The organism is Pseudomonas sp. JAI111, from assembly GCF_024809425.1.
Classification (GTDB): Bacteria; Pseudomonadota; Gammaproteobacteria; order Pseudomonadales; family Pseudomonadaceae; genus Aquipseudomonas.
Genome location: NZ_JANUCB010000005.1, coordinates 1 through 57,671, shown reverse-complemented (window position 1 = coordinate 57,671; position 57,671 = coordinate 1). Strand labels below are relative to the sequence as shown.

Sequence of the window (57,671 nt, the reverse complement as noted above, 5' to 3'; positions counted from 1 at the left end):
CGCACCGCTGACGCCACCCAGGAGGCTAACCTGCTGACCGGACGCGGACGCGAAATTGCCCGAGATACCCGCGAAGCGATCCAGCGCCTCTCAGCAGTGGTGGGTGAAACGGGGGAAACCGTCGCGCAGTTGGCCAAGGACAGCAATGAAATCGGAACAGTGGTCGACGTAATCAAAGGTATTGCCGATCAGACCAATCTACTTGCACTGAATGCCGCGATCGAGGCCGCGCGCGCTGGCGATATGGGTCGAGGGTTCGCGGTGGTGGCCGACGAGGTACGCCAGTTGGCACAACGCACGTCTGAGTCCACCAAGCAGATCCATGACTTGATCACCAAGCTTCAGACTTCCTCTAACAACGCCGTACAGACAATGGAAACAGGTCATCGTCAAGCCGAAGAGGGTGTGGCGTGGGTACTCGAGGCGGACAAGGCGTTAGTAGGCATCAGTGAAGCCGTAGCCAACATCACTGATATGACAACGCAGATTGCGGCCGCCACTGAAGAGCAAACCGCCGTCGCCGAGGAAATCAGCCGGAACATCACCACCATCGCCCAGCTGGCGGATCAGACGTCGGAGCAAGCTCATCACTCAGCAGAACTAAGCAAGGAGTTGACCAAGACAGCTGCAACTCAATATTCGTTGGTCGAGCGCTTCAATCGATAGTCCCAACGCGCTGAACCACCGGCGCAGATTGCCTGGGCCGCCAAAGACAATCGCTGCTTTCCAACTCTCGTTCGTACTCCTCTTTCTCCCCAACTAACCAAGGGCCCTCAAAGGGCCCTTTTGTACCCAACCCGACAATCACCATCAGGCAGGACTCGAAGGCGGTGGTTGGCCAAGCGACTATTCGATGCGAATAATCTGTCAGGTACATAGGGAACGCCAATGCGTATCCGCCTTAGATTGAACCTCTGCTGCTAATGCGGGCTCCCAACTCAACATCCAGGAGAAACGTATGACTCAGACAGCATTGGTCGTGGGCGCCAGCGGCATCGTTGGCAGCGCCATCAGTCAGTTACTGATCGACAACAAGTGGCAGGTCGCCGCGCTGTCGCGGCATCCGTCACAGGCCCCCGGAATGATCCCTATCGCGGCAGATCTTCAGGATCCGGCGTCGCTGGAACATGCGCTGGCGGATTTGAAACCCACTCATGTATTCATTACCACATGGTCAAGGCAAGTCACGGAGGCCGAGAATATTCGCGTCAACGCCGCCATGGTACGCAACGTACTCGCCGCCATTCGCCCGGCCAAGAGTGTTGAGCACGTAGCACTGGTCACCGGCCTCAAACACTACCTCGGCCCGTTCGAAGCGTATGGTAGAGGTAGCCTTCCTCAAACACCTTTTCGCGAAGAGCAGGGTCGTCTGGACATCGAAAATTTCTACTACGCCCAAGAAGACGAACTCTTCGCCGCCGCTGAAAAGGACGGCTTCACTTGGAGCGTGCACCGCCCGCATACCGTTACCGGGGTTGCCGTAGGAAACGCAATGAACATGGCCACCACCCTCGCCGTCTATGCATCGATTTGCAAAAAAACCGGTCGTCCTTTTGTGTTTCCAGGATCAAGGGTGCAGTGGGACAGCCTCACCGATATGACCGACGCGCGTCAGCTGGCGAAACAACAAATGTGGGCAGCCACCACACCGGCAGCGGCCAATCAGGCATTCAATGTGACCAATGGCGATATATTCCGTTGGAAATGGATGTGGAGCAGAATCGCCGACTATTTCGGCCTGCCTCCGGCCGATTACCCCGCCACCCTCTCGCCACTTGAACAGCAAATGGCTGACGATCAAGTTGCCTGGACGCAAATCGTAGCGGAACACGGTTTGAAAGAATCCGATATAGGGCGCCTGATCTCCCCGTGGCACACCGACGCTGACCTCGGTCGCCCCATCGAAGTTGTCACGGATATGTCAAAGAGCCGGGTTATGGGTTTCACCGACTACCAAGCGAGCGATCAAGCATTTTTCGATGTGTTCGACAAACTGCGCGATATGAACTTGATCCCTTAGGCCGTCTTATCTCCACGGAGTCAGGAAGGATTCGGAGGATTGGCCTTTTTGCCGACGGTGCCCATCTCGACGGGAGTTTTTATGTAGAACACAGAGATTTCTTCAGCGTCCAATCGCTTGAATAACCTCTCGGACTCATCCTCGGTAATAGCCATTCGAATTTCCGTCGGCTGATCCGCCAGCTCAAAAAAGTGCGATGAGTGCAATTTCCCTGTGTGCCCAAATCCTTCGATTCCTGTGCAGAGAGTGGCGCCGCGCAATCCCATCTCTTTAGCCACGTCGACGATCCATTCGCCCAGCATCTTTCCCTGATAACGACGGTTCTGCTGGGTAAAGAAAATCACTAGATAACCTTTCATCTTCATCTCCTCAGCGTGTGCCAATCATTTGATAGGACAGAAGCCCGGCAGCCGGCATCGCCAACGACGCTACGACATGCATGAAACCGGGCCGAACGCCCAAACAGATTCGCAGAGACTCAGGGGGCACGCTCTGCATCCGTTACTCGAACTGACGCAGAGCATATTGATTGTGCAGAAGCGGCCGAGTCGTCTTTCGTTACCACACAGCAATATGTGAATCGGCCCTCGGCTCGGTACCGCCGCACAGCACACCAGTCTCCGGGTCCCGGATGATGATCTGCCCTCGCCCATAATTAATCAGGTCGCAATCAACCTGAATCCGGTGTCCGCGCCGTGCCAGCGAAGCCGCCAGATCCCGAGATGCTCCCTGTTCGATGCCGACCTTCATTTCTCCAAGCCATTGCCACCGCGGCGCGTCCAGCGCGGCTTGGGGGTTGAGACCAAAATCCACCAGGTTCATGACCATCTGCACATGGCCTTGGGGCTGCATGTAGCCGCCCATGACGCCGAACGGCCCCACCGGCGCGTCACCTTTGCTGATGAAACCGGGAATGATGGTGTGAAAGGTTTTTTTGCCCGGTGCCAGACAGTTGGCGTGGTCAGGATCGAGACTGAACTCCTGTCCGCGGTTCTGCAAGGCGATGCCGCTGTCTGGCAGTACCACGCCGGAACCGAAGCCGTGGTAGTTGCTCTGGATGAAGGACACCATGTTGCCCTGCGCATCCGCCGTGGCCAGGTAAACCGTGCCGCTGGCATGGGGATCACCAGGTTTGGGTTCACGCGCCTGATCAGAGATTTGTTGGCGACGATGGCTGCTATAGGCATCGCTGAGAAGATCAGCCACCGCCACACGCATGTGCAGTGGATCGGTGATGTAATGCAGGCCGTCGCTGTACGCCAGCTTCATGGCTTCCAGTTGACGATGCCAGGTCTGTTGGCTGTCGCGGTGATCGAAGTCAAAGCCCTCAAGGATCTTCAGGGTCATCAGGGCGACCAGTCCTTGCCCGCTCGGGGGGATTTCCCACACATCGTAGCCGCGATAGTTGATGCTGATCGGGTCCACCCATTGGGCGCGATAGTCTTGCAGGTCACTGGCGCGCAGGTAACCTCCGGTGGCGCGGGAATGGGCATCCAGCCGCTGAGCCAATGCGCCGCGATAGAGGCTTTCACACGCGGTGTCAGCCAGTTCTTGCAGCGTTCGGGCTTGCGCCGGGTTGCGGAATATTTCACCGGCCTTGGGTGCACGGCCATCGATCAGGAACGTGTCGAACCAGGCGTCGAGCACCCGGTCTCGATGGGGGCTGAATTCATCCAGAGCCGTCTGCCATTGTCGAGCGACCACCGGAGACAATGGGAAGCCATCTCTGGCCAGACTGATGGCGGGCTGCAGCAAGTCGGCAAAGGGCAGCTTGCCGAACCGTTTGGACAACTCCGCCCAGGCCGACGGGCAACCGGGCACCGTGACCGGCGTCCAGCCATAAAGCGGCATCTGCTCGTGACCGCCCGCCTTGACCGCATCGATTGTCAGCGCGGCCGGCGCCTGTCCATTGCCGTTCAGGCCATGCAATTGGCCTTTGCTCCAGACCAGAGCAAAGGCGTCGCCGCCCAAGCCGCAGCCGGTAGGCTCAACCACAGTCAGCGCTGCCGCCGTGGCGATCGCGGCATCAATGGCGTTACCGCCCTTGCGCATGATTTCGATACCGGCTTCGGCGGCCAACGGCTGTGAAGCCGCGACCATGCCACGCCGGGCAAACACACTCTGACGTTGCGAGGGATAGGGATATTCGTGGGCGGAAAATTTCAACATGGCAAAAGCTCTTCCAAACAAGGATTCGTTGGCCGCAGGTGTCCGGTTCCATGCCGGGTGAAAAACCCGAATGAGAAGGTCACAGCACGCGGCTGAGAAAGGCCTGGGTTCGCGGGTGTGTCGGTCGACTGAAGATCTGCTCCGGCGGTCCCTGCTCGATCAATTCGCCCTGATCGAGCACCACCACGCGGTCGGCGACTTCTCGGGCAAACCCCATTTCATGGGTGACCACCACCATCGTCATGCCGTCATCGGCCAGTTGCTTCATCACCTGCAGCACCTCGCCGACGGTTTCCGGATCGAGGGCACTCGTGGGCTCGTCGAACAGCATGGCTTGAGGCTTCATTGCCAGCGCCCGGGCGATTGCCACGCGTTGCTGCTGCCCACCGGACAACATCGAGGGGTAATGCATGGCCTTGTCCGCCAGACCGACCCGTGCGAGCAAGGCACGAGCCTGTTCCAACGCTTCGGCGCGTGGTACGCCAAGCACCTGGATCGGTGCCTCAATGATGTTTTCCAACGCGGTCATGTGGGGGAACAGATTGAATCGTTGAAAGACCATCCCGATGTCCCGACGCTGGCGAGCGATGTTGCGTTCGGAGTCGCGCATCAGGCTGCCATCGGCGCGCTCGCGATAACCCATGGCTCGGCCGTTGACGCGAATGCGCCCGCCCTGAATGTCCTCCAGCAGATTGATGCAGCGAATGAAGGTGGTTTTGCCTGAACCCGAGGCACCGATCAACACCACGACTTCACCGCGCCGCACCTGCAAGGAAATCCCTTTGAGAATCTCCAGGTCGCCGAAGGACTTATGAATGTCCAAAGCCTCGATGATCAGCTCTTCACTTTTGTGCGCCATGCTTAACGCCCCCTCAGCAATTTCAGCGTGCCGCGGCCGAACATGCGACTACCAGCCGCTGGCGGTGCGGGTCGATCGGACTGCCCGAAACGCGCTTCCAGCCAACGCTGGAAGAAGCCCCAGAGGGTGGTCAGCAGCAGGAAATAAATCGCCACCACCAGGTACAGTTCGAATACCCGGAAGGTCGCCGACGTGACCATTTGCGTGCTCAGCAGTAACTCCTGCACGCCAATCACGCTGACCAGTGTCGTGTTCTTGAGCATCACGTTGAATTCGTTGCCCAACGGCGGAACGATGACCCGGAACGCCTGCGGCAGAACGATGCGTCGCATCAGTTTGGCGAAGGTCATGCCCAGCGACCGCCCCGCTTCGTACTGTCCCTTGTCCACGGCGCCGATTCCGGCACGAATGATCTCGGCCATGTAGGCGCCCTCGTTCAGGCCCAAGGCGATGATCGCTGCCTGGATGTTGCCCGGCACCACCAAACCCAACAGCGTCACATCCTCGAATCGGAAGATCCCGCCAGCAGCCAATGCGGTATAGAGAAAAACGATCTGCACCAATAGCGGCGTGCCGCGCATCAGCCATACATAAAACCGCACTGGCAGGTTGAGCAACGGATTGCGCGACAGGCGCATCAGCGCCGCCGCCAGCCCCAGCACACAGCCCAACGCCATTGCCAGCACACTGATCAGACAGGTCAGCCAAAGTCCGGTGAGGTACACCCCGCTGGGCTGCAACAGGTATTGCCAGAACACATCCCAATTGAAATTCATCGAGTGTTCGCCTCAGTCGAGTGTGTCGCTGGGAACATGCCATTTGCTCAACAACTGCACGTAACTGCCGTCGCTGCGCATGTCACTGATGATCTGTTGTACCGCTGCGGTGAGCTGCGGATCATCCTTGCGAACGCCCAAACCGGTGAGTATCCGGCTGAAGGCCGGCACCCCTTCCTCGAACAGATCGGGCGCCATGGCCGCGTAGTAACCGGCGGTTTCCACGGTAGTACCGTAGGCGTCCACCTGACTGATGCGCAGCGCCTGAAAGGCGTCGGTGTCACTGTTGTAGACCACCAGCTTCATTGGGGGCTTGCCAGCTTTGGTCAACTTCTCGTTCTCGGCATCCAGCAAGGTTTTGATCGTCGAGCCATTGAGCACGGCCACCTTGTGCCCGGACAATCCATCCAGGGTTTTGATGCCCTTGGGATTGCCTTTGGGAACGACCACTGACTGGCTGGAGTACATGTAGTTGACGATGTCGATCACCTCCCGGCGCTCGGGCTTGTCGAACAGCTGATCCACGATCATGTCGCACTGCTGGGCGAGCAATGCCGGCAGCAACCCGGAGAATGGAATGACCCGCCATTGCACCGGTTTGTCTCCCAGCCGCTTGGCGATTTCCAGCCCCAGGTCGACCGTCAGGCCCCTGGGTTTTTGCGCCTCATCGAAAGACACCAGGGGTGGCGAATCCATGCCCGAGCAATACGTGAGTTTGTCAGCTTTTTGCAGTCGCTCCGGCACTTGTGGCGTAGCAACCGCCCACTGTGTACAGAGTCCGAGGGAGATAGCGGCGAGTAACATATGGCGTTTATGCATGACGAGATACTCCAGTTGTTGGGTAACGGGGCAGTACTCAAAGTCAAAACACACTGTCGGGTTGATGCCCGATTCTATTTTTCCGATTGCAGAAACTGGATCAGCGCCGGCACCGTGCCCTCGATGTGCTCGCGCACTACCGCCTCGGCTCGCTCGGCATCGCCTGAGCGGATAGCGTCGAGGATCACGGCGTGCTCCTGGCGAGCGCTCAAGGGTTTTACGCTGTGTTGCAGCCACAGGCGCATCGGTGCTTCGATCAACGAATACAGCGCCGAGATCTGCTTCAGCAGCCGAGGACGGCCGCTGAGGCTGCACAGATGTTCATGGAAGGCACGATGAAGTCGGACCCACTCGGCGCTTTCGTCGCGGTAGTCATCCATCTCGTCCAGCATGCGTTCCAGAGCCGCCAGCTGACGCTCACCGATCCTGGTCACGGCCACACGGATGGCCAGACCTTCGAGGGCACTGCGCATTTCGAAGACTTCGTGCAATTCATCGAAATTCAGGCCACTGACGATGGCGCCACGGTTGGGTCTCAGGGTGACCAGGCCTTGAGCATCGAGACGGCGAAAGGCTTCGCGCACAGGCATCCGGCTCATGCCGATTTCGCTGGCGATGTCTTCCGCGATCAGCCGATCGCCCTTGCGGTAACGACCGCCACAGATCGCTTCCAGCAGAAAGTTGTAAGCCTCTTCCTCGGCGGTCAGTGGCTGACGTTCAACGTAGGTGGGAGCGAATTGCATAAAGTCACCTTTTGCAGTTTTGTATCCAATTATCCATGGATTCAAAAAAGCAGAAACCGTGCCACTTTGCTTAGCACAGCTTCAAGGTCTTCATTGGAAAGGAGTTTTGACTCAAGAACCCATGAGTCTTTGATCGGCGTGTTACTCGCCGTGTGCTACGAAATGGCCCAGAGCGCCCCAAATGGGTGAAAAAAGGTAGCTGTCGCGTTGAATGGCTCAGGCGTGTGACTTCAAGGGCACACTGCTGGCCAGTCTGACCATTGCGATCCAGACAGTGGCGACGATGCCATTGCGCATTTCACCCAGGTCGTGAAATACCGTGATGACGCAGTTTGCGATAGAGCGTGTTGCGGCTGATCCCCAGGCGAGCGGCAACATGCGCGATATGCCAATGTTCCGCCTCAATCAATGTGAGCAGTGTCTGCCGCTCGGACACGCCCAACGGATTTTCGGCTGGCGCAACTGATGCTGGCGTTGCCGGCAACAGCTCTGCCAAATCGTCCAGGGTGACGCGCCCCTCAAACGCCAACGCCGCCAGCGTGCGCAGGCATGTACGCAACTGACGGACGTTGCCCGGCCAAGGCTGCGTCAACAGGCGTTCTCTGACACCCGGCTCTAGCCGAATCTTGCCCCCTGCCCCCTCCTCGCGCAGCAACAGGTCGAGCAAAAGCCCCTTGTCTGAACGTTCACGCAGCGGTGGAAGGTGCACGGCGAACCCGGCAACGCGGTAGAAAAGATCCTCGCGCAAGCGCCCTTCGGCCACGCAGGCGTGCAGATCCTGGTGGCTGGCACTGATGAGGCGGATATCGAGCGGACGTGCCGTCGAGCCGCCCAAGGGCACCACCTGACGTTCCTCCAGCACGCGAAGCAAGCGAGTCTGTAGAGCCAGTGGCATATCGGCGATTTCATCAAGAAATAATATGCCGCCGTGGGCCTGTTCCAGCTTACCGACCATCCCGTCTTTGCGTGCACCGGTGAAGCTGCCGCCGCGATAGCCAAATAGCTCGCTTTCGATCAGCGTTTCTGGAATAGCTGCGCAATTGATCGCCACAAACGGCTGGTTCGCTCGCGAGCTGGCGCGGTGCAGCGCCGCAGCAAAAGCCTCTTTGCCAGTACCGGTTTCGCCCTGCAAAAACACCGGGACGTCACGCTCCAACACACGTAATGCGCGAGCAAAGCCGCGTTGCAGGCGCGGGTCTTCCAGGCACACGTGCACGTCGTTGATTTTTTCGGTCGCTGGAATGACCAAGGGCGTATGGTGCACGGGTTCTCGCAATTGCCCGTAGAACTGGCGTCCGTCCACCAGCCGCATTGGCCAACAGACGCTCGGCTGAGCGCTGGCCTGGCTCATCAATTGCTCAATAGGTGTTTCCAGCAGCCTTGTCAGAGACTGGCCGATCACTTGATCACGGCTGAGGCCCAACAGGTCAAGCGCAGCATTGTTGACTGAACAAATACGGGCACTCTCGTCAAAACTGAGCAGACCTTCACCCAGCATTCCCACGAAGCCTGCCTCAGGGTGCAAGCGCAGCAAATATCGCTGCGGATCATGCCCCAGGAAAAAACAGCTCTCGATCAACTTGGCCGACAGGTTAGTCAACGCCATGGCCTGGAAGTGTTGCTGAAGGCTGTGGTCATCCCTTACGGAAGAGAGATTGAGCACGGCCAGCAACTCTCCACTCGCATCGAATATCGGGCTCGCCGAACAGGTCAGACCGACGTGCTTGCCACGGAAATGCTCGTCACGACGGATGGTGACGTGCTTTCGCTCGACCAGGCAGGTGCCGACACCGTTAGTGCCTTCGCAATCTTCACTCCACACCGAGCCGAGCCACAGTCCGGAGCGCTGAACTTCGTCTCGTTCGGATTCGTTAAACACACTGTCGATCGCCACACCGCGAGCATCGGTCAGTAGCACCACGTGTCCATCACGTCCGAGCTGTTGGTGCAAGTTGCTCATCTGCCAGTGCGCCACAGCGATGATGTGTTCCAGTGGCGCGCGGTGATCCTGCAAGCGTGGATGCTCAACCACGTTAGGTGCGCGGCGACTGGCAGGATCGAGCTGATACTGATCCAGGCACCGGCGCCAGGATCGCGTGATGGCCAAGTCAGCAATAGGGCCATGGGTGGCGTGAGTGCCCTGCACGGCTTGCAGCACTTGTTGTGCATGGGCGTTGATCAAGGCCGGCTTCATTATTCTTGTTCTCCGTTACGGTCAGGACACGGGTCTGTTTGCAGCTTATATGAAAAGACCGCAACCAGCGCTTTTTGCACCGAGTGACACTCTGTCACCCGCCCTTTCCATATTCGTGACAGATCTGTGAATCCAAGCCTGAGCAATACCCCGGCAGCCGCTCTGCAATGGCGCTTTCGCGAAGGTGGCCCGAGCCTTGCTCTGGGGCAAGTGGTACAAAAACAACAAGATCGGAGATGCCCCATGAACATCGCTGTTGAAACACCTCTGCACACGCCAACTGCTCAGCTCGCGGCTTGGGTCAAAAACCTCGGCGAGCGTCTCGCCCAACGTGATGTCGACGGCGTACTGGAATTGTTTGCCGACGAGTGCCACTGGCGTGACCTGCTACTTTTCAGCTGGAACCTGGTGACCCTCGAAGGCAAGCCTGCGATCCGAGACATGCTCGAAACACGCCTCGACCAGACTCGTCCCGAGCGATGGACACTGGAAGGTGAAGCGACGCTGAATGACGGTGTGCTCGAAGGTTGGATCAGCCTGGAAACCGAAGCGGCGCGAGGTAAAGGCTACGTGCGTCTAAAGGACGGTCTGTGCTGGACGCTGTTGACGACCATGCGCGAGCTCAAAGGCTTTGAAGAACCCAGCGGCCGCCGTCGTCCAATGGGTGCCAGTCACGGTCACGCCCACGCGGACAAACGCAACTGGCTGGAGCGTCGTCGCGATGAAGAAGCTGCGCTAGGCGTCACCACCCAACCTTACTGCCTGATCGTGGGTGGTGGCCAGGGTGGCCTGGGGCTCGCTGCGCGGCTCAAACGAATGGGCGTGCCAACGCTGATCGTCGACAAGGCCGAGCGTCCTGGTGATCAATGGCGCGGTCGCTACAAATCGCTGTGCCTGCACGACCCTGTCTGGTACGACCATATGCCTTACCTGCCCTTCCCCGATCACTGGCCAGTCTTCACACCAAAAGACCAGATTGGCGACTGGCTGGAAATGTACACCAAAGTCATGGAGCTCAATTATTGGCCGCGTACAGAATGCGTGAGCGCCAGCTTTGACGAGCAAAGCGGCACCTGGAAGGTTGAAGTGCAGCGCGATGGCGAGCGTGTGACGTTACAGCCTACCCAGTTGATCCTCGCCACCGGCATGTCCGGCGTACCCAACGTTCCCGTTTATCCGGGTGCCGAGGTTTTCAATGGCCAGCAGCATCACTCCAGCCGCCATCCCGGCGGAGATGCCTGGCGCGGTAAGCGCGCGGTGGTCATCGGTGCGAACAATTCGGCTCACGATATCTGCGCCGACCTGGTGGAGAACGGTGTCGAGGTCACCATGGTGCAACGCTCCAGCACCCACATCGTGCGTTCAGACAGCTTGATGGATCTGGTCTTTGGCGGACTGTACTCTGAAGACGCCCTGGAGTCGGGTTTGACCACGGACAAGGCCGACATGCTGTTCGCCTCGATTCCCTACAAGGTGATGCCAAGCTTTCATAAACCTATCTTTGATGCGATCAAGGAGCGTGACAAGGACTTCTACGAGGGCTTGTCCAAGGCCGGCTTCATGCTCGATTTCGGTGACGACGAGTCTGGCCTCTTCATGAAGTATGTACGCCGTGGTTCTGGTTATTACATCGACGTCGGCGCCTGCGAACTGATCGCCAACGGCACGATCAAGCTCAAGAGTGCGCCTGGATTGGGTGTCGAGCGCATCGAAGCAGATGCCGTCGTACTCAACGATGGCAGCCGACTACCGGCAGATCTGATCGTCTACGCCACCGGCTATGGCTCAATGAATGGTTGGGCGGCGAAGCTGATTTCCCAGGACGTCGCTGACAAGGTCGGCCGCTGCTGGGGCCTGGGTTCCGGAACCACCAATGATCCTGGCCCTTATGAGGGCGAACTGCGCAACATGTGGAAGCCAACCCAGCAGGAAAATCTCTGGTTCCACGGTGGCAACCTGCATCAGTCACGGCATTATTCGCTGTATCTGGCGCTGCAGTTAAAAGCGCGCTTCGAAGGCATCGACACATCCGTCTATGGCCCTGCCAAGAGTCACCACACTGGTTGATTCGAATGGCGCCCAGCCGTGGTTGGGCGCCTCTTCACAATGCCCTGGCTGAAGCCCGAAGGAGCGAGCGCATCGAAAGAGGCTCGAGTCATGAAACAGACAAGGCCGGACCAACAAACCAACGGCCGCTTCGATACCGCCAGTCACATCTCGTCCCTATATCTCTGAACTTCCATCCGTCATCGCTCATCTCCCACTTACTACCCAACAAATGAGAGAGGCAGGATGTTATGAGAGCACTTACCTACCACGGCGCGCATAGCGTAAAAGTCGACACTGTCCCCGACCCAGTGATTCAGGACAACGACGACATCATTCTTCGCGTCACGGCCACCGCGATTTGTGGTTCCGACCTCCATCTGTATCGCGGGAAAATTCCGACCGTTGAGCACGGCGATATCTTCGGCCATGAATTCATGGGCATCGTGGAGGAAGCAGGCTCTGCCGTTACCGCCGTTCAGCCGGGTGACCGTGTAGTGATACCTTTCGTTATTGCCTGCGGGAGCTGTTTTTTTTGTGAGATGGATTTGTTTGCCGCGTGCGAAACGACCAATACAGGTCGTGGCGCGATCCTGAATAAAAAGTCTATTCCGTCAGGCGCTGCTCTCTTCGGCTTTAGCCATATGTACGGTGGCGTACCTGGGGGCCAGGCAGAATATGTAAGAGTACCGAAAGCCAACACCGGGCCATTCAAAGTCCCGGGGACACTCTCTGACGAGAAGGTTCTATTTCTCTCGGACATCTTGCCGACCGCCTTTCAAGCCGTGACAAACACTGGCATTGGAAAGGGCTCAAGCATCGCGATCTACGGTGCCGGGCCTGTTGGTTTGTTAAGCGCCGCGTGTGCAAGGATGCTCGGTGCCGATCAAATATTCATGGTCGATCACCATCCCTACCGCCTGGCTTACGCACAGAAAACCTACGGCGTAATTCCGATTAATTTCGATGAAGATGATGATCCTGCCGACACCATCATTCGCCAAACCAAAGGTATGCGTGGTGTTGACGGTGTGGTGGATGCGGTGGGCTTTGAAGCCAAAGGCAGTACCACAGAGACCGTACTTGCCACGCTCAAGCTTGAAGGCAGTAGCGGTAAAGCCTTGCGGCAATGCATCGCTGCCGTAAGACGCGGTGGCGTCGTGAGTGTGCCAGGTGTTTACTCCGGCTTCATACACGGCTTCATGTTTGGCGATGCATTCGATAAAGGCCTGACGTTTAAAATGGGACAGACCCATGTTCAACGCTATCTTCCAGAGCTGCTCGAACATATCGAGGCTGGTCGCCTTTCTCCCGAGGTGATCATCAGCCATCGAATGTCTTTGGAACAAGCCGCAGAGGGCTACAAGATGTTCGACAAGAAGGAGGATGACTGCAGGAAAGTTATCCTGACACCGAATGGCAGTAAGGCACCTTTGCCAGCAGATCTGTAGTCCTGATCGCTCAGGAGATTAATCAAGCGAAAGGTCGAGATTTCATGCGCAAGCCTGAGATCTCTTCCTGCTTTTTTAAAGGCAGGTTTCTTGAACATCTCAAGAGCCTCAAATGTCCTTAATGGATGATGCTTTAAAAGTTGTCTTCAAGACACATACTCGAACGCGGAGGACTTCTTATGGTCAGGTCACAGGTTGTCGATGCTCCCGTGCAAGTGCTGCTCCTCGAACCAAACGATTGGGTACCTAACAACCCTCGCCTTCCTGTACTCATTTACATCAAGGCGATTGCCATTCAAGGGAGCGACCCGGCAGCCTTGTTCGAGAAAACCTTCAACGACAATGGCTGGCCGCCGCAATGGCGCTACGGCGTTTATGACTATCACCACTATCACACCGAAGGTCATGAAGTGCTCGGCGTCGCCGCCGGCTATGCTCGATTGATGCTTGGCGGGCCGGGTGGGCGGATATTGGAGGTCAGCGGTGGGGATGTGTTGCTCTTGCCTGCCGGTACCGGTCACTGCAATGTCGCATCCAGCGGTGACTTTCTTGTTGTCGGCGCCTACCCCCCGGGCCAGCACGCGGACATCTGTCGCGAAGCACCGACTTCAGAGCAATTGGCAAGCATTCACAAGCTGTCATTTCCAGAGCAGGATCCCGTTCAGGGCCTGCGTGGCGCGGTGAGTCGATATTGGGTTTGACACTGCTTGCGATGTATCACTCGGTTGAATACTCCCTTCAACCTTATTCCTGATCAGCGAATGCTCTTGAACCAAGCCCCGAAACGAACTCGGGGCTTGATGAACACACCGCATCAGGCTTTGCGTCCTCCACCGCCACCTTGTTCACCACCCTTGCGGCTCATATCTTCGGACTTGTCACGGTCATCGGTAACATTGCTACCGCGCCCACTTCCCTGGCCACCGCTGGTCATTTGATCGGCATCCTTGGATTGCCGTCCTCCTGAGCCCTGACCACCTTTTTGGCCTGGCTTGGAGGCACCTTCATTGTCATCGGCAAATTCGCCTCCACGACCCGTACCCTGCCCGCCTCCGGACATGCGATCAGTGTCGCGGGATGGTTGTCCGCCGGATGCCTGGCCACCTTTCTGGCCCGCCTCTGACGCGCGTTGTGGATCGTTGGCGAAATTCCCGCCAGAGGCTTCTCCACCTTTTTTGCCTGCTTCAGAAGCCTTGTCCCGGTCATTCGCAAAATTACCCGGGTTTTTATTTTCTGTATTAGCCATTTCAATCACCTCTACATCGTTAGCACGAGCATTGGCCCGTATAATTCGGAGGGTGTAGAAAATCGAAAGTTTGAACGAAACATCCAACTCGCGGATGAGTGGATTTTGAGATTTGGTTCCATCGAAAATACGCACATCCGACTGGCGGGCTGTCGGTTTAAAGAGCACCAACGCTTTTTTTTCAGATCGAATCGTCGATTTTTATTAGAATGGGAAACTCGCAGGAAGCCCTCCACGCATCCAGTTCAGGAGGTCAGTCGATGACAGAACACATCGTCCATTTTCATTGCCAGATCGATCAGTCAACAACTGAGCGCTTCAGGGATTGCTGCCTTGAGGCCATCGACCAAGGCGCCACATCACTGCTACTGAATCTGTCCACCTGTGGAGGCAGCACTAACTTTGGCTTCACGCTCTACACGTTCCTGAAGTCATTACCCGTACCACTCTGCGCCATCAATGCCGGCAACATCGAATCGATGGGCATCATCATGTTTCTGGCAGCGGGTCGCAGAATCACCTCCCCTCATGCCCGATTTTTGATTCATCCGATGAACTGGTACTTCAGCCAGAAATCGGTCGACCATCAACGCTTGAGAGAATATCTGTCCAGTCTCGACAATGACCTGGCGCGTTATGTGCAAATCTTTGCGCTCGAAACAGCTGATGCAGAGACCAAACTTGATATTTTTCATTGCCTTTCAGCAGAAGAAAAAGTTATTGCTGCGCACGAATCCTTGTCCTATGGGATTGCTCATGAAATGCGGCAAATGGTGTTCGCCGATGATGTCAAACACTGGAAAGTAAGCGGTGGATGAGCGTGGTGCCGTCGGCATAAGCAAATGCCGACGCATAATCGGCGAAGAATGTCGCTGCATGAGCACGCTTATTTTCCATTGGAGTGCTTATGAGAGAACCTCGGTGAAGCCCTATGGATCTGCTTTGACATTCGCAAAGCGTCTCGTTCGAAAGCTTTTGCAGTGGCCTTGAAAAGACCGGAAAAACGTTGCATGGTTTCTGCGAAAATCGCATTTGAATTGGATCTCATTTGATCACCTCACTCAGCAACTGAAAGGCACCGCACGCATCAAACGCATGCGGTGATCCTCGTCAGGCTTCAGGTTTTCCCTGTACGCCAGCACCCAGATCGGCACCGGTAATGGGGTTGCTTTGCGGGTCAGACATCGTCCGCGCTTTCATGTCCAGCAACAGAGCATCATCCTCGGCGCTCAGCTCAACACTCGCCGTACCGTCACCACCATCGACGGCAGGTGTTGGCTGCTCGACATACTCCCAATCGTCGCCTTGGTTCCATGGCCCACGCATGCTTTCCTCACCTTGGGACATGTTGAAGTAAACGTTCGTGAACTCCGGCATGCCGGGCAACTTGCCTTGAGGGAAGTTCGGCTGGATCGAGTGCAAGGCTTTTTCAAAGGACAGTTGGTGGGCGATCTCCCTGGTCATCAAGAAACCGAGAGCTTCTTTCACACCCGGGTCGTCAGTGACATTCATCAATCGCTCGTAAACGATTTTGGCGCGCGCCTCTGCGGCAATGTTGGAGCGCATATCGGCAGTAGGTTCGCCAATGGTATCGACGTAGGCGGCTGACCACGGCACGCCAGCAGAGTTGGTCAGGGGTGCCCCAGCCCCGTACAGCAGGCTAGTGATGTGCGAGTCGTTGCCCGCACCGTTTATGGCGCGATACAACTCGCCCTCTTCTTCCACGCCCTCTGCCAAGCGGCCTTTGGCGCCTTTGTTGAGCATCACGATAATTGAACCGACGATTTCAAGGTGGCTGAGTTCTTCGGTGGCAATGTCCATCAGCAGATCCTTTCTTCCTGGATCATCCTCAGCCAATGCCTGTGTGAAATATCGAGACGCAGCCGCCAATTCACCTTGGGCTCCGCCGAATTGCTCCAGCAAAAGGTTCGCCAACCCTGGATTAGGCTGGGCGACGCGCACGGTGTATTGAAGTCGTTTGTTATGCAAAAACATGGCAAATCTCCTTAGGACTAAAAGGCGTCGATGCTCATTCGATGATTGACCGAATGCGTCGCCCACAGTCATCTGAAGGGGATGCTTTGGAGAAAATTTTATAAAGATCGGGGGATCACGACAGACGGTTTTTCGCCGTGCAAATTACCCGTTTTCGCGCCAATCGTCGGTCACTGGACAATCGATTAAAACTTATTTTTATCCGTTGATCTCAACTGCTGTCACGACCGATTTCAGGTCCACCGAATACTTCTGGCAAACCACTCAACGTTGTTGTGAGAGAGTTGTGGATTCGGGCAGCGGGAGGACACAGTGCCGAACCTCCCGCTTTTCATTCACCCCTTATGACATTCCCAGACCTCGAGTAAGATCAGTCGACGTATCGGTTGCTGTACGAGTCTCCCCTTGCGGTTTTTCATCCTCGTCTGAATGTTCAGTCGTGTTGGTTACTGTATCTCGTACCGCTTCATATCCCTCGCGCGCCTGCTGTTTGACCTTGTCCGCCAGCCCCGCGCTGCTCTTGCCCAGGTAGCGTTGCTCGGTCGCTGTCGAAGGCAACGCCGCCCCCAACATCGCACCTAACGCGATCCCCGCGGCGGCGACCATCAAAGGCTGCTCCTTGAGCAAATGGCTGAACTGATTGCTCATCACTTGTGTAGAACGAACCAAACGGTCGCTGGCGTCATGAACGGCATGGCTGATGTTTTCTGTAGCAGCCCCCAAATTATCACTCAGGTTCGCCGCTTTGCCTTTGACAGTCTGGTAACCCTCCTTAAGCGTGTCTGTTGCCTGGTGTAGATGATCACGGGCACTGTCGATGCCATCAGCAACACCCTCGGCCCACTCACCCACCCTGTTTTGATCAGGGACAATTTGATTGCCGGGACGAGGGGTCGGTGGACGATTCTGACCCAGCATCAACCACAGCAGTCCGACCGATGTCAGTACAGTGGGAACCGGGTTATTACGGACGCTGGTGCCCAGGTTGTTCAGGAACGTCGATCCATTGCTCTGCATAAAAGACCACGCCTGATCGAACACTTGTCCTGGCGTGAACTTACTTTCCAATGCATCAACGATATTGCCGATACTCGCCCGCTGCGCGTCGATTTCACGCTCGATGGTTTCAGGGCTTTTCTGCGATTCGATTTCGAATTCACTGTTCATGAGACTTTCCTCCGCAGCGCTTCCTGGTCTTTGTTTAAAGCATCCAGCGTGCGATCAGGCTTGAGGTTTGACGGTTCGAATTGTTTTTTCGCTGACTGCAGCATGACGAAGCCAACGATCATCACCACAACACCGACAATCAGCGCTGCCAGCCAAGGTGCCATTATCATGCTTAGGCCGTAGACAGCAGACATCAGCAAGATGATGAACCCCGCCAGCAGCACAATCGCACCACCCGCGACACCGGCAATGCCGGCCTTGAGCGTCGTGAGACTTTCTTGAAGCTCAGCTTTGGCCAACGCGAGTTCCTTGGTGAACAACGCAGGCACTTCGCGGCTTAGTTGCCGTATCAGCCCGACGACCGACGCGTCGGGATCAGGCACAGAGACGGGTCTTGAGCCCGGATAGTCTGGATTTTCTCTGTTCATCACAGTGCTCCTTTGAAGTTCGTCGAGCCTGGCGTGGAGGTCGTTGCAAAGTCCGAAACATGTTCCCGCTCACTCGGCGAAGCCGCCGCGTTGCCAGTGGACAACGAGCTTTGATCGGTACGTGAAGGAACAGAAGTTTCGTAAGGTCGTTGAGCGCCAAAACCACTTGATGGAGGCATCGAGTTGCCTGCTGCAGGATCATTGGCATTGCTGAATGTCGACGCAGTCGCGACCCCGGCCTTGAGAAAGCGCGACAGGCCAAAACCCAGTGCGATACTGCCAGCAATGAACAGTGCCGGGTTATTACGGGCCAGGTCGGCTCCATCATGAAGCAACTGTTCGGCACTTTTTCCACGCAGATTCCCGGCCAGCCCGCTCATGGACTCCGCCATGTCTGCAAGGTAGTCGGACATGCCAAGGGTGTCCTTGCTTTCCAGTTCGGAAACAACCGATTTCGCACCTTTTGCCAATGCTTCTATCTGGTCGGCTGCCGTATCTCGATATTGACCAAACTGCGCATCAGCCTGTTGTTTGGCGTCGCCAAGCGCCTCAGTCACGTTTTCTTTCAAGTGTTCAAATTTCTGTTCTGGCCCTCCGGAATTGGGTTTATCTGGCTGACTCCCAGTGTTGTTATCTGAAGTATTCATGTCGTCCCTCGCCTTCTGAATGAAAAAGCGTTATTCGGGTTCGCCACGAAATACCCGCAGCTCCCCTCATTTCAAATGACGGAGCGGGTTATGGGGGAGTTCCAACGAAATGATGAGTGAGAAAACTTGATTACCAAACGCGCATGGATAAGCGCACAGCCCAAGCAATCTGTACGTCCTTCAGGAAGGATCGAGAGCTCTGCTGCGATTGCGTCGCCGTTGAGACCAGTGTGTGGAACGGAACGGCGAATCAAGGTGTCGTCTGTATTAGGCGACCTTGTTGGTCGTAATCCTGTGCAGATAGAGAGAGGTGGTTTTCATGAACAATATTATCTACATCGTCGGAGCAGTTGTGATCGTCCTGGTCATTCTTTCGTTTGTCGGCCTTGTATAGCGTTAGCTGCCGAGCATGTCACAACGCATCGCGCATACATGACGCTAGCAATGCTCATGGCGCCCGAGAAGCACTTTATAGATCTCGCGAACCACCTGCATCGTTGCGTCTTCGAGCGTTCCTTCATTACGGCATAACACCCAGCCGTGATCCGCAATCGCGCGCTCGAACGCTTTGGTGCAGGCGACATGTTCTTCCAGCTTATGCATCACCGTACTGCTCAGCCCACGCGATCGTGCTGCTGCCCTCGCCCACGAAATATCCGGGTCGGTGACAACGCCGACATGCAGGTCTGGCACTTGCACGTTTCGATCAATGTTCAACTGCAGAATTTCTGCAAACGGGACTAGCTGGCGAAACGCGGCATCAGACGGATACCAGCGATCGATCAGGATGATGCTGTCTGGTGGCTGTTTAGCCAATACGTGCCGGGAAATCCAGGTACGGCTATCAGCAAGGCGCTCGCAAACCCGTAACTCTAATTCCCGGGAGGGATTTCTGACGAGTTTGTTCAGGAGGGCCATGGTTTCACCTCGATAGGGATCGCTTTTTTTCTCGCAAAGACGGATGACCTTTTTGTTGTCTGCCCTCAGTACTTTAGTGATGGCCTCCAACAGTGTGGTTTTGCCGGCACCCTTGGGCCCATCCAGAGAAACAAACAGCGCTCGATTCATTCTTCACATGACGATTGATTTACGGTTTTTCTTGCCCTGTTCGTTCGCCGTAATCGCTTGGCGCGACTATGTGAATCGAGTGGAGAGCCCTTGTGAGCACTCTAACTTAGTTTCTGGCCGGCGGATCTCAAAAAAAAGCTGGTTCTATTTGGAGCGCTCGCGGTCACTCGGCAAAGGTTGCTGATTCTATCCATCGCCACGACGCTTGGCTGTGCGGCTATTCATCGTCGGTCTTTTGCTCGGGATTGCATCGATCAACCACCAGGAGAGCGCGGCTTACAGCCACGTGGCAGACGCCAATCACCTCTGAGCAGCCAAGCCAGTAAAAATGCAAAATTAACTCGCCAAAACCTATACAAGAAACTAAAGTTGTATAAATTCTGTAGAGCCTTTGATTGCCATGTCTCCTTCGGAAAGTCTTATCGCCTGGCACGGAAACTGGAGCCTTTCGCGGGCTACCGTCACTTGCAAGTCATGCAAGGCAACGCAATCCGAACTCGATAGAGAAAGCGATTTTCCCCATACCACAACGTGTTCCAGAGTGGCTTTGACGAGAAAACGCCCTTGGGATGAGCTCGATGAAATTCGCCATGCCCTCCCCCCTTACACCTGAGGTGTTACGCCTGACGAAGGCCTACGAATAACCAGGATCTATCGGCATGCGCTTGTCAGACTTCATCATCAAGAATCTTGAGCCGATACTGCAAGCTTGGGAGGATTTTGCAAGAACCATCGAGGTCCCCGGCAAAGCTCTGGATTCCAAGGCTTTACGCGATCATGCCGAACAGATGTTGCGCGCTATCGCGTTAGACATGCGCACGTACCAGTCCGCCCAGGAACAGATCGCCAAGGCCCATGGGAATGCCCCTGTGGACGAGTTGGAAACCGCCGCGGAAATCCATGCCGTCACACGTTTAATGGCCGGCTTTACCCTGGATCAAATGGTGTCGGAGTATCGCGCGCTGAGAATGAGCGTGGTCGGCCAATGGCTGGGGCACGTGAAAGACGGGGCAGCTTTTGAAGTGGATGACATGACCCGCTTCAACGAAGCCATCGACCAGGCGCTAGCCGAATCCATTGCTAGTTACTCGAGTGCTGTAGAGGCCTCACGCAATGTCTTTCTGGGCATTCTCGGCCATGATTTACGCACGCCGCTGGGCGCTATTTTGCTGGGGGCCGATGTGTTGCGAAACTCGGACGATCTGGGGCCCCGTGAGACTAAAATTGCATCAGGGATATATACCAGCGTCAGACGCGCCAGCCAGATAGTCGGCGACTTGCTGGACCTGACCCGCTGCCAGATGGGCCCAGGGATTCCCGTTAAAAAGGAATACATCGACCTGACGCCACTGTGCACACGCATCGTGGAAGAGATTCGAACGTTTCATCCAGGCGCGAAAATCATATTCAACTCAGGGGCGTCGGCTGGCGGTGAATTCGACGGGGCGCGCATTGAGCAAGTCATTTCCAATCTGCTCAGCAATGCAGTTCAACATGGTGATCTGCAGTTTCCTATCGAGGTCACGCTGGAGCCAGTAGACGGTAGCGTGATTTTCTCTGTACACAATCGTGGCGAGCCTGTACCAGAAGAAATCCTGCCCTTTATCTTTAACCCTATGGAACGTGTCTCGCTGTCCACTACCAGTGGTCTTGGCCCAAGCGCCGGGCTGGGGTTGGGCCTGTACATCGCCTCCGAGATTGTGGCCGCACACTCGGGGACTTTGGATGTAACTTCCGACCGAGCGCGTGGAACTACTTTCGTGGTCAAAGTACCTGTCGGTAAATCTCAAAGTATTTGAGAAACAACTTCTCCAATTTTTTTCGTGCGCTTCTGCTCATACATCTCATTGTCAGCGAGCGTCATCGCCGAGCTGATGTTGTTGGAAGCGTTAGCCATGGCTAAACCGATAGAAGCACTGACGCCCAACAGTTGGAGTGACTGGTACACCCTCTCGCGAAGCGCCTCGCCGCCGACTTTGTCGCAATTGACACCGATGACGCCGAACTCATCGCCCCCCAGCCTTGCAACGATATCGCCGGATCTCGAAGCGTGATTCAAGGCGTCGGCGGCACTCTTTAGCGTACTGTCACCCGCAGCATGACCTTCGCCATCATTGATGAGTTTCAAATCGTCTATATCAATAATCACAACCGCTGAGGAATGTCCGTAACGACGGTTTCGAATATCCTGACCCGCAGTCAATTGATCCCAGCCCGCACGGTTATAAAGTCCAGTCAAGGCATCGTTAAGTGCTTGCGCTTCGAATCGCTCCGCTCTGCTCGCCTCTTCGTCGGCCCTCAATTCCATTTGCAAAATCTTGCTGAGCACCTTGGCGACCATTTCGATGAGTTCCTGGTCTTCCCTTATTTTTTCAGGCTGAGTCGATGGATCAATGGCGCACAGGGTGCCGAACAAGGAGCCATCGGACAGGAGAAGTGGCACCCCGATGTACGAGTTGATGGTGAGCTGACGACTAATGGGGGCCGCGGCATAGCAAGGCACCAGTCCGACATTTGGCGCTATTCGCGGCCCAAGCCCCTTGACCATGTGACTGCAAAAAGAATCGCTCCAGATGAGGACTTTGCCTGGCTGAATTTGATAGCCATGATCTTCGCAATGCAAAACGGTCCAGTCATCGCCGTCAGCCCGGGTAACCATCCACAAATCGAACCCCAGCCGGTGCCGCAAGAACGAAAGCACTTCACGCGCGGTATCTTCAAAATCACTCATCGGGTATTTCGACTCATAGGTTGGGCATAGGCAAAAAAGGTGGACACCATCACCGAAACGCCGTGTGGGCCTATGAAGGGTCAGCGATTGTATCTGGTCACCACAGAGCAAAGTTCGGCTTGTCAAGGAAGCCGACGAAACGTCTTATTTGAGAAAAAAATGCACCTTTCAGTATCTCTGACCTCAAACGCTTTATCGGGCGTTAATGCGAAAGATTACCAGTAGATTGCTATAGGAACGGCTCTGGAAAAGTTTGCCAGGAGGCCTATATTTGGAGTTTCTATCTGACCGATGAATGAATGCCATGCCTTTTCTACCCCTTATACATCAAATTTATTTTGTATAGGTATTGACCCTAGCCTTGAAAGGAAATCAGCAACTGTATTCGTATTTGCGAAGCGCACGTTCGAAACATCAAGACCTGCCCATCACAAAATAACCGGGGTTTAAACATTGGAAGAATTACGGATGGCAAACCCTGGCTTTAACCCGGTTGCATTTGTTTCGCATAAATGGTCGCTTCGATCCGTGTTACTCCCTGTTAGTATCTTGTTGTCAGGCACTTTGCTTGCCGTAACGCTAGGTCACTTGGACGTCCAGCAAGAATCAAGTAAGGATAGAGCGCAAGTTACTTCGAAACTGACAGGCGTCCGGGCTCATTTAGAAGGCCAAATAAACGCTACGTTTGATGCGACGGAAGGTATTGCTCAGCTATTGAGGTTGGACGGCGGCATAACAACTGCGCATTTCGAGGGTATGGCAGAGCAAGCAATGGCTCTGCAATCGCACATCCATCACATCGCGCTTGCTCCCAACGACGTCATTCGCAGTGTCTATCCCATCAAAGGCAATGAAGGCGTTTTAGGCGTTGATTACCACAATCTGCCCGGCCAGTACGCAGCCGTATTGAGATCTCGGGAGTCAAGAGCCCCCGTGTTGGCAGGCCCTATTGACCTTTTCCAGGGAGGGCGAGGTTTTATTCATCGGCGCCCGGTGTTTGTCACCACCCAAGACGGTACTGATCGTTATTGGGGCAGCGCGTCAGTTGTGGCTGATGTTGATGCATTGCTTGAAGCCGGTGGCATCAATGCGCGCGGGACGCTTGAACTGGCGTTACGAGGTGCGGACGGATTAGGCGACAACGGAAAAATGATCTGGGGAAATCCTGCAGTATTTTCAGAAGATGCCATTACAACTTCTGTCGATGTGCCAGGCGGCACCTGGCAGCTCGCGGCGATTCCCCGGGAAGGCTGGAGGAGCGACACATTCTTCACCTCACCTTTGTTTATTTTTTCACTGACCTGCACTGGCTTTTTTACCTTTCTTGCGGCTCAACTCAGCCGAAGTCACCGCCTTATTCGCCAGCGCCACGCGCAGCTCGCCAAGGAAATTGAAGAGCGTGAGATTGCGGAGCTGTCTTTAGTGCAAAGCGAAGCACGCTTCCGTGCCCTGTTTGAGCGTTCGCCAGATCCGATATGGATCCTGCGTCGCGGCGGCATTTGTAGTGATGCAAACACCGCAGCCCTCAAGTTATTCGGTTATGAAGACTTGGAAACGCTACATGAAGTCAAAGCCACTGATATTTCTCCTCCGTTTCAAAGCGATGGTCAATGCACGACAAAGAAAGCACAAGTCATGTTGAACATGGCAATGGAAAAAGGTGTTCATCGTTTTGAATGGCTCCATAAAAGTGCCGACGGGGTGGTATTTCCAGCTGAAGTAACGCTCTCCACCGTTGCTTTGTCGGGGGAGTTAATGCTGTATGCGGTGGTTCGAGACATCTCCGACCGTAAAAAAGCCGAACAGGCATTACTGACTCAAACGACTTTGCTTCAGGATGTTGTGGATAATGCACCGTCTCTGATTTATGTGTTTGATCTTCAGGGAAATCTTCAACTTTGCAATCTCATGTTCGAGCGCGCAGTAGGCTTATCATTTGCAGAGATGAACGGCAGGCCGCGCGAGAGTTTTCTGACCTCTGAAGAGGCTGACACCCAACGTCAAAATGACGAACAGGTTCTCGCCACTGGAAGTGCCATGCGCTTCGAGGAACAGATCGACAGAAATAACACTATTCATATTTATCTTACAACCAAGTGCGTTCTTTACGACAATGATGGTCAGCAAACAGGTGTCTTGAGCATTTCTACAGACATCACCGAAATCAAACAAAGTACCGAACAATTAAGACTTGCGGGCGTTGTCCTGGAGAACACAGCCGACGGGGTCATTATCACTAATGCTGTAGGCCATATCGTTTCGATCAACAAAGCATTTTCTGACATCACAGGCTTCAGCGCAGAAGAGTCCATAGGGTTGAAGCCCTATATCCTTATTTCAGAGGAACAGAATCTCGATTTCTACCGCGATATCCAGGAGACGCTCAAAGCCAATGGATTTTGGCGTGGTGAGCTCTGGAACCGTCGAAAAAATGGCACGCTTTATCCAAAGTGGATGACGATAAACACTGTGTTCGACGAGTTCGGTCAGCCCGTCAACTACGTGGCCGTTTTTTCAGATATATCAGCGATCAATCAGTCGCAATGCGAGCTTGACCGCATGGCGCATTATGACCCGGTTACAGGCCTGCCCAATCGCCTCCTCTTCCAGGAACGGCTCCAGCATTCCCTGGATCTTTCCTTGAGTTATGACCAGTCACTTGCAGTGCTTCTGGTCGACCTGGATGGCTTTAAAACGGTAAACGATAGCCTTGGTCACTCGATGGGAGACTTGCTACTGCAGCAAGCAGGCATTCGCTTTTCGCAGTGTGTACGCGTTGAGGACACCGTCTCTCGAATAGGCGGAGACGAATTTGCAGTCATTTTGAACAACCTCAGCCAGCCAACCGATGCCATCGTCGTCGCGAAAAAACTGCTGATGTCACTCCAGGAGCCTTTTGATCTAAGGGGAAATTCCACGCTGCTGACAGCCAGCATCGGGATTGCAGTAGCACCGCAAGATAGCGAAACGCCGGAGCAATTGCTCCGTCAAGCGGATACGGCCATGTACGGCGCCAAAGAAAGCGGTCGCAACGACTATCGCTTCTATCAGCCTGAAATGACCCTTCGCGCGCAGGAGCGTTTGATCCTGGAGCGCTCCCTGCGACGTGCAGTAAAAAACCATGAGTTTGAAGTCTGGTATCAACCAAAGATCAATCTGATGAGCGATAAGGTGGAAGGCGCCGAGGCACTGGTTCGTTGGCGCGATCCGGTTCACGGCCTTATCTCCCCGGCGGACTTCATTCCCCTGGCAGAGAGTACCGGGCTGATAATCCAGATAGGTGAGCAAGTTATCGACAGAGTCTGCCGTGATATTCGACGCTGGATCGATAGTGATATCGCTTGCGGGATTGTCGCTGTCAATGTGGCGGCTATACAAATTGACAGAACTGATTACGTCGAGACACTTCGAGCGGCGTTGTATAAATATGATTTGCCCGCGAGCGTCCTGGAGGTAGAAGTTACGGAGAGTTTGATGATGGCGAGTCCAGAGCACTCCAGAGAAGTCTTGAGCACGCTCCAAAGTCTGGGGATCTCGACGGCAATCGATGACTTTGGCACAGGCTACTCATCCCTGGCCTATCTAAAGATGCTGCCCATCAATAGTCTGAAAATTGATCGCAGCTTCGTTTCCGATCTGCCTCACGACAAAAGTGATGTGGCCATCACCAAAACCGTCGTTGAGTTGGGACATGCCCTGGGCTTCAAGATTATTGCGGAGGGCGTTGAGACCGCTGAGCAGAGTTCTTTTCTGCGAAGCATCGGATGCGACCAGGGACAGGGATATCTCTATGCACGCCCGATGCCGGCGATAGAGTTCGAGTCGTGGTTGAAGAGTGATAAATATTTTGAGTGAAAGCCAGTGGTGCTGGCGCCCGATTTGCTCTTCGTCTGAAGAATCACTGTTTTTTCAGTAAGAGCAAGAGTAAAGCCGTCGCGGCAAACACTGCCCCCACGAAGAACGTGCTGCCTGACCCGAAACTTTGCCATAAGCCACCCGCCAGAACACTGGCGATCAGCATGCACACGCCACTGACCAGATTGAAAATGCCGAAGGCGGTGCCCTTGAGTTTCCCCGGCGTTGTATCGGCTACCAGCGAGGCAAGGATGCCTTGGCTGAATCCCATGTGAAGTCCCCACAATGCAACGCCCAGCATCATCGTGATGACAGTGCTGGACTGAGCCAGCACCAGATCCGCCAGCACGAGTAACCCCATCCCCACGCAGAGCAGCTTCGTACGGCTCATGCGGTCAGACAGCCAGCCGGCGGGGTAAGCGGAAAACGTGTAGAAAATCGACATGACCACCATCACCAGCGGAACCCAGGTGACCGACAGACCTGTCTCCTGCGCACGCAATACCAGAAACGCCTCGCTGAAACGCGCCAGTGTAAACACCCCACCGACAATGACGACCCACCAGTAGCCAGCAGAGAACTCGCGGAGGACTCGCCAATGGATAGGCGATCGGAATTTATGTTCGCTGGCGACGTGTGTGGGTTCTTTTACGCCGGCGACAATCAGAGCCACTGCGACGGTTGCGGGGATCACCGCAAACCACAGGACGAGCTGGAGATCGGCAAGCCATAGCATCAGCAGGATGGCCATAGCCGGGCCAAGAACAGCGCCTACAGTGTCCATTGATTGACGCAAACCAAAACAGGCGCCACGGATCTCGGGCGGCGAAACATCGGCAACCAGGGCATCGCGCGGCGCACCACGAATGCCTTTGCCAATGCGGTCCAGAAAGCGTGCGGTAAAGACCACTTCAACCGAGTGCGCCAGAGGAAACAGGGGTTTGCTCAGCGCGGCCAAACCATATCCCAGCAACAGCAATCCTTTGCGTCGGCCAATGAAGTCGCTGATCGCGCCAGAGAATATCTTGACGAGCATGGCTGTTGACTCGGCAACTCCCTCGATCACCCCGACGGTCAATGCACTCGCCCCCAACGTCGTGACCAAAAACACGGGCAACAAGCTATGTACCAGCTCGGAAGACAGATCCATGAACAGACTGACAAAGCCCAACGCCCAGATCGTGCGCGGAATGCGAAGACGCTCGGCTTTGGTGGTCGGACCTTCATGACTCATATGTTCTTCCTTAACTCATCGGCACCGAGGAAAGACTGCGCAAAGGCGCTGTGTGCTGGAACAAGTCGTCTAACGCCCATCAAGAAAGCGGAACAACTCCTCTTCCTGATCAAAGTGCAGTCGCACCAAGGTATCCAGACGAATCAATTGATGCTGAATCTCGTCGGCGGGCGTCGCTGCCGGATCAGCACTAAAATCACGGCTCATGCGCACCAACAGGTGGATAAGGCGAAAAATCTCGCGGTGAGCATGGCTCATCGCTGACATCGGGTCCTCGCCGGGCATGCTTTGCGTCAGCAGCGGATACAGTGTTTTTTCATCGTCGCGTTCATGGTCCGCCAATGAGGTTTGCAGCTTGTCGACCAGTTCCAGCAAGTCGGCCTGCGCTTGCTCAACCGGGCGCCAGGCAAAGTCACTGGCCATCTGGTGCAGCTCGCTTAGCACACTGGACAGCTGCTGGTGTTCATCTTGCAAGCGATCGATATGCTCTACCGTCAGCTTTTGCTGCCGGCGCCCCCACAATGGCCCCAATGCCCGCAAGGCGTTCATGATAATCAGCACATCGATGCCCTCCTGCACCACGGCGCCGATCAGTGGCGGCAGATAACCGAGGGCCGCCACCACCATGGCCAGTAGCGACATGCCCATGCCGGCCAGCACGCCAAGGAGGGCGATGTGGCGGGTGCGTCGGGCGATGTCCAGCGCCTCGACGAGGCGATCCAGACGATCCACCAGCAGCACGACACCGGCGGCTTGCGCAGAAGCCGTCGCGCCGCTGGCCCCCATCGCGACGCCGACGTTCGCCGCCGCCAATGCGGGGGCATCGTTGATGCCATCGCCGACCATCAGCGTGCTGGTGCGCAGGCAACCCTCCTGGACGGCACGCACCTTTTCTTCTGGGGTCAACCCGGCGCGCAGTTCGTCAATTCCGGCAGACAGCGCAATCATCTCGGCGGGTTCCAGACGATCCCCGGTGAGCATGACGATCCTTTCGATGCCACGGTTGCGCAGTCGACGCAGCGTTTGCGGGGTTTCGCGCCGGACGTTGTCCGAGAACACCAGCAGGCCAGCGAGTTGCCCATCCACCTCAATGAAGCTTCCAGTGCACGCCAGATAATCCATGTGGCGCAGCATGGCGGCGGCCCAATCGGTCGCGGGGGCGTCGTTCTGAGCAAAAGACAATGTGCCGAATCGCACCCGCCTGCCATCGATCAGCCCACAAAGACCCGAACCCGGACTTTCTTCCACCTCCTGCGGGACGCTGAGTGGCAGTTGGCGCTGTTGCGCCGCCTCGACAATCGCCTGGGAGATCGGGTGCGTCGAGGCCTGTGCCAGCGACGCTGCCAGGCCAAGCAATTGCTGCGGATCTGCCACCCCGTTGACTTCGATCGACTGCAGTCGGGCATGCCCGCTGGTCAATGTGCCAGTCTTGTCGAAAAACATTTGCTTGATCCCGGCCAGCGCCTCCAGCGTTGCTCCGTCCTTGATCAGGATCCCGCGTCGCGCCGCCCTGGAAATCCCTGACAGGATCGAAATGGGCACCGCCAGGATCAATGGGCAAGGTGTCGCCACCACCAGCACCGCCAAGGCTCGCAAGGGATCTCTACTGAGTTGCCAGGCCAATGCGGCGATCAGCAGCGTCAGAGGAATGAAGACCAGCGCATAGCGGTCAGCCAGACGCACGAAAGGCGCGCGCGAACGGCGTGCTGCCTCGGCCAGTCGCACAATTGCGGCGTAGGTGCTTTGCGCAGCCGTTCGCGTAGCGATCAGCAGGATGGGCGCGCCAACATTTGAGACGCCGCTGGGCAGTGGCTCTCCCTCCTTGCGGGTCACTGGTAACGATTCACCGCTCAGCGCCGATTCGTCCAGAATGGCGGCGGGACTCAGCAGGCGACCATCCACCGGCACCACCTCCCCCAGGCGTACCAGCAATGTTTGACGCGGCTGGATTTGTTCCACGGGGATCTGGCGCAAGCCGCCCTCCTCCTGCAGCCAGGCAAAACGCGGTGCCCTGTCGATCAGCGCACGTAGCTCACGCTCGGCGCGTTGCCGGGTGAAAAACTCCAGGGTCCGTCCGGTCGCCAGCATCAAGGCAATCACCGCCGCGACCAGCGTCTGCTTGAACACCAGTGCGGCGCCAATCGACAGCAGCGCGATCAGGTCGACCCCCGCCTCGCGCCGAGCCAGACGCCCGACGATCTCGACGAGCAACACCAGCGCCATCACCAGACTGCCTGCGGTCCAGCTCATCGAAGCCCAGTCAGACTTTTGCGCCACCTGCGCAGCGCCACCGGCCAGCAGCGTCAGGGTCGTGAGCAGCAACAGGATGGGGTCCCGCCATTTACTAAGCATTGAAGTCGGCACCTTGAAAACGCGGCCTTTCATCGCGACTCCCGTTCCTTATCCCCTGAAAATGTCGAAAGGCTCGATTCGCAATACCTTGCGGATCCCCAGATAGCTGGAAAATCCGGCGATCAGCAGTACCAGCCCGAACGCCAATCCTAAATTCCAGTAAGTCACGATAGCGGCGTAATTGGGCAAATAGGTTCGCGCCAGGGCAATCATCAGGGTCACCAGGCCGACGCCTAATCCATAACCGGTCATCGCCGTAAACATGGCCATGAACAGGATCATGTACACCAGCTCCCGACTTTTGGCGCCGATAGCTTTCAGGGCGGCGAACTTGTCCAGGTTCTCCAGGATGAAACTGTAGAACGTCTGGCCGGAAATCGATAAACCGACCAGGAAACTGATGACGGTCATCGTCAGGATGTTGGTGCCTACTCCGGTCTGATAGATGTAGTAATTGGCGATGCGCTGATTGAATTCCGCCCTTGTCAGGGCGACGTAACCCAGTTGCGCCACTTGCTGCTTGATTTGCGCGATCGCTTGCTTGTTCCTGGGTTTGAGCAGGATATAAGACACCGTGAAGCGGGTCGTTGGAATGTATTCGATGGCGCGCCGGTAGGTGGTGTAAAGCGTCGGCACACCGGTCAACCCGCCGACCAGAACCTTGGCAATGCCAACGATCGTGCCGCGATGATCGTTGAGTTCAAACGTGGTGCCTATCACGGGGTTGCCCAGCTTGGAAAACTCGGTGTCGTGAACCATGATGAATGCGTTTTCGGCGTAGATATCCTCGATCGCGCCCTGCTCTAGCGCGGGGCGGCCAAACAGGCTCGTATCGTCCAGGCCGATCACGCTGACGGCCTGGTAAGTGCCATTGGACAGTCGAACCTGCGCGTTGCCTATGAAAATCGGCACCGCGTATTCAACCTGCTTCATGCTGCGCACCGCATCGAGCAGGTAGTCAGGCAAAGGAATCACCACGGTGGGTGTATTCACCGCCGGGTCGATGATCCACATCGGCGCGCCGATGTTGGTCACTGTCGAGTGAGCCCGGTTGAGGATCCCGGCAAACATTGCGGTCATTTGCATCATCAGGAACACCGAAAAAGTGATGCCCACCAGTAACGCGGAAAACTTGGCGCGGTCATTGACCAGAAGTTTGTAACCGATGCGCAGGATGCCGGCGTACTTCATGGGATCGGCCTGCTGCCGGCGGCGTCCGGGCGGCTCCACCACCCACCGCCCAGCGCAACGAACAAGGCCACGGTGTCCTGATGACGCTGGGCCAAGGCTTGCAAGTAGGCGATGTTGACCTGATGCAGTTGCACATCCGCCACTAACAGATCCAGATAAGTCACCAGCCCCGAGCGGTAGTTGGCTTGCAACAACCTCAAGGCCTCCTGAGCCGCGGTTTGTGCTTCGGCCTGTTTTTGCAGGGCCACGGCATCGTACTCCAGCGCCTTGAGCACATCGGCCACCTGAGCGAAGGATACGAGCACCACCTGACGATAATTCGCCGACGCTTGCTGATAAGCATCGATCGCGGCCTGGCGGCCAAACCACAGACGCCCCCCCTGGAACAGCGGAATGTCGACCGATGGCCCGACAGTCCAGAATCGTCCGGCACCGGCGAACATTGAGCCGGCGGAGGTTCCAGCCGTGCCGTACGTTCCTGTCAGGCTGAAGCTGGGAAACATCGCCGCCGTGGCCACCCCGATATCGGCACTGGCCTGGTGTAATTGTGCTTCGGCGGCGAGGATGTCCGGGCGTCGGCGAACCAGTACCGAAGGCAGACTGACGGGTAAATCCCTTGGCAACGTGAGTTCCGCCAAGCGGATATCGGGCAAAGTCACCTGCGTCGGGACAACACCTTCGAGGGTGGCCAGTAAATGTTCGGCCTGACTGATTCTCTGCTTGAGGGCCGGCAATTGGGCTTCGTTGGTGGAGATCAGGCTCTGCAGGCTCAGGATCGTGGAGTAAGGGACTGTTCCGCTGCGCACCTGGACCTCAGTGGATCGAAGCTGCTCGCGCTGGAGTTCAATGAGTTGTTCCGTTGCCTCGATCTGCGCCGCATAGGCGGCGCGGGCGATAGCGGTATTGACCACATTGGCCGTCAGGGTGAGGTAAGCCGCCTCCATCAGCCAGGTCCGTTGATCGACCTGCGCTTGCAGGCCTTCGACGGTTCGCCGCTCGCCGCCAAAGATATCGAGGGTGTAGCTGACAGTGCCGCTCAAGGTCAGCAGATTGAATATGGAACCCGTTGACGTCAGCCCCTGCTGAGCAGTGGGGTTGCGCTGGCGGCTCGCCGCGAAACGTGCATCCAGTTGCGGATAGAAAACCCCATGGCCCGCCATGAGTATGTCCTGGCTTTGACGCAGGCTGGCCTCTGCCGCCAGCAGCGTCATGTTGTGAGTGATCGCCTGCCGCACCAGGTCATCCAGTGACGGCGATTGAAAAAAACGCCACCAATCCGGCGTGACCTCGCCGCCCGGAACAAAGTGCTGCGACTGCCCCTGTGCCTCGACGGTATTTGAAAGAGGATCGCGCAGATAGCCTTCTTCCCGGGGCACTGGCGGGCGCGAGAAATCCGGCCCGACCGTGCAGGCACTGACCAGCAGTATCAGGTTCAGGACCCGGCCCCAGTCCCATACGCGGCGAAAACGGCCTGCGGTTTCCATTACTCTTTCTGACCTATGAAGACATCCACCAACTGCCCCGGATACACCATCGGCAGGTCTTTTTTGTCAAAGCGGAAAATCACCGCCAACACCCTCAGATCGACTTTTTCCTGGCGCTGATTGGACAACTCGATTTTCGGCGAGACATAGGGTTGCACCCGGACGAACTCCAACGGCACTTTGATATCCGTGCCATGGATCAGCATCTGCGCACGAATGCGTTCGGGGGCCGGGATCCGGGCGATCAGAATCTCGTCGACGTAACAGCGCACGGCCAGATGATCCTGATTGGCACTCATGACCACCAGCGGGCTGAACGCCTGGGTGTACACGTCGTAGGCGCCTTGAGGTGAGACATAGCTGCCCACGGCGCTGTTGATAGCCAACACGACGCCGTCCGCCGGCGCCTTGATGGCGTACTGGGCCAATACCGCCGCGGACGCCTTGAGCGCGGCTTGTGACTGGACCATCAAGTCTTTGGCGGTGTCGAGGGTGTCCTTGCTGATGGACTTGGGATCAATGGCGTAGGACGACAGCCGTTTGTTGTACTGATCCCGGGCAGTGGCCAGATTGGCTTGCGCCAACTCGAAATTGGCCCTGGGAACGGCGTCATCCAGGTTCACCAACGGCATGCCGCGGCTGACCACCTGCCCCTCGTGCACCCACACTTGAGTCACCGGGCCGGCAACCTGCGGGTAGATCACGATGTTGCTGCCTCCGGGCTGCTCACTTTCGATGATGCCGTTGGCGTAGATAGCCGTGTCAAAGGTGCTGCTCGCTGGCGAGAAGGCTGGCGGCAATGTTGGCGGTGTTCGCCCGAACAGGTAGGCGGCGACTAATCCGCCCACTATGCCGAGTACCGCCAGCGCGAACAGCACGGGCTTTTTCACGGCGACGTCCGCTCGGGCTCGGTGATATGGCCGTCTTCCATGTAAATGATGCGATCAGCGTATTCATTGATCCGGGCGTCGTGCGTGACGATCAGAATGCATCGCTGCTGATTGAGAATACGCGCCTTGACGAAGGCGATGATCATCTTCCCCGTATCGCCGTCGAGGGAGGCAGTGGGTTCATCCAGAATCAGGATCTGCGGCCTGCCGACGATCGCCCGGGCGATGGCAACGCGCTGTTGTTCACCGCCGGACAGTTTGACCGGCAAGATATCCCCGCGATCCTTGAGGCCCACTACATCAAGGCTTTCCCTGGCTTGAGCGATGGCATCGTCCCAGTCGTGATGCTGGAGAATCAGCGGAATGGCAACATTCTCGGCGGCGGTTAACCGGGTAAAGAGGTGATAGTCCTGAAACACGAATCCGATGTTATTGAGGCGCAACTGTGCCAACTGATCGCTATCGAGACTCCAGATGTCTTGACCATTGATCGTCACCGTCCCGGAATCCGGGCGCAAGATGCCGGAAATCATGCTTAGCAGCGTCGTCTTGCCGCTGCCCGAAGGACCGACGATAAACACCATTTCACCGTACTGCGCGACCAGCGCCACCTCATCGACAGCCTTCATCCGCGCGCTCCCTTCGCCAAACCATTTGTTCAGCCCGCGCGAAACGATTGCTGGATGATCCGGGGGCGCGACCACGTCGGGGCTCATCATCTCTCCTGCCGTACCGGCGAGTGCAAACGTGCGTTACGGCGATGAATCGTTGCGAGTGAGTTCGACGTTTTCGCGATACTCCGGCACCGACACCGACCATCCCAATTCCACGCTGATACGTCGGCGCAGCACGTCTGAGGCATTAGGCTCCCCATGCACGACGAAGGTGTGTTTGGGAGGTCGTTTGAAACCGCGCAACCACTGCATGATTTCGTCGGCATCCGCATGGGCAGACAGGGTTTCCATCGGCACCACCTCGGCGCGGATCGGCACGTCCTTGCCATGGATACGCACCGAAGGCGCGCCCGCGATAATGTGCGCGCCACGGGTGCCGCCGGCCTGAAACCCGGGAATCAGCAAGGTGTTGATCGGGTTGGGGGCCAACGCCTTGAGGTGGTGGATCACCCGTCCACCGGTGGCCATGCCGCTGGCGGCGATAATCACCGCCGGGGTGCGCTGCTGGTCCAGCTCGATAGACTCACGGGTCGTTCGCACGAAATGCGCGACACTGCACATGCCTTCGCAATCCTTTGCTGACAATCGGTGCTCGCTGCCGAAGCGCTGGTACAAATGCGTGACGTCGGTGGCCATGGGGCTGTTGAGGTAGATCGGCACGTCGGGAATCGCGTGTTGTTGCTTGAGTTGGTACAGGTGGTACATCAGCAATTGGGCACGACCCACCGCGAACGATGGCACCAAGGTAATGCCGTGACGCAACGTGGTGCGAGTGATGACATCGGCCAACTGCGCTAGCGGCGATTCCGACGGATGTTTACGGTCGCCATAGGTCGACTCCACCAGCAGATAATCCGCCTGTTCGACGGGTTCCGGGGCGAACATCAGCGGATCTTCCGGACGCCCCAGATCCCCGGAACACAGCAGTGTGATGCCATCGGCGGTGACCTCCACCGTGGCGGCGCCGAGGATATGCCCGGCACGGCGTAACAGGATGGCAAAGTCAGGAAGAATGTCGACTCGATGATGCAGTTCCACCGGCCGCAACAGTTTCAGGGCTCGTTCGGCATCTTTCTCGGTGTAAAGCGGGAGTGCCGGCGTATGTTTGGAAAAACCGTGCCGATTGGCAAAGTCGGCTTCTTCTTCCTGCAGGCGTCCACTGTCCAATAGCAGGATCGAGACCAGCTCACAGGTGGCGGGCGTCGCATATACCGGTCCGCGATAACCATTGCGCACCAACACCGGCAGATAGCCGCTGTGATCCAGATGGGCATGGGTCAGCACGATGGCGTCGAGGTCGGAAACCGGTAGCTGAAACGGGTCCCAGTTGTGCAGTCGCAATTGCTTATAGCCCTGAAACAAACCGCAATCGATCAGCACATGCCGGTCACGGTGCTCCAGCAAGTACTTGCTGCCTGTGACGGTGCCAGCGGCGCCGAGAAATGTCATTCGCATGCCCGTCTCCTGAATCGCTCGTGTAAACGTCATAGATCGCTCTTTACAGGCCGGCGGTCGTTGATATTTATCAAGCCCGGTCCGCACCTCACTGACAATGCTTACCTGCGATGCTGCCACCCTGCGTTCCTGTCAGGGCTTGATGCTCGTTTCTTCATTTGCGTGTCGCTTTACCGGCCGTGCGGCTGTTGGCTTCATCGGCAGTTTGTTGTGCCTTTCGAGCTACTTCCGCAGCCAGTAATGCCCTGGTGTAAGCCTGATCGGCCCGTAGCCGTGCCATCGCCGCTTTGTTTTCTGCTGATTCCAGGCGTGCACTGATTTCCTGGGCGTACTTATCAGTGCACCCGGCAGTGGTTGCCAGGAGAATGCCGAGCCAGGCAACAGGCAAACACTTGTTCATGATCGACTCCTTGGTGGATACCGACCTGATACGGTCAGTCATGCCAAGTATCCAAGTGTCACCCGCGGTGCCCTCTGATATTTATCAACAAACCACATGGCTAATAACGACCTGTGCCTGGAAACCATCTGCCGGGGCATCGCGCACCCGCGGGCGCCCTCCTCTGTGCTGATCCGGCGATCACAAGTCCGGTGCGAAGCCCAACGCTGATTGCTTGACCGCCAAAATCCAGCAATCACTGACCAGCGGCGCATAACCGTTGTATGCAGGAGATAAATTTATCAATATCAATCGCGCCAGTGCCGACCGGGCTAGATTGAATATATGTCTGCCAGCAGCCGATCCGGGCCGACATCGTCGGCATGCATCTGCAAGTCGCCGCCGATGACATCGTCGAGTGCAACGTGCCGCCCTTCGAGCAGGAGTTTTGCATTGAGGTTGTGCGCCATGGCGCCGCTCGCTGACGGTAGATGATGCGTACTTGGCAACGGCCTCGAAGGAGTCCTGCATGCTTACCCTGCCCCCGCTTCTGTTTGCCCTGCAAGGCAGCGAGCTCTATGCCGCCCGCGTCGCGCAGCGGCTTGGCTGCCCGTTGGCGCGCCATGAGGAACGTGATTATGAAGACGGCGAGCATAAATGCCGCCCGCTGGATTCGGTCAACGGGCGCGAGGTCGTGGTGTTCCATGCCTTGTATGGGGATGGACAACAGAGCGCTAACGACAAGCTGTGTCGTCTGCTGTTTTTCTGCGGCGCCCTCAAGGATGCCGGCGCTCGCCAGGTGCAGGTGATGGCACCCTACCTCTGTTACGGGCGCAAGGACCGCCGCAGCCAGCCTCAGGACCCGACCATCACGCGCTACGTGGCGGCGTTCTTTGAAGCCAGTGGCGTGGATCGCCTGATCACCCTTGAAGTGCACAATCCAGCCGCGTTCGATAACGCGTTTCGCAAGCCGGCGTGGAGTCTGCAGTGCGCGGAGCTGTTCGCTGAGCATTTCGCCCAGTACGTCGGCGACACAGAAGTGGTTGCCGTATCCCCGGACTCGGGTGGCACCAAGCGAGCCGAGCAATTTCGGCAGGCGCTGGAGCGACAACTGGGACGTTCGGTCGGCAGCGCGGTGATGGAAAAACACCGTGCCCATACCACGCTGACGGGCACTCTCTTGATCGGCGATGTACGCGGCAAGACCGCGATTATTTACGACGACCTGATCAGCACAGGGGAAACGCTCAAACGCGCCGGCCTTGCCTGCCAGCAGGCCGGAGCCGGACGCTTGTTCGCAGCCGCCACCCATGGTTTGTTTACCGCCGGCAGTCAATTGTTCGACTCACCGGTCTTTGAACACATCGCGATCACCGACACCGTGCCGCCGTTTCGTCTGCCGGCTGATTATGTGACGCGCCACCTGCAGATACTCGACAGTACTGCCCTGACCGCCGCTTTCCTGCGGGAAAATGGTGCATTCGATCGCGGGAGCTGACATGTACGGGAACATCCTGTTGTGGATCGAAGGCCGCGTCGTGTCACGGCTTCTGCTGTGCGCCGTTTTACTGTGCACCTGCGGATTTTCCTGGGGGGCGGCGCACCCTACCGAATCGCTTGTCACGATCCTGGTGTACCACCGGTTCTCGGACACTGCGGACGACTCGATGACGGTGCGCATGAGTACGTTCGACAGTCAGCTGGGTGTCTTGCGTTCGCATGGCTACCACTTCGTCACGCTGCGCGCGGTAGTCGACTGGCTGCGAAATCCCGATGCGACGTTACCGGACAAACCAGTCGCAATCACTGTCGATGACGGGCATCGCTCGGTATTCGACAAGCTGCTGCCGGTGATGCTGCGCGAGCATTTTCCCGTGACGCTGTTTGTCTATCCGTCGGCGATTTCCAATGCCGCTTATGCGTTGACCTGGGAGCAGTTGCGAACGTTGAAGCAGAGTGGCCTCGTCGACATCCAGTCGCACACTTATTGGCATCCCAATTTCAAGATCGAGCGTCGGCGCCTTTCCCCGGCCGATTTCCGCCAGTTCGTTCACCTGCAACTGGACAAATCGCGACGACGGATCGAATCGCAAACCGGTGGCACGGTCGACATGCTCGCCTGGCCGTTCGGCCTCTATGACGACGAGTTGATCGCACTCGCCGCCGACGAAGGCTACATCGCGGCTTTTTCACTGGAGGAAAAAAAGGCTGACCGGCACGCACGCCTGCTCGCCCTGCCGCGCTATCTGATGATTGACGCCTACGGCGCCCACACCTTCGCCCGTCTGCTTGGCGAACCGCAAACCCGGCCGCAGCCCACCGCAGGGAGCACGCGATGATCTTAAACCGTGCCTTTAGGCGCCAGCGGACTTCAACGTTACTGCTCCTCGCCGCCTTGCTGTCTGGTCAGGCCTTGGCCGTCAGCGGCATCGTACTGGACGCCAACACCCAAAGGCCGATTGCCGGCGCAACGGTCACAAGCTCGGGCGCGGTGACGCAAACCGACGAACTGGGGCACTTCGAAACCGACTCTGCGGACACAACCATCGCGGCCAGAGCCCCCGGCTACCTGCGCACCGAGGCAACGCTTGTGGCCGATGAAGCGCCCAGCGTGCTCACGTTGACCCCGTTTCGCCCCAAAGCGGTCTATCTGTCGGTGTTCGGCGTCACCAGTACGCTGTTACGCGACAGAGTCGTCAGCCTGGCCGACAGCACTGACATCAACGCGCTGGTCATCGACGTCAAGGGTGATCGCGGCTTGACGCCTTATCGCAGCGCGGCCCGCGAGGCAATTGGCGCAGCGGCTCACACAAGTCGCCCCGCACCTCAAGCACGAGACTTTCCCGGGCTACTGGCAAAGTTGCGTGCGCGGCACTTCTATCTGATCGCCCGTATTGTGGTGTTCAAGGACGATCCCCTCGCCGACGCGCACCCTCAGTGGAGCGTGCATACCGCGGACGGCACACCGTGGCGGGATCGCGAAAACCTGCAATGGATGGATCCGTTTTCACATGAGGTCTGGCAGCACAATCTTGATCTCGCCGAGGAGGCGGCGCGCATGGGCTTCGATGAAATCCAGTTCGACTATGTGCGCTTTCCCGACAAGAGCGGGTTACGTTTCGCGCTCCCCAACACCCGGGCCAACCGGACGGCAGCGATCATCGGGTTCCTGAAGGAGGCCCGTCAACGGCTCGCGCCGTACAACGTTTTCGTCTCGGCAGATATCTTCGGCTACGTCTGCTGGAATCTCGACGACACCGCCATCGGCCAGCAAATCGAATTGCTCGGCGCGGCGCTCGACTACATATCCCCTATGTTGTACCCCTCCAGCTTCACCTGGGGGCTGCCGGGCCTTACCAACCCGACGGAGGATCCCGCTCAGATCGTCAGGCGTTCCCTGGCGGAGGCGAAGCACCGCACAAAATTGCCGGGCCTACGCTTTCGTCCCTGGCTACAGGCTTTTCGCGACTATGCGTTCGATCATCGGCCGTTTGACCAGGCGGCGATCAAGGCTCAGGTTGATGCCGCCGACGCGGCCGGTACTGATGGATGGATGTTATGGAACCCGCGCAATCACTACGAAGCCGCCGATCTGCCCCATCGTTGATCGGAGCGCTTGAACGCTTGGCGCTGTTGCTCGGTTTGGCAATGTGCGCCCAGTTTGCCATCGCCATCGATCTGGACGCGCCGACGCGCCTGCAAGCCGCACAGATTGTTGCAGCGCAGATCACTGCCGGACGCATGCCGGGCGCCGTTGTCCTGATCGGCGACGCCACGCACGTGTTCTATCGCCAGGCCTTCGGCCAACGGATGACGACGCCCGCCCCCGAACCGATGACGCTGGACACCGAGTTCGATCTCGCATCACTCACCAAGGTCATCGCCACCACCACGGCGATCATGCAACTGGCCGAAGCCCGCCGTATCGACCTGGATGCACCGGTTGCACGCTACTGGCCAGCCTTTGCTTCGGGTGGCAAAGGGGCTGTGACGGTGCGCCAACTGCTGGCGCACACCTCGGGACTACGCCCGGGCTTGCCCTCGCGGCCCCAGTCGGGCGAACGCAACGGCGTATTGAGCGCCATCGCGGCGCAGCCCCTGCTTGACGAACCCGGTGCTCGGGTCATCTACAGTGATCTGAATTTCGTGGCCCTCGGCGAATTGGTCGAACGCATCACCCACCTTTCACTTGACGCCTATTGCCGGACGCACATTTTTGCACCGCTCGGCATGCGCGACACACTCTTTGTGCCGGACGCAGGGCGAGTGGCGCGCAGTGCGCCGACCCTCGCCAACAAGGCCGGCCTGCTGCGCGGGCGTGTGCACGACCCTATAGCTCGGTGGATGGAGGGCGTCTCCGGGAATGCAGGGCTGTTTTCAACGGCGGATGACCTGTCACGCTACGCGCAAATGCTCCTCAATGATGGCCGCGCCAGCACCGCGCAGATACTCAAGCCCACCAGTATCGCCGCGCTGGCGGCTGCGGCCTCGCCGTTCACCAGCGAACCCTGGCGCGGACTTGGCTGGGAGCTGAGTGCACCGCTGGTGCCCAACCATGACCGCCTCCCGCCCATTGGCGGCATAGGCCATACGGGTTACACCGGCACCGGCCTGTGGATCGACCTGGTGACACGCCAGTTCATCATCATATTGACCAACCGTGTGTACCCGGACGATCGTGGCGACGCCCGCCCGCTTCGCGCTCAGTTGCTCGCGTTGCTGGCCAGTCACGGGGCGCCGGCGAGCGCCATGCAGATCGGCCAGGCGCTGCCGTCAGCGATGCCCGCGCTCCTGGCCGCCAAACGTCTGCCGATCTCCACGGGACCGGTTCAAACCGGGATCGACGTGCTCGAGACGCAACAGTTTGCCCCGCTCGCCGGAAAGCGCGTCGGGCTGATCACCAACCGCAGCGGCTTCGATGCTGCAGGCCGGCGCACCATCGACGTGCTTGCCCATGCGCCAGGCGTCAGGCTGGTCGCGCTGTTCTCGCCTGAACACGGGCTCGACAGCGATGTGGACGAACGGGTCGGCGACACACGCGATGCGGCAACGGGACTGGTGGTGCACAGTCTCTACGGCGAAAAACAGCGATTCCCGGCCGGCTCCCTGCAAGGACTCGATGCGCTGATCTTCGACATCCAGGATGCCGGCGTACGCTTCTTTACCTATGAAACAACACTCGGCTACGCCCTTGAGGCGGCCGCGGCGAATAACATTCCGTTATTTGTGCTGGACCGGCCCGATCCGCTGGGCGCGCAGCGCTTTGGCGGCCCCATGCTGGACAGTCAGCGCGAATCGTTCACCGGCTATTTCCCCGCGCCACTGCAACCGGGCATGACCGTCGGTGAGCTGGCGAACCTGTTCAATCGCCACAAGCACCTTGGGGCGGATCTGCGCGTGGTGCCGATGCAAGGCTACCGGCGCGACATGAGCTTTACCGACACCGGGCTCGGTTGGGTGCCGCTGTCGCCGAACCTGCGCACGCTGGCCCAACTCGACCTGTACCCGGATGTCGGCTTGCTGGAAGGCGCGAATGTGAGCGTGGGGCGCGGAACGCCGCACCCGTTCGAGTGGCTCGGCGCGCCGTGGATCGATGCGACACGGTTGGCAGCCGCGCTAAATGCACTGCAGGTTGGCTTGCATTTCGAGCCGATCGATTTCGTCCCCACCGAATCCACCTGGCACGGGCAACTGTGTCATGGCGTCAGCATCGTTCGTGACCAGAGCGCTGATCGACGCCCCGTCGCCAGCCTGGGACTGTCGCTGCTCGTCACCTTGCATGCGCTGTATCCCACTCAATTCAATCTTGCGGCGACCCGTGGTTCGATCGGCTCGACATCGGTGTGGCAAGCCATCCGCGACGGCGCCGCGCCGCAGGCCGCCCAAGCCTTCGATGCCGCGGCAATGGCGCGCTTTGCACGGATGCGACAAGAGAGCCTGCGCTATTGAGCGCGTGTGCCAGCCCGGATTTGGTAAAAACACAGCACACCGATTCAATCTCGCCGCCGGAATTTACGTAACCATGGCCTCCTCATTCACCCGTAAGGACATCGTCATGGCTATCGCAAAAGCTGTTCCTGGCAAAACCCTGCTGACCCCGACTGACCACACTCTGATCATGATCGATCACCAGTCGCAGATGTCGTTTGCGACCAAGTCGATCGACGCCGTTACCCTGCGCAACAACGCCGCGCTCGTGGCCAAGGCTGCCCGTGGTTTCAAGGTCTCGACCATCCTCACCACCGTTGCGGAAAAGAGCTTTTCCGGCCCGATCTTCGATGAAATCAAGTCGGTGTTCCCGGAACACAACGTTATCGACCGTACCAGCATGAACACCTGGGAAGACGAACGCATCGCCGTCGAAGTCAATAAGTTCGGCAAACAGAAGATCGTCCTGGCCGGTCTGTGGACGTCCGTGTGCATCGTCGGCCCGGCACTCTCCGCCATCGACCAAGGGTTTGAGGTGTACGTGATTGCCGATGCTTGCGGCGACGTCAGCACCGAAGCCCATGAAATGGCCATGCAGCGCATGATCCAGATCGGCGCCCGCCCGATGACCTCGCTGCAATACCTGCTCGAACTGCAGCGCGATTGGGCACGTACCGAAACCTACGACGAAACCGTGAAAACCTCGATTGCCAACGGTGGTTCGTACGGTCTGGGCCTGATCTACGCCAAAACCATGTTCGGCGCCTCCGAAGGCCATTAAGCGGTTTCATGCAAAGCCAGCGGCTGCGGATTTTTCGCAGTCGCTGCGCCCGTGGTGATTGATCGATGAAGTTTGGCAAGCAAGACTTTCGCGCCGGTTTGTCCTTCTGGATACCCGCGCTGTTCGCCGGCACAGCGCTGGCTGACGAATCCGCACAAGGCTTTCTCGACGGTGCAACACTTGATGTGCTCAGTCGAAACTTCTATTTGAACAGTGATTACCGAACACCCTCTTCTACCGGTAAAAGCTACAAACAAGAGTGGGCTCAAGGCTTTATCGGCGCTTTTGAATCTGGTTTCACACCAGGAATAATCGGATTCGGACTCGATGCCCATGCCTTTGCGGGCTTCAAACTGGATAGCGGCAAGGGCCATTCCGGGACGGGATTGCTGCCCGTGGACGCTGAAGGTCGCAGCGAAGACAACTATTCCAGTGGCGGTGGCGCGCTCAAGATCAAGGCTTCGCGCACCACCCTGGCGTTCGGTGAAATGATGGTAGAAACCCCGGTGTTCGACACTGCGGACAAGCGCCTGCAACCGGAGTACGCCACCGGCTTTCTGCTCAATAGCCACGAAATCGATGGCGTCAATCTGGTCGCCGGTCATTTCACGGCATTCAAGAACCAGGACAGCTCCTCCAGCAAGGGCAACTTCTATGGTTACGGCGCCAACACCGAGGCTGGTGGTATCAGCTTTGTCGGCACGGACCTGTTCACTCAGAGTCCTGTCGGCGGCTCGCTCTATGCCTCCGATCTCACCGACACCTGGCATCAGTACTACGCCAACCTGCACCTGAAGCAACCCGGCGTATTCCTCGACGCCAATCTCTACCACACGCGGGACACCGGCGAAGCGCTGGCCGGCCCCATCGACAACACCGCGTTCAGCCTGTCAGGCAAATACACGGTCGATGCGCACGCCTTCACCCTCGCCTATCAGAAAATCAACGGAGACACCCCCTTCGATTTCGTTGGCGGCGATTCGATCTACCTGGCCAACTCGATCAAGTACGCCGACTTCAACGGCGCCCACGAGCAATCATGGCAAGCACGCTACGACTTCGATTTCACTACCTTAGGGATTCCGGGCCTGAAGTTCATGACGCGGTATGTCACGGGCAGCCAGATTGACGGCACCCACGCCCCACAGGGCGGCGCCTATAACCCGTTCGATGCGTCGACCGGTGAATACGTGCCGCAACAGGGTGACGGCGGACGCCATTGGGAACGCGACATTGACCTGCACTACATCGTGCAATCCGGTGCGGCCAAGGGGTTGTCCCTGCAACTGTCGCATGTGTCGCATCGGGCCAACGCGGCCCAGGCGGGCGATAATATCGACAGGGTTTACGTGGTCATCGAGTACCCGCTGAACCTGGGGCATCTCTGAGCGGAAAATGGCGGAAGGCAGCCGGAGTCGAACCGGCCCGGGAACGGATGCCGTCCCCAACCGGGTTTGAAGCCCGGCCGCGCCACCGGGCGCGATTGCCTTCCTTGACGTCAGTGATCGTTGGGTTGAGCCAAGGCATTGTCCAGACGTATATGGCGCTTGTCGCCCATGCGACGGGTCAGGCCGAGCCGGTCGAAGTACTCGAGAATCTGAATGCTGCGCTTGCGTCCCAGGCCCACGGCATCGCGAAACGCCGTGACCTGAATCACCGGGTTCTGCGCCGCCAGTTGCACAAGCATAGCCGCCAATCGACGCAGGACTGCATCGGTGTAAAACAGGTCACGAACGACTTGATGCACCAACCCCAACCTCGCCATCTTGCGCAAGAGCAGGCGCACCGCCGCTTCGTCATGGCCCAGGTCGCGCACCCATGGCGCGTCGAAACCGGCCTGTTCGAATAACGGCTGCAGGCGTTGCCAAAGGGCTTGATCCGCTTCGCTCAAGCGCACCTGATGTTGCGGTAAATGCAGCCAGGGACCGCTGGCCAGGATCGCACCACTGGCCAGCAACTCCTCGACCAGGCGGATGAACGTCGGTCGATCCAACGATGTTCCAGAGAAGCGCCGCAGTCGGTCGCGGTCGGGTCCCATTTGATCCGGTTCGAGTTGATGAAAGCGCGCCAGATGCTCCAGCAATGTGGCCTTTGAGGCGTCCCAGCGTGCTGCGCTAAACAGCAACGAACCCTGGCGCGTATCGATCAAGCAGATATCGGCCGGCAAAATCCAAGTGTCGCGCGGCCGGTCGAACTGACGCTCGAGGCGCTGCGGATCGAGCCCGGTATCGCTGTTCACCAACAATGCAGGCAAAACGTCTTCCAGCTCGCTGCATGTCGCGAGCGCCTCTAGCTGCGCCAATCGCTCGGGACTGCGGCGTTGGCGGGTCGGCGCGAACGGATCGAGTACCCGGCCACCGCCGAGGGTGCGTTGGGCGCTCTGGTCGCGCAGAATCACAGGATCGCCTTTCACCGCTTGCACCGGTGCATTCAACAGAATCTGCGCAAACATTCGCTCGCCGGGCGCCAGGCTCGACCCCTCCAGCAACGCCACTCGCCCGGTGACATCCTGAGTGCCGAGGTGAACATGCACCGGCTGAAAATGCTCGAAGGCTTTGGGCTCGCTAGCCAGCAAGCGCAGGTCGATATCCAGGCGCTGGGTCGGTGCGTACAGCCACTCGGCCACCAGCCAATGACCCCGGTGAATCTGCTCCAACGCCAACCGCTCGGCGCTGAGGTTCAACGCAACACGCTGCCCCGCCACCGCCGTGCCTGCCGCTTGATTTTGCGCATGCAGACCCCGCACCCGCACCGCTTTGCCCAAGGGACCGAGCGTCAACGTGTCGCCCACGGCAACCTGTCCGGATAACGCGGTGCCGGTCACCACGATGCCGGCGCCGGCCACGCTGAACGCTCGGTCAATCGCCAGCCGAAAACCACCGCGAGTGCTGCGCTGATGGACCTCACGTTGTGCGTGCAGCAAGGCCGCCCGCAGTGCCTCGACGCCTTCCCCGGTCACGCTCGACAGCGCAATTTGCGGCGCATCGGCAAAAGGTCCCGGCGCCAATAACGTTAGGATTTGTTCGCGCACCGCCTGCACCCGGGCCGGATCGACGCGGTCGCATTTGCTGATGGCCACCAGCGCCCGCGGGATGCCCAGCAGTTCGACAATCGCCAGATGTTCACGGGTCTGCGGCATGACGCCGTCGTCGGCGGCGACCACCAACAACACCAGGTCGATCCCCTGGGCTCCGGCCAACATATTGTGGGTGAAACGCTCATGACCGGGCACGTCGATAAACCCAGTCAGTGGCGCGCCCGGCTCCAATGCAACGTAGAGATAGCCGAGGTCGATGGTCATCCCGCGTTCGCGCTCTTCGCGCCGCCGGTCGCCGGCCTGGCCGGTCAATGCCTGGAGCAACGCCGTTTTGCCGTGGTCGATGTGCCCGGCCGTGCCGACAATCATTCTTGCACCTGCAATTGATCGAGTTGCGCCAACCACGCGGCTTCGTCGTCCAGTTGCCGCAGGTCCAGCCACAACGCGTCGTCGTCAATCCGGCCCAGCACCGGAATGCTCAATTGGCGAAACGCTGCCTCAAGCGCCAGCAATTGCCGGCCACGCAGACGCTTGCTGACCAGCGGGCGCAGGCACAACGCCGCGCTGGGCAATCGCGCCACCGGTTGGCTGCCGCTGCCGATCATGCCCAGTGCCGGCACTGCGCTGACGTTCCAGCCCTCTCCCACCGCTTGCGCCAGAGAAGGTTGCAAGCGCTCCGCCTGGGCGAGGATGTCGGCCTGCGCCCGGGTCAGCAGGCGCAGACTCGGCAGCCGTTCGGCCAAGCGATCCGGATCGCGGTACAAACCCAACACCGCTTCGAGCGCCGCCAGGGTCAGCTTGTCGACGCGCAATGCGCGCTTGAGCGGGTTCTTCTTGATCCTGGCGATCAGGTCTTTGCGGCCAACGATCAAACCGGCCTGGGGACCGCCCAGTAACTTGTCACCGCTGAAGGTGACGATGTCCGCACCATCGATCAGCGCCTGGCGCACCGTGGGTTCGGCGGGCAAACCCCAGCGAGTCAGGTCCAGCAAACTGCCACTGCCGAGGTCTTCGAGCAGCGGTAACCCGTGTTTATGCGCCAGCGCCGCCAGTTCGGCGGTCGGCACGCGTGCGGTGAAACCTTCGATGTTGTAGTTGCTAGCGTGCACGCGCATCACCAGACCACTGCGCGGGCCGATGGCCGCTTCGTAATCGCGGGCATGGGTGCGGTTGGTGGTGCCGACTTCATGCAGCCTCACCCCGGCCCTGGCCATGATGTCGGGAATGCGGAACGCGCCGCCGATTTCGATCAGTTCGCCCCGGGAAATAATGCCTTCCTTGCGCGCGCCCAGGCTGTTGAGCGTCAGCAGCACGGCGGCCGCGTTATTGTTGACCACCGTCACCGCCTCGGCACCGGTCAGCTCGCGGATCAGGCCTTCGATCAGGTCATCGCGGTCGCCGCGCTTGCCGCTGTGCAGATCGAATTCCAGGTTGAGCGGATAGCGTGCGGCCATTTGCACCGCGTCGATGGCTTCCTCCGGTAACAACGCGCGACCGAGGTTGGTGTGCAGGACCGTGCCGGTCAGGTTGAACACCCGGCGCACGTGACTACGCTGCTGGATCGCCAGGCGTTCGCCGGTTCTGCCGGCCAGTACCTCAGGGGTAATTTCAACGGCGTCGAGTTGCCCTGAAAGCACTTGCTCGCGCAGGTCATCAAGCAATTGCCGCAGGCTCGCCAACAGCGCATCCCGGCCATAACGCTCGGCCAATGGCTGGCACGCCGGATGACGTAGCAAGCTGTCGATGGAAGGCAGCCGCAAGGCCGGGCTGGCGGATCTGGCAGACATCAGGCGCTCCCGCAAACGTTGACCGTCGCGCCTGAGTGTAGCTGTTGTGTTTAATCGCCTCCCGGAGCGAGCAGAAGATTGGGTGCCGCGCGCAAGTAGCCTTCCTGCTCCAGGCGCATGTCCAGCATGAGGCTGGTGAGGTCAGCCGAGAGCGCTTCGGCCTCGGCGTCATTTTCCAGATAAAGCAGTTTCAGGTAGTGGTGGCAGCCGGGACAGGTTTCGGCGCGCAACGGCGCTTGATTGGCGGCGTAGCGGTCGTCATCGAGGCTGACGTATTCCAGGCCTTTGCTGTGCTCGCAATACACGCACTTGACCCGCACCACATGCCATTCGCAGGCACACAACGAGCACACCAGATAACGCAACCCGTTGTATTTGCCGCGATGGCGAATCACTCCGGCCATGGCCGGCGACCCACAGGCCGGGCACTGGCTGAGGCTGTCGCCGGGTTTCAACGCCAGGTCGGGCGTGCTCAGCAGCCAATGACTCCAGGCAGCCTGCAACGCGGCACCGAAAAACGGCACCAGCGCTGCCGGCAGCAATGAATATTGACCGCTGACCAAGGCGATCGCCCAGGCCTTGCGTTGCCCGGTATTGGCATTGCGCAACGCAGCGACGGCTTTCTCGACAGCAGACGTTGGCGCAGGTTGATATCGCTGCAACAAGGCATCGAGGTACGGCAACCAGGCGTCCTCGCGCGCCAGGCTGTCGGCGGCGAACGGCGGCAATCCGTGTTGTTGACAGATGTGCAGGCGCTCGGGATCGAGCGGCGCGGTGTCGGGTGGATCGTCCAACAGGTCTTGCTGGACGCGGCACAGGTCGGTCACCAGTCGCAGGTAATCGGCTAGTGGATGCCCGTCAGCGAGTTTTTCCAGACGCTGCGCCCGCAAGGCGAACAGGTTGATCGGGGGCAGGTGCAAAAACGGCGGTGAAGTCGCCGCCGCTTCGATTTCGCCAGGCTGAAGAATGGTCGCCAAGGGCTTATCCTTTTTTGCTGATCGGCCGGTCGGGATGCTCGTCGCGTGTCACTTCCCGATACCAGAGTTCATGGTGTTTCTTCGCCCAGGCGCGACTGACCCAGCCATGCGCCATGGCGCTGATCGAGCCCTTGATCCAGATGCCGGCATAGATGTGCACGATGATGCTCAGCACCAGCACGAAACCCGCCAGCGCATGCAGCAACATCGCCCAGCGAATCGCGGTGATGCCGAAGTACACGCTGAAGTAAGCGCGCCAGATCACCAGCCCAGTGAAGAGCAACACCAGCATGCACAGCAGCAGCGTCCAGAACAGCAGTTTCTGCCCCGGGTTGTACTTGCCGACGGGGGGCACGCCCTCTTCTTCATTGCGGATCACCCGCCCGACTCGCTTGAGCCACAAGCCGTCATTGCTGATAAAGAAGTTCGCCCGAAAGAACTGAATCACCAGGCCGAGGAACAGCACAAACATCACCACGCCCATGAACGGGTGCAGGATGCGTGTCCACGGCCCGCCGCCGAACAGGTGGCTGAGCCAGAACAGTGCCGGGTGGAACAACGCCAGGCCGGACAGCGCCGCCATGAAAAACAGGATCGCCACCAGCCAGTGATTGGTGCGCTGGTTGGCGGTGTAGCGAAGGATCTGTTTGCGGATCATGGCCGGTCCTCCCGTTTCGGATCATAGGTATGCACCGATGGATCGACTTCATGCACCGAAGGGTCTTTGAGCGGCGGCAGTTCATCCTCCTCGACCACTTGCGGGCCGATGCGCACGTAATGGAAGAACCCGGCCAGCACCGCCAGGCCCATGGCCAACAAGCCCAAAGGTTTGCTCACGCCCTTCCACAAGTGCACCAACGGACTGATCGTCGGGCTGGCCGGCAAACCGGCGTAGAGCGTCGGCGTGTCCGCGTGGTGCAGCACATACATCACGTGCGTGCCGCCAACGCCTTCGGGGTCGTACAGGCCGGCGTGGTCGAAGCCGCGACTCTTCAAGTCGACGATGCGTTCGGCGGCGTGTTCCTTCATGTCTTCCTTGCTGCCGAACACAATGGCGCCGGTCGGACAGGTTTTCACACAGGCCGGTTCCAGCCCCACTTCCACCCGGTCCGAGCACAAGGTGCATTTGTACGCCTTGTGATCTTTCTGCGAGATCCGCGGAATGTTGAACGGGCAGCCGGTGATGCAATAGCCGCAGCCGATGCAATGGTCCTGATCGAAATCGACGATGCCATTGGCGTGCTTGATGATCGCGCCGGGGCTGGGGCACGCCGCCAGGCAACCGGGCTCGGCGCAGTGCATGCAGCCGTCCTTGCGGATCAGCCACTCCAGGTTGCCGGCGTCGGTTTCATGCTCGGTGAAGCGCATCAAGGTCCAGGTGTCGGCGCTCAGGTCCTGAGGGTTGTCGTAGGTGCCGAGGTTGTGGCCGACGTCGTCGCGCAGCTCGTTCCATTCCGAGCAGGCGACCTGGCAGGCCTTGCAGCCGATGCACTTGGTGGTGTCGATCAGCTTGGCCACTTCCTCCTGATTGCGCACCGAGGACGGCACGGTGGTGGTGGCCGAACGGGCGATGATGTCTTGGCTGGCCATTTAGACTTTCTCCACGTTGACCAGGAATGACTTGGATTCCGGGGTCTGAGTGTTGCCATCGCCGAGGAACGGCACCAGGGTGTTGGTCAGGTAGCCGTGGCGCGTGAGCCCGGTAAAGCCCCAGTGCAGCGGGATACCGATCTGGTGCACGACCTGGCCGTTGACTTGCAGCGGCCGGATTCGCTTGGTCACCACCGCCACCGCTTCGATATGCCCACGCTTGGAACTGACCCGGACACGGTCGCCAGCGACGATGCCTTTTTCCTTGGCCAGCACTTCACCGATCTCGACGAATTGCTCGGGTTGGGCAATCGCATTGAGCTTGCAGTGCTTGCTCCAGAAGTGGAAATGCTCGGTCAGCCGGTAGCTCGTGGCCGCATACGGATAATCCTTGGCCACGCCGAGCGAATCCCACACCGAATCGAAGATCCTGGCAGCCGGGTTGCTGGTGGCTTTCTTGTTTTGCGGGTGCAGCGGGTTGATGCCGATTGGCGTCTCGAAGGGCTCGTAGTGTTCGGGGAATGGACCCTCGTTCATCTTGTCGACGGCGAAGAATCGCGCCACGCCTTCGGGGTTCATGATGAACGGATTCATCCCCGCTTCCGGCGCCACGTCGACCTTGTAGTCGGGCACGTCGGTGCCGCCCCAGACTTTGCCGTTCCACCACACCAGGCGTTTTTTCTCGTCCCACGGTTTGCCTTGCGGGTCGGCTGAGGCGCGGTTGTAGAGAATCCGCCGGTTCGCCGGCCACGCCCAGGCCCAGCCCTGATGTTGATGCATGCCGTAAGGGTCGCTGTTGTCGCGGCGGGCCATCTGGTTACCGGTCTCGGTCCAGCTGCCGCAGAAAATCCAGCAGCCTGATGCCGTGCTGCCGTCGTCCTTGAGCTGGGCGAACCCGGCCAGTTGCGCGTTGCCCTTGATCGCTGCGCCCGTGGCGTCGGTGAAATCGCTGACCGCGTAGCCGTTGATTTCCTTCGCCAGTTCTTCCGGCGACGGCTCTTCGGGCATCTTGTAGGGCCAGGACAGTTTGAGGATCGGCTCGGCGTAAGCGCCGCCATTGGCTTGATAACGCTGGCGCAACCGTATGAACAATTCCGCCATGATGCGGATATCGGTGCGCGCTTCGCCCGGGCCTTCGGCGCCTTTCCAGTGCCATTGCAGCCAGCGACTGCTGTTGACCAGCGAGCCGTCCTCTTCGGCGAAACAGGTGGTGGGCAGGCGGATCACTTCGGTCTGGATGTCGGCGCTCTTCACATCGTTGTACGGCCCGACATTGCGCCAGAACTCCGAGGTTTCAGTCGACAGCGGGTCCATCACCACCAGCCATTTCAACTTGGCCAGTGCCGCCATTACCCGGTTCTTGTCGGGCAGCGCGGCGATGGGGTTGAAGCCTTGGCACAGGTAGCCGTTGACCTTGCCCTGCCCCATCAAGTCGAACACTTTGAGGATGTCGTAGTTGGGAATGTCCAGCTTCGGCAAATAGTCGTAGGCCCAATTGTTCTCGGCCATGGCGTTCTCGCGGTACCAGGCTTTCATCAGGCTGACGTGGAATTTGCTGTAGTTCTGCCAATAGGACAATTGCCCCGGACGCAACGGTTTCTGCGTGCGTTTGACGATGTAGGCGTTGTAATCCTGCTCGGCATCCGCCGGCAAGGTCAGATAACCCGGCAGCGAATTGGACAGCAAACCGAGGTCGGTCAGGCCCTGGATGTTGGAGTGCCCGCGCAGGGCATTCACGCCCCCGCCCGGCATGCCGACGTTGCCCAGCAGTAATTGCACCATCGCGGCGCTGCGGATAATTTGCGAGCCGATCGAGTGCTGGGTCCAGCCCAGCGCATAGAGAATCGTCATGGTCTTGCCCGGTTGCGCGCAAGTGGCGATCTCATCCCAGATTTTTTGCATGGCATCGACCGGCATGCCACAGATCTGGCTCGCCAGTTCAATGGTGTAGCGGCTGTAATGCTGCTTCATCAATTGATAGACGCAGCGCGGGTCTTGCAGGGTCGGGTCGACTTTTACAAAACCATCGTCACCGAGTTCATAACCCCAGCCGGACTTGTCGGTATAGCTGCGCTTGGCGACGTCGTAACCGCTGAAGATGCCGTCCTCGAAGCCATAGCCGGCTTTGACGATGAACGACACGTCGGTGTAATTGCGCACGTATTCGTGCTGGATCTTGTCCTGGGTCAGCAGGTAGTTGATCAGCCCGCCCATGAAGGCGATGTCGGTGCCGGTGCGGATCGGCGCGTAATAGTCGGCCACCGAGGCCGTGCGGGTAAACCGCGGGTCGACCACGATCAGCCGCGCCTTGTTGTGCGCCTTGGCTTCGGTCACCCACTTGAAGCCACAGGGGTGCGCTTCTGCTGCGTTGCCGCCCATCACCAGGACCAGGTTCGCGTTGGCGATGTCGGTCCAGGTATTGGTCATGGCACCACGGCCGTACGTCGGGGCAAGACTTGCCACCGTCGGGCCGTGTCAGACACGCGCCTGGTTATCAAACCCCAGGATGCCGAGACTGCGAATGACCTTGTGGGTGATGTAGCCCGCCTCGTTGGACGCTGCCGACGCCGCCAGGAACCCAGTGGTCAGCCAGCGGTTCACCGTTTGGCCCTGGGCATTCTTTTCGATGAAGTTGGCGTCGCGATCGGCCTTCATCAGGTCGGCGACACGGTCCAGCGCTTCATCCCAGGAAATGCGCGTCCATTCCGTACTGCCCGGCTTGCGCACTTGCGGATATTGCAGGCGCCCGGGGCTGTGAATGAAGTCCAGCAGGCCAGCGCCTTTGGGGCACAGGGTGCCACGGTTGACGGGGTGGTCGGCATCGCCTTCGATGTGGATGATGCTCTGCGCGACGTTTTTGGCGGTATCGCCCTGGCTGTACATGATCACGCCGCAGCCTACCGAGCAATACGGGCAGGTGTTGCGGGTTTCATGAGTGTGGGCGAGTTTGAAATGGCGTACCTGCTCGGCGAAGGCTGTCGCGGGGAGCATGCCCAGCGCGCCGAGGCTCGAGCCCGCAAGGCCGATACCAGCGACCTTGAAGAACTGACGACGGTTGAGGTCCATCGTGCACTCCTGATCAGGTGGAAACCCGGTATTTTTGCCGGGTTTTTCTGGACGATCACGGTGGCGGCAGCGTGGCTACCGACATCTGAAACTTTAGCCAATGGGAGAACTGACTGCCTGAAAACCGACCATCGGGCAGTGCGCAGATTCCAGCCATCACACAAATCCTGTGGGAGCGGGCTTGCTCGCGAAGGCATGGTGTCAGCCGACATAAATGCTGGACTTGCCGGCCTCTTCGCGAGCAAGCCCGCTCCCACATGGGAATGTGATGTTCGGGCGATTACTGTCTCGCTCCCACAGGTCTTGGCGTTTATCATTGCGCCACGTTCAACCACGCTTTCTATGAGACTGAGCATGACCTTCGATTTTGATCAGGTGTTCGACCGCCACAACACCGGCAGTACCAAGTGGAGCCGCTACCCGGCCGATGTGTTGCCAATGTGGGTCGCCGACATGGACTTCGCCGCGCCGCCGGTCATCGTCGAAGCCCTGCGCAAGCGCCTGGAACACCCGATGGTCGGCTACAGCGTGCCTCAGGATGATCTGCGCGCCGCCGTCATTGCCGACCTCTGGAACAAGTACGCCTGGCGCGTATTGCCGGAAGAACTGATCTTCCTGCCGGGTGTTGAATCGGGTTTCAACATGGCACTGAAGGCACTGGTCGAGCCGCAGCAGAACGTAGTGGTCCAGGTCCCGAACTACCCGCCGCTGCGCCACGCGCCGGGTCACTGGGGTTTGAACAAGGTTGAGCTGGAATTCGATGCATTGGCCGACGGCACTTATGCCACGCAACTCGACGCCTTGAGCCAGGCACTCAAAGGCGGCGGCGCGCTGCTGCTGAGCAACCCGCATAACCCGCTGGGCAAAGTCTTCCCCCGGGAAGAACTGCAAGCCCTCGCCGACATCTGCCTGGAGCAGAACGCCTGGATCATCTCCGATGAAATCCACGCCGAGCTGTGTTTCGACGGGCGTGTGCACATTCTGACCGCTTCGCTGAGCCCACAGATCGCTCAGCGCACCATCACCCTGATGTCGGCGAGCAAGGCTTACAACATCGCCGGCCTGAAAACCTCCTTCATGATCATTCAGGACGCCGCGGTGCGCGCTCGGGTCAATCACGCCCGTTGCGGCATGGTCGACAGCGTCAACCCGTTGGGCATGGAAGCGACACGCGTCGCGTACAGCGAAGGCGGTCCGTGGCTGGCCGGGTTGAAAGCGTATCTGCAAAGCAATCGGGATTACCTGGTGGACGCGGTTCGCACCCGTCTGCCGGGCGTCACAATGAACATCCCGCAAGGGACGTACCTGGCGTGGCTCGATTGCACGGCCCTTGGGCTGGAAAATCCGCAGCGGTTCTTCCTCGACACGGCCAAGGTTGGCCTGAGCCCGGGTCTGGATTTCGGCGATAACGCCCAACAGTTCGTGCGCCTGAATTTCGGCTGCCCGCGGGCGTTGCTCGAAGAAGGTTTAGCTCGAATGGAACGCAGCCTGCTCAACCTTAAAGCCTGATACTCGCTTGATTGATCGTTCCCACGCTCCGCGTGGGAATGCAGCCCGGGACGCTCTGCGTCCCAAGAGCGGACGCAGAGCGTCCATTGAGGCATTCCCACGCAGAGCGTGGGAACGATCGGGAGAGGCACTGAAATCCAACCGAACTCAAGGCAAAGACACAAGGTCAACCCTTTGACTCTTGTGCCTTGAGAACGGAGATTTCCTGATGATTGATTACCCAAAACCACCCTTCAAGAAACAAGGCCAGGCTGTTCCCGGCTCGCAAAAGAAAATGGATCCCTACCCGGACTGCGGCGAGCAAAGCTACAAAGGCTCGGGCCGGCTGGACGGTAAAATCGCCCTGATCACCGGGGGTGACAGCGGTATCGGTCGGGCAGTCGCCATCGCCTTCGCCCGAGAAGGCGCGGATGTCGCCATTGCCTACCTCAACGAACACGAAGACGCACAGGAAACCGCACGCTGGGTCGAACAGGCCGGGCGCCAATGCGTGCTGCTGCCCGGCGACATTGCACATAAAGCACAATGCCAGGCGCTGGTCGACAAGACCGTCGAGCGCTTCGGCCGGATCGATATTCTGGTCAACAACGCTGCCTTCCAGATGACTCACGAGAACTTCGAAGACATCCCGGACGAAGAATGGGTCATGACCTTCGACGTGAACATCACGGCCATGTTCAGGATCTGTCAGGCCGCGCTCAAGCACATGAAGGCCGGCAGTTCGATCATCAACACCAGCTCGATCAACTCGGACATGCCCAAACCCTCCCTCCTCGCCTACGCTACGACCAAGGGCGCGATCGCCAACTTCACCGGCGGCCTGGCGCAGATGCTCGGGCCGAAAAACATTCGGGTGAACTGCGTGGCGCCCGGGCCGATCTGGACACCCTTGATCGTCTCGACCATGCCCGATGAAGAAGTACAGAACTTCGGCGCCCAAACCCCGTTGGGGCGGCCTGGTCAACCGGTGGAAGTGGCGCCGATTTATGTGCTGCTGGCATCGGACGAGGCCAGTTACATCACGGGGCAACGGTATGGCGTCACGGGCGGCAAGCCGATGCTGTGATCGCGCCTGTCCTGACGTCTTGCACCTCACCGGGTAGACGTAACGTTCGGTTGATCGCATTGAACCCGCCAACGCGGCGCCCCTGACGAGTACCGATCATGAGCTTTATTTTATGGGTGGCCGTGTTGGGCGCCGTGCTGCTGACGCTGGCACTGACCTCGTCGTACCTGCGCTGGATGCCGGTGACCACTTCTGCCGTCTGCCTGGCGCTGGGGGTCGGCATCGGGCCGGCGGGGCTCGGGCTGTTGAAACTCGACACCAATGACGCTTCCAGCTGGATGGAGCACCTGACGGAAGTTGCGGTGCTCTTTTCATTGTTTGTCTGCGGCCTGAAATTGCGCTCGCCGCTCAAGGAAAAGAACTGGCGGATCGCCTTCGGTCTCGCCGGTCCGGTCATGGTTTTGACCATTGGCGGCCTCAGTCTGTTGCTGCATTACGGGCTGCAGTTGTCCTGGGGTGCCTCGGTGCTGATCGGTTCGATACTGGCGCCAACTGACCCTGTGCTCGCCGCCCTCGTCCAGGTCAACGACGCGCGGGACGACGACAGCGTGCGTTTTGGCCTGTCCGGTGAAGCCGGACTCAATGACGGCATCGCGTTTCCGTTCGTGATCCTTGGCCTGCTTCTGCTGCAACACGATGGCAACCCCGGCTGGCTCGGCGACTGGGTGCTGCGCAGTGTGCTCTGGGCAGTTCCCGCCGGATTGCTGACGGGATACTGGATGGGGCGCGGTATCGGGCGGTTGACGTTATCGCTGCGAATCAAGAATGACGACAGCACGCTGTCCCCGAACGACTACCTCGCCCTCGCCCTGATCGCCCTGGCCTATGTCGGCGCCGAGTCCATCCACGCCTATGGTTTCTTGTCTGTGTTCGCTGCCGGCCTGGGGTTGCGTCAAGCCGAGGTGAAATCCACCGGCGAATCACAACCGCCCGCCGAGCACTTGGTTCAACCCGTTGTCGGTCATCAGAACGTCGAACCGCAACACGCTGTGCATGGCGACACCGAGCATCTTGAGGACACCCAAGTCGCGGCAGGGATCATGATGGGTGACATGCTCGCCTTCGGTAGTTTGGTGGAACGGGCGATGGAAGTGTTTCTGGTGACGCTGCTGGGCGTGGTGCTGATCGCGCACTGGGACTGGCGTGCGTTGCTGGTCAGCGGGGTGTTGTTTTGCCTGATTCGGCCCTTGAGTGTCGTGGTCATGCCCTGGGGCGGGCTGCTCGACGGGCGGCAGCGGATGTTGATTGGCTGGTTCGGCATACGTGGCATCGGCAGTCTGTATTACCTGTTCTATGCCTTGAACCACGGGCTGGATCACTCGGTGGCGACCCTGTGCACTGACCTGACGTTGTCGGTGGTTGCCTTGAGCATTCTGATTCACGGCGTCAGCACGCAACCTACCCTCGCCCATTACGAACGCAGCAAGAAACAGGTTTTTTGATTTTTCGACTGTATATCTTTGGCTGAATTATCGAATTTTCATCTTTAAAAAGTTGAAATCCCCGTGAAACCCGACAGTCACAACGTTAAACCCGCCTCGGTTTTGCAGGCAGGAGACGACAGTGTTCGGTTCCACTGTGGCAACGATGCCGTTCAAAGGGACCTCGGATAAGAAGAAGGTGCCTGTCATGACTCAATGTTCCTCTCCCGATCAGATCAAGGCCTGCCGCACGTTCGCTCTGGAACGCAACCGGCAGTTGTTCGAAGAAGCCCAGTTGTTGAGTCGCTGTGCCTTTGAATTGCTTGAAGGCGGCGATCTGGATGTGGAGCTGTTTGAGCGATATCGGGCGTTGCGCAGAAAGGCTGATCAGAAGTTTCAGGAAGCGATCGAGCATCTGAGATTGCTTAATGAAGATTTTCCGCCGATTCCGATGTCGGCCAACCATTCCCAGCGGTTGCGTGAGTCACTTGAGCTTTGAGCTTGAATGCGGTTGGGGTTGGGTTGGGGTTGGGGTTGGGTACATATCCGTTTCTGCGGTAACGGCGGCTTAGGGTTCCGCCCTGACGGCGGGTCACTTGGAGAAGCGCCAAGTAACCAAGCGCTTTTGCCCCTGAC

At 58.3% G+C, this 57,671-nt stretch carries 45 protein-coding genes, 1 tRNA gene and 2 pseudogenes (1 of these 48 running past the window's edge); 19 read left to right on the top strand and 29 right to left on the bottom strand.

The window, feature by feature from the left end:
• Positions 1 to 666, top strand: partial view of a PAS domain-containing methyl-accepting chemotaxis protein gene (locus HNR03_RS17070; RefSeq protein WP_259154771.1) — the 3' end only. It extends 900 nt beyond the left edge of the window; only the last 666 of its 1,566 coding nucleotides appear in the window; the start codon falls outside the window, past its left edge; the stop codon is at positions 664 to 666.
• A gap of 292 nt (positions 667 to 958) precedes the next feature.
• The gene (locus HNR03_RS17065; protein ID WP_259154770.1) at positions 959 to 2,020 is read left to right on the top strand and encodes an SDR family oxidoreductase; all 1,062 of its coding nucleotides are present in this window, start codon (positions 959 to 961) and stop codon (positions 2,018 to 2,020) included.
• Positions 2,021 to 2,040: 20 nt separating this feature from the next.
• Here HNR03_RS17065 and HNR03_RS17060 read toward each other — a convergent pair whose 3' ends face one another.
• The 7 genes from HNR03_RS17060 to HNR03_RS17030 all read right to left on the bottom strand — a co-directional run bounded on the left by HNR03_RS17060 (position 2,041) and on the right by HNR03_RS17030 (position 9,580).
• The gene (locus tag HNR03_RS17060; protein ID WP_222586831.1) at positions 2,041 to 2,379 is read right to left on the bottom strand and encodes a DUF190 domain-containing protein; all 339 of its coding nucleotides are present in this window, start codon (positions 2,377 to 2,379) and stop codon (positions 2,041 to 2,043) included.
• 199 nt (positions 2,380 to 2,578) lie between these two features.
• Positions 2,579 to 4,189 carry a gamma-glutamyltransferase family protein gene (locus tag HNR03_RS17055; protein WP_259154769.1) on the bottom strand — a complete coding sequence of 537 codons (1,611 nt, stop codon included), beginning with the start codon at positions 4,187 to 4,189 and terminating at the stop codon, positions 2,579 to 2,581.
• A 79-nt stretch (positions 4,190 to 4,268) separates the two neighbouring features.
• Positions 4,269 to 5,048, bottom strand: coding sequence for an amino acid ABC transporter ATP-binding protein (locus HNR03_RS17050; RefSeq protein ID WP_259154768.1), 780 nt, complete (start codon positions 5,046 to 5,048; stop codon positions 4,269 to 4,271).
• Positions 5,049 to 5,050: 2 nt separating this feature from the next.
• Positions 5,051 to 5,824 carry an amino acid ABC transporter permease gene (locus HNR03_RS17045; RefSeq protein ID WP_222586833.1) on the bottom strand — a complete coding sequence of 258 codons (774 nt, stop codon included), beginning with the start codon at positions 5,822 to 5,824 and terminating at the stop codon, positions 5,051 to 5,053.
• A 12-nt stretch (positions 5,825 to 5,836) separates the two neighbouring features.
• The gene (locus HNR03_RS17040; RefSeq protein ID WP_259154767.1) at positions 5,837 to 6,643 is read right to left on the bottom strand and encodes an ABC transporter substrate-binding protein; all 807 of its coding nucleotides are present in this window, start codon (positions 6,641 to 6,643) and stop codon (positions 5,837 to 5,839) included.
• A 74-nt stretch (positions 6,644 to 6,717) separates the two neighbouring features.
• Complete coding sequence (locus tag HNR03_RS17035; protein ID WP_259154766.1) at positions 6,718 to 7,386, bottom strand: GntR family transcriptional regulator; 669 nt, start codon at positions 7,384 to 7,386, stop codon at positions 6,718 to 6,720.
• Between the two features lie 298 nt (positions 7,387 to 7,684).
• The gene (locus HNR03_RS17030) at positions 7,685 to 9,580 is read right to left on the bottom strand and encodes a sigma-54-dependent Fis family transcriptional regulator (protein WP_259154765.1); all 1,896 of its coding nucleotides are present in this window, start codon (positions 9,578 to 9,580) and stop codon (positions 7,685 to 7,687) included.
• A gap of 243 nt (positions 9,581 to 9,823) precedes the next feature.
• On the opposite strand from HNR03_RS17030, the gene HNR03_RS17025 reads away from it, so the two are divergent.
• The 3 genes from HNR03_RS17025 (at position 9,824) to HNR03_RS17015 (ending at position 13,778) form a co-directional block, all read left to right on the top strand.
• Positions 9,824 to 11,647 (top strand): NAD(P)/FAD-dependent oxidoreductase, encoded by a 1,824-nt coding sequence (locus HNR03_RS17025; protein WP_259154764.1) that lies wholly within the window; start codon positions 9,824 to 9,826, stop codon positions 11,645 to 11,647.
• Positions 11,648 to 11,877: 230 nt separating this feature from the next.
• A complete protein-coding gene (locus tag HNR03_RS17020; RefSeq protein WP_259154763.1) occupies positions 11,878 to 13,077 on the top strand; it encodes a zinc-dependent alcohol dehydrogenase in 1,200 nt (399 codons plus the stop codon).
• A gap of 179 nt (positions 13,078 to 13,256) precedes the next feature.
• Positions 13,257 to 13,778, top strand: a complete 522-nt coding sequence (locus HNR03_RS17015; protein WP_259154762.1) for a cupin — start codon at positions 13,257 to 13,259, stop codon at positions 13,776 to 13,778.
• Positions 13,779 to 14,161: 383 nt separating this feature from the next.
• Here HNR03_RS17015 and HNR03_RS17010 read toward each other — a convergent pair.
• Positions 14,162 to 14,323: pseudogene (locus tag HNR03_RS17010) on the bottom strand (general stress protein); the annotation flags it as partial.
• Positions 14,324 to 14,583: 260 nt separating this feature from the next.
• Between HNR03_RS17010 and HNR03_RS17005 the strand changes: the two are divergent.
• Positions 14,584 to 15,141: an ATP-dependent Clp protease proteolytic subunit gene (locus tag HNR03_RS17005; protein ID WP_222586842.1), complete on the top strand. Its 558-nt coding sequence runs from the start codon at positions 14,584 to 14,586 to the stop codon at positions 15,139 to 15,141.
• A gap of 292 nt (positions 15,142 to 15,433) precedes the next feature.
• Here the strand turns inward: HNR03_RS17005 and HNR03_RS17000 are convergent, their stop codons facing one another.
• From HNR03_RS17000 to HNR03_RS16980, 5 genes are all read right to left on the bottom strand, one after another.
• The gene (locus HNR03_RS17000; protein WP_259154761.1) at positions 15,434 to 16,318 is read right to left on the bottom strand and encodes a manganese catalase family protein; all 885 of its coding nucleotides are present in this window, start codon (positions 16,316 to 16,318) and stop codon (positions 15,434 to 15,436) included.
• Between the two features lie 342 nt (positions 16,319 to 16,660).
• Positions 16,661 to 17,485: a DUF3618 domain-containing protein gene (locus HNR03_RS16995; protein WP_259154760.1), complete on the bottom strand. Its 825-nt coding sequence runs from the start codon at positions 17,483 to 17,485 to the stop codon at positions 16,661 to 16,663.
• The gene (locus HNR03_RS16990) at positions 17,482 to 17,913 is read right to left on the bottom strand and encodes a phage holin family protein (RefSeq protein WP_259154759.1); all 432 of its coding nucleotides are present in this window, start codon (positions 17,911 to 17,913) and stop codon (positions 17,482 to 17,484) included. Before HNR03_RS16990 ends, HNR03_RS16995 begins: the two co-directional genes overlap by 4 nt.
• Positions 17,913 to 18,560 carry a hypothetical protein gene (locus tag HNR03_RS16985; protein WP_259154758.1) on the bottom strand — a complete coding sequence of 216 codons (648 nt, stop codon included), beginning with the start codon at positions 18,558 to 18,560 and terminating at the stop codon, positions 17,913 to 17,915. Before HNR03_RS16985 ends, HNR03_RS16990 begins: the two co-directional genes overlap by 1 nt.
• A gap of 438 nt (positions 18,561 to 18,998) precedes the next feature.
• The gene (locus HNR03_RS16980; protein ID WP_259154757.1) at positions 18,999 to 19,628 is read right to left on the bottom strand and encodes a dTMP kinase; all 630 of its coding nucleotides are present in this window, start codon (positions 19,626 to 19,628) and stop codon (positions 18,999 to 19,001) included.
• Positions 19,629 to 20,287: 659 nt separating this feature from the next.
• Here HNR03_RS16980 and HNR03_RS16975 point away from each other — a divergent pair.
• Positions 20,288 to 21,427, top strand: a complete 1,140-nt coding sequence (locus tag HNR03_RS16975; RefSeq protein ID WP_259154756.1) for a HAMP domain-containing sensor histidine kinase — start codon at positions 20,288 to 20,290, stop codon at positions 21,425 to 21,427.
• Here the strand turns inward: HNR03_RS16975 and HNR03_RS16970 are convergent.
• Complete coding sequence (locus tag HNR03_RS16970) at positions 21,415 to 22,359, bottom strand: sensor domain-containing diguanylate cyclase (RefSeq protein WP_259154755.1); 945 nt, start codon at positions 22,357 to 22,359, stop codon at positions 21,415 to 21,417. The genes HNR03_RS16975 and HNR03_RS16970 overlap by 13 nt on opposite strands.
• Positions 22,360 to 22,827: 468 nt before the next feature.
• Here HNR03_RS16970 and HNR03_RS16965 point away from each other — a divergent pair, with 468 nt between their 5' ends.
• Positions 22,828 to 26,214 carry an EAL domain-containing protein gene (locus tag HNR03_RS16965; RefSeq protein WP_259154754.1) on the top strand — a complete coding sequence of 1,129 codons (3,387 nt, stop codon included), beginning with the start codon at positions 22,828 to 22,830 and terminating at the stop codon, positions 26,212 to 26,214.
• Positions 26,215 to 26,257: 43 nt separating this feature from the next.
• Here HNR03_RS16965 and HNR03_RS16960 read toward each other — a convergent pair whose 3' ends face one another.
• The 8 genes from HNR03_RS16960 to HNR03_RS16925 form a co-directional block, all read right to left on the bottom strand.
• Positions 26,258 to 27,448 (bottom strand): MFS transporter, encoded by a 1,191-nt coding sequence (locus tag HNR03_RS16960; RefSeq protein WP_259154753.1) that lies wholly within the window; start codon positions 27,446 to 27,448, stop codon positions 26,258 to 26,260.
• 69 nt (positions 27,449 to 27,517) lie between these two features.
• Positions 27,518 to 29,800 (bottom strand): heavy metal translocating P-type ATPase, encoded by a 2,283-nt coding sequence (locus tag HNR03_RS16955; protein WP_259155163.1) that lies wholly within the window; start codon positions 29,798 to 29,800, stop codon positions 27,518 to 27,520.
• A gap of 48 nt (positions 29,801 to 29,848) precedes the next feature.
• A complete protein-coding gene (locus tag HNR03_RS16950) occupies positions 29,849 to 30,991 on the bottom strand; it encodes an ABC transporter permease (protein ID WP_259154752.1) in 1,143 nt (380 codons plus the stop codon).
• Positions 30,988 to 32,475, bottom strand: coding sequence for an efflux transporter outer membrane subunit (locus HNR03_RS16945; RefSeq protein ID WP_259154751.1), 1,488 nt, complete (start codon positions 32,473 to 32,475; stop codon positions 30,988 to 30,990). Before HNR03_RS16945 ends, HNR03_RS16950 begins: the two co-directional genes overlap by 4 nt.
• Complete coding sequence (locus tag HNR03_RS16940; RefSeq protein WP_259154750.1) at positions 32,475 to 33,365, bottom strand: efflux RND transporter periplasmic adaptor subunit; 891 nt, start codon at positions 33,363 to 33,365, stop codon at positions 32,475 to 32,477. The genes HNR03_RS16945 and HNR03_RS16940 overlap by 1 nt, the downstream gene beginning before the upstream one ends.
• Entirely contained in the window at positions 33,362 to 34,081 is a 720-nt protein-coding gene (locus HNR03_RS16935) for an ABC transporter ATP-binding protein (RefSeq protein WP_259154749.1), read from the bottom strand. The genes HNR03_RS16940 and HNR03_RS16935 overlap by 4 nt, the downstream gene beginning before the upstream one ends.
• A 36-nt stretch (positions 34,082 to 34,117) precedes the next feature.
• On the bottom strand, positions 34,118 to 35,494 hold the full coding sequence (locus HNR03_RS16930; protein ID WP_259154748.1) for an MBL fold metallo-hydrolase RNA specificity domain-containing protein: 1,377 nt from the start codon (positions 35,492 to 35,494) through the stop codon (positions 34,118 to 34,120).
• A 154-nt stretch (positions 35,495 to 35,648) separates the two neighbouring features.
• Positions 35,649 to 35,894 (bottom strand): Lpp/OprI family alanine-zipper lipoprotein, encoded by a 246-nt coding sequence (locus HNR03_RS16925; protein ID WP_222586857.1) that lies wholly within the window; start codon positions 35,892 to 35,894, stop codon positions 35,649 to 35,651.
• Positions 35,895 to 36,217: 323 nt separating this feature from the next.
• Between HNR03_RS16925 and HNR03_RS16920 the strand changes: the two are divergent.
• The 7 genes and pseudogenes from HNR03_RS16920 to HNR03_RS16890 all read left to right on the top strand — a co-directional run.
• Positions 36,218 to 36,358: pseudogene (locus tag HNR03_RS16920) on the top strand (phosphoribosyltransferase); the annotation flags it as partial.
• Between the two features lie 44 nt (positions 36,359 to 36,402).
• A complete protein-coding gene (locus HNR03_RS16915) occupies positions 36,403 to 37,371 on the top strand; it encodes a ribose-phosphate pyrophosphokinase (RefSeq protein ID WP_259154747.1) in 969 nt (322 codons plus the stop codon).
• A gap of 1 nt (position 37,372) precedes the next feature.
• Positions 37,373 to 38,212, top strand: coding sequence for a polysaccharide deacetylase family protein (locus HNR03_RS16910; protein WP_259154746.1), 840 nt, complete (start codon positions 37,373 to 37,375; stop codon positions 38,210 to 38,212).
• A complete protein-coding gene (locus HNR03_RS16905; protein ID WP_259154745.1) occupies positions 38,209 to 39,480 on the top strand; it encodes a putative glycoside hydrolase in 1,272 nt (423 codons plus the stop codon). The genes HNR03_RS16910 and HNR03_RS16905 overlap by 4 nt, the downstream gene beginning before the upstream one ends.
• Before the next feature lie 17 nt (positions 39,481 to 39,497).
• On the top strand, positions 39,498 to 41,822 hold the full coding sequence (locus HNR03_RS16900) for an exo-beta-N-acetylmuramidase NamZ domain-containing protein (protein WP_259154744.1): 2,325 nt from the start codon (positions 39,498 to 39,500) through the stop codon (positions 41,820 to 41,822).
• Positions 41,823 to 41,928: 106 nt separating this feature from the next.
• Positions 41,929 to 42,582, top strand: a complete 654-nt coding sequence (locus HNR03_RS16895) for a hydrolase (RefSeq protein WP_084323411.1) — start codon at positions 41,929 to 41,931, stop codon at positions 42,580 to 42,582.
• A gap of 65 nt (positions 42,583 to 42,647) precedes the next feature.
• Positions 42,648 to 43,970, top strand: coding sequence for an OprD family porin (locus tag HNR03_RS16890; RefSeq protein WP_259154743.1), 1,323 nt, complete (start codon positions 42,648 to 42,650; stop codon positions 43,968 to 43,970).
• 8 nt (positions 43,971 to 43,978) lie between these two features.
• Here the strand turns inward: HNR03_RS16890 and HNR03_RS16885 are convergent.
• From HNR03_RS16885 to fdnG, 7 genes are all read right to left on the bottom strand, one after another.
• Positions 43,979 to 44,074 (bottom strand) — tRNA-Sec (locus HNR03_RS16885).
• A gap of 6 nt (positions 44,075 to 44,080) precedes the next feature.
• Complete coding sequence (gene selB, locus HNR03_RS16880; RefSeq protein ID WP_259154742.1) at positions 44,081 to 45,988, bottom strand: selenocysteine-specific translation elongation factor; 1,908 nt, start codon at positions 45,986 to 45,988, stop codon at positions 44,081 to 44,083.
• Positions 45,985 to 47,406, bottom strand: a complete 1,422-nt coding sequence (selA, locus tag HNR03_RS16875) for an L-seryl-tRNA(Sec) selenium transferase (RefSeq protein WP_259154741.1) — start codon at positions 47,404 to 47,406, stop codon at positions 45,985 to 45,987. Before selA ends, selB begins: the two co-directional genes overlap by 4 nt.
• 50 nt (positions 47,407 to 47,456) lie before the next feature.
• Complete coding sequence (fdhE, locus tag HNR03_RS16870; protein WP_259154740.1) at positions 47,457 to 48,383, bottom strand: formate dehydrogenase accessory protein FdhE; 927 nt, start codon at positions 48,381 to 48,383, stop codon at positions 47,457 to 47,459.
• A gap of 4 nt (positions 48,384 to 48,387) precedes the next feature.
• The gene (locus HNR03_RS16865; protein ID WP_259154739.1) at positions 48,388 to 49,041 is read right to left on the bottom strand and encodes a formate dehydrogenase subunit gamma; all 654 of its coding nucleotides are present in this window, start codon (positions 49,039 to 49,041) and stop codon (positions 48,388 to 48,390) included.
• A complete protein-coding gene (gene fdxH, locus HNR03_RS16860) occupies positions 49,038 to 49,973 on the bottom strand; it encodes a formate dehydrogenase subunit beta (RefSeq protein WP_259154738.1) in 936 nt (311 codons plus the stop codon). The genes HNR03_RS16865 and fdxH overlap by 4 nt, the downstream gene beginning before the upstream one ends.
• Positions 49,974 to 53,039 (bottom strand): formate dehydrogenase-N subunit alpha, encoded by a 3,066-nt coding sequence (gene fdnG / locus HNR03_RS16855; protein WP_259154737.1) that lies wholly within the window; start codon positions 53,037 to 53,039, stop codon positions 49,974 to 49,976. It lies immediately after the preceding gene.
• A gap of 354 nt (positions 53,040 to 53,393) precedes the next feature.
• Here fdnG and HNR03_RS16850 point away from each other — a divergent pair, with 354 nt between their 5' ends.
• From HNR03_RS16850 to HNR03_RS16835, 4 genes are all read left to right on the top strand, one after another.
• A complete protein-coding gene (locus HNR03_RS16850) occupies positions 53,394 to 54,548 on the top strand; it encodes a MalY/PatB family protein (protein ID WP_259154736.1) in 1,155 nt (384 codons plus the stop codon).
• A 208-nt stretch (positions 54,549 to 54,756) separates the two neighbouring features.
• Positions 54,757 to 55,614, top strand: coding sequence for an SDR family oxidoreductase (locus HNR03_RS16845; protein WP_259154735.1), 858 nt, complete (start codon positions 54,757 to 54,759; stop codon positions 55,612 to 55,614).
• A gap of 98 nt (positions 55,615 to 55,712) precedes the next feature.
• Positions 55,713 to 57,056 carry a sodium:proton antiporter gene (locus HNR03_RS16840; RefSeq protein ID WP_259154734.1) on the top strand — a complete coding sequence of 448 codons (1,344 nt, stop codon included), beginning with the start codon at positions 55,713 to 55,715 and terminating at the stop codon, positions 57,054 to 57,056.
• A 145-nt stretch (positions 57,057 to 57,201) separates the two neighbouring features.
• Positions 57,202 to 57,534: a hypothetical protein gene (locus tag HNR03_RS16835; RefSeq protein ID WP_259155162.1), complete on the top strand. Its 333-nt coding sequence runs from the start codon at positions 57,202 to 57,204 to the stop codon at positions 57,532 to 57,534.
• The last annotated feature ends 137 nt before the right edge of the window (positions 57,535 to 57,671 follow it).

Coding starts and splice junctions, on each gene's coding strand:
- HNR03_RS16985 (WP_259154758.1), bottom strand. CDS start 18,560: ATGAATACTTCAGATAACAACACTGGGAGTCAGCCAGATAAACCCAAT.
- selA (WP_259154741.1), bottom strand. CDS start 47,406: ATGTCTGCCAGATCCGCCAGCCCGGCCTTGCGGCTGCCTTCCATCGAC.
- HNR03_RS16835 (WP_259155162.1), top strand. CDS start 57,202: ATGCCGTTCAAAGGGACCTCGGATAAGAAGAAGGTGCCTGTCATGACT.
- HNR03_RS16970 (WP_259154755.1), bottom strand. CDS start 22,359: ATGAGTGATTTTGAAGATACCGCGCGTGAAGTGCTTTCGTTCTTGCGG.
- HNR03_RS17000 (WP_259154761.1), bottom strand. CDS start 16,318: ATGTTTTTGCATAACAAACGACTTCAATACACCGTGCGCGTCGCCCAG.
- HNR03_RS16965 (WP_259154754.1), top strand. CDS start 22,828: ATGGCAAACCCTGGCTTTAACCCGGTTGCATTTGTTTCGCATAAATGG.
- HNR03_RS16995 (WP_259154760.1), bottom strand. CDS start 17,485: ATGAACAGTGAATTCGAAATCGAATCGCAGAAAAGCCCTGAAACCATC.
- HNR03_RS16845 (WP_259154735.1), top strand. CDS start 54,757: ATGATTGATTACCCAAAACCACCCTTCAAGAAACAAGGCCAGGCTGTT.
- HNR03_RS16955 (WP_259155163.1), bottom strand. CDS start 29,800: ATGCTTAGTAAATGGCGGGACCCCATCCTGTTGCTGCTCACGACCCTG.
- HNR03_RS16895 (WP_084323411.1), top strand. CDS start 41,929: ATGGCTATCGCAAAAGCTGTTCCTGGCAAAACCCTGCTGACCCCGACT.
- HNR03_RS17065 (WP_259154770.1), top strand. CDS start 959: ATGACTCAGACAGCATTGGTCGTGGGCGCCAGCGGCATCGTTGGCAGC.
- HNR03_RS16990 (WP_259154759.1), bottom strand. CDS start 17,913: ATGAACAGAGAAAATCCAGACTATCCGGGCTCAAGACCCGTCTCTGTG.
- HNR03_RS16980 (WP_259154757.1), bottom strand. CDS start 19,628: ATGAATCGAGCGCTGTTTGTTTCTCTGGATGGGCCCAAGGGTGCCGGC.
- selB (WP_259154742.1), bottom strand. CDS start 45,988: ATGATTGTCGGCACGGCCGGGCACATCGACCACGGCAAAACGGCGTTG.
- HNR03_RS16850 (WP_259154736.1), top strand. CDS start 53,394: ATGACCTTCGATTTTGATCAGGTGTTCGACCGCCACAACACCGGCAGT.
- HNR03_RS16840 (WP_259154734.1), top strand. CDS start 55,713: ATGAGCTTTATTTTATGGGTGGCCGTGTTGGGCGCCGTGCTGCTGACG.
- HNR03_RS17005 (WP_222586842.1), top strand. CDS start 14,584: ATGACAGAACACATCGTCCATTTTCATTGCCAGATCGATCAGTCAACA.
- HNR03_RS17035 (WP_259154766.1), bottom strand. CDS start 7,386: ATGCAATTCGCTCCCACCTACGTTGAACGTCAGCCACTGACCGCCGAG.
- HNR03_RS17050 (WP_259154768.1), bottom strand. CDS start 5,048: ATGGCGCACAAAAGTGAAGAGCTGATCATCGAGGCTTTGGACATTCAT.
- HNR03_RS16960 (WP_259154753.1), bottom strand. CDS start 27,448: ATGAGTCATGAAGGTCCGACCACCAAAGCCGAGCGTCTTCGCATTCCG.
- HNR03_RS17060 (WP_222586831.1), bottom strand. CDS start 2,379: ATGAAAGGTTATCTAGTGATTTTCTTTACCCAGCAGAACCGTCGTTAT.
- HNR03_RS17045 (WP_222586833.1), bottom strand. CDS start 5,824: ATGAATTTCAATTGGGATGTGTTCTGGCAATACCTGTTGCAGCCCAGC.
- HNR03_RS16945 (WP_259154751.1), bottom strand. CDS start 32,475: ATGGAAACCGCAGGCCGTTTTCGCCGCGTATGGGACTGGGGCCGGGTC.
- HNR03_RS16975 (WP_259154756.1), top strand. CDS start 20,288: ATGCGCTTGTCAGACTTCATCATCAAGAATCTTGAGCCGATACTGCAA.
- fdxH (WP_259154738.1), bottom strand. CDS start 49,973: ATGGCCAGCCAAGACATCATCGCCCGTTCGGCCACCACCACCGTGCCG.
- HNR03_RS17015 (WP_259154762.1), top strand. CDS start 13,257: ATGGTCAGGTCACAGGTTGTCGATGCTCCCGTGCAAGTGCTGCTCCTC.
- HNR03_RS16935 (WP_259154749.1), bottom strand. CDS start 34,081: ATGAGCCCCGACGTGGTCGCGCCCCCGGATCATCCAGCAATCGTTTCG.
- HNR03_RS17055 (WP_259154769.1), bottom strand. CDS start 4,189: ATGTTGAAATTTTCCGCCCACGAATATCCCTATCCCTCGCAACGTCAG.
- HNR03_RS17020 (WP_259154763.1), top strand. CDS start 11,878: ATGAGAGCACTTACCTACCACGGCGCGCATAGCGTAAAAGTCGACACT.
- HNR03_RS16865 (WP_259154739.1), bottom strand. CDS start 49,041: ATGATCCGCAAACAGATCCTTCGCTACACCGCCAACCAGCGCACCAAT.
- HNR03_RS17040 (WP_259154767.1), bottom strand. CDS start 6,643: ATGCATAAACGCCATATGTTACTCGCCGCTATCTCCCTCGGACTCTGT.
- HNR03_RS16930 (WP_259154748.1), bottom strand. CDS start 35,494: ATGCGAATGACATTTCTCGGCGCCGCTGGCACCGTCACAGGCAGCAAG.
- HNR03_RS16890 (WP_259154743.1), top strand. CDS start 42,648: ATGAAGTTTGGCAAGCAAGACTTTCGCGCCGGTTTGTCCTTCTGGATA.
- HNR03_RS16950 (WP_259154752.1), bottom strand. CDS start 30,991: ATGAAGTACGCCGGCATCCTGCGCATCGGTTACAAACTTCTGGTCAAT.
- HNR03_RS16910 (WP_259154746.1), top strand. CDS start 37,373: ATGTACGGGAACATCCTGTTGTGGATCGAAGGCCGCGTCGTGTCACGG.
- HNR03_RS17025 (WP_259154764.1), top strand. CDS start 9,824: ATGAACATCGCTGTTGAAACACCTCTGCACACGCCAACTGCTCAGCTC.
- HNR03_RS16925 (WP_222586857.1), bottom strand. CDS start 35,894: ATGAACAAGTGTTTGCCTGTTGCCTGGCTCGGCATTCTCCTGGCAACC.
- HNR03_RS16915 (WP_259154747.1), top strand. CDS start 36,403: ATGCTTACCCTGCCCCCGCTTCTGTTTGCCCTGCAAGGCAGCGAGCTC.
- HNR03_RS16905 (WP_259154745.1), top strand. CDS start 38,209: ATGATCTTAAACCGTGCCTTTAGGCGCCAGCGGACTTCAACGTTACTG.
- HNR03_RS17030 (WP_259154765.1), bottom strand. CDS start 9,580: ATGAAGCCGGCCTTGATCAACGCCCATGCACAACAAGTGCTGCAAGCC.